General features: G+C 61.9%; 41 protein-coding genes, 2 tRNA genes and 2 pseudogenes (1 of these 45 running past the window's edge). 8 read left to right on the top strand and 37 right to left on the bottom strand.

Going from position 1 to position 57,671, the window contains the following annotated elements; genetic code table 11:
• The 6 genes from rlmN to JM946_RS07645 form a co-directional block, all read right to left on the bottom strand.
• Positions 1 to 275, bottom strand: the 5' portion of a protein-coding gene (gene rlmN / locus JM946_RS07670) for a 23S rRNA (adenine(2503)-C(2))-methyltransferase RlmN (protein ID WP_203166618.1). 844 nt of this gene lie to the left of the window's left edge; only the first 275 of its 1,119 coding nucleotides appear in the window; it begins with the start codon at positions 273 to 275; its stop codon lies beyond the left edge, outside the window.
• Between the two features lie 22 nt (positions 276 to 297).
• Positions 298 to 726, bottom strand: a complete 429-nt coding sequence (gene ndk, locus JM946_RS07665) for a nucleoside-diphosphate kinase (protein WP_203166617.1) — start codon at positions 724 to 726, stop codon at positions 298 to 300.
• 159 nt (positions 727 to 885) lie between these two features.
• The gene (locus tag JM946_RS07660) at positions 886 to 1,209 is read right to left on the bottom strand and encodes a HesB/IscA family protein (protein ID WP_203167864.1); all 324 of its coding nucleotides are present in this window, start codon (positions 1,207 to 1,209) and stop codon (positions 886 to 888) included.
• Between the two features lie 78 nt (positions 1,210 to 1,287).
• Positions 1,288 to 1,668: an iron-sulfur cluster assembly scaffold protein gene (locus JM946_RS07655; protein ID WP_203166616.1), complete on the bottom strand. Its 381-nt coding sequence runs from the start codon at positions 1,666 to 1,668 to the stop codon at positions 1,288 to 1,290.
• Positions 1,658 to 2,854 (bottom strand): aminotransferase class V-fold PLP-dependent enzyme, encoded by a 1,197-nt coding sequence (locus JM946_RS07650; protein ID WP_203166615.1) that lies wholly within the window; start codon positions 2,852 to 2,854, stop codon positions 1,658 to 1,660. Before JM946_RS07650 ends, JM946_RS07655 begins: the two co-directional genes overlap by 11 nt.
• Before the next feature lie 19 nt (positions 2,855 to 2,873).
• Positions 2,874 to 3,617 (bottom strand): RNA methyltransferase, encoded by a 744-nt coding sequence (locus JM946_RS07645; protein WP_203166614.1) that lies wholly within the window; start codon positions 3,615 to 3,617, stop codon positions 2,874 to 2,876.
• A gap of 155 nt (positions 3,618 to 3,772) precedes the next feature.
• Here JM946_RS07645 and JM946_RS07640 point away from each other — a divergent pair, with 155 nt between their 5' ends.
• Positions 3,773 to 4,576 carry an inositol monophosphatase family protein gene (locus JM946_RS07640; RefSeq protein WP_203166613.1) on the top strand — a complete coding sequence of 268 codons (804 nt, stop codon included), beginning with the start codon at positions 3,773 to 3,775 and terminating at the stop codon, positions 4,574 to 4,576.
• 266 nt (positions 4,577 to 4,842) lie between these two features.
• On the opposite strand, the gene JM946_RS07635 is transcribed toward JM946_RS07640, so the two are convergent.
• A complete protein-coding gene (locus JM946_RS07635; RefSeq protein WP_203166612.1) occupies positions 4,843 to 6,348 on the bottom strand; it encodes an amino acid permease in 1,506 nt (501 codons plus the stop codon).
• A 264-nt stretch (positions 6,349 to 6,612) separates the two neighbouring features.
• On the opposite strand from JM946_RS07635, the gene JM946_RS07630 reads away from it, so the two are divergent.
• The gene (locus JM946_RS07630) at positions 6,613 to 6,924 is read left to right on the top strand and encodes a lipid-A-disaccharide synthase N-terminal domain-containing protein (protein WP_203166611.1); all 312 of its coding nucleotides are present in this window, start codon (positions 6,613 to 6,615) and stop codon (positions 6,922 to 6,924) included.
• Between the two features lie 37 nt (positions 6,925 to 6,961).
• Here the strand turns inward: JM946_RS07630 and JM946_RS07625 are convergent, their stop codons facing one another.
• From JM946_RS07625 to yajC, 5 genes are all read right to left on the bottom strand, one after another.
• Positions 6,962 to 7,726, bottom strand: coding sequence for a TerC family protein (locus tag JM946_RS07625; protein ID WP_203166610.1), 765 nt, complete (start codon positions 7,724 to 7,726; stop codon positions 6,962 to 6,964).
• Positions 7,727 to 7,736: 10 nt separating this feature from the next.
• Positions 7,737 to 8,015, bottom strand: coding sequence for a hypothetical protein (locus tag JM946_RS07620; RefSeq protein WP_203166609.1), 279 nt, complete (start codon positions 8,013 to 8,015; stop codon positions 7,737 to 7,739).
• 83 nt (positions 8,016 to 8,098) lie between these two features.
• Positions 8,099 to 9,034, bottom strand: a complete 936-nt coding sequence (gene secF, locus JM946_RS07615; protein WP_203166608.1) for a protein translocase subunit SecF — start codon at positions 9,032 to 9,034, stop codon at positions 8,099 to 8,101.
• A gap of 33 nt (positions 9,035 to 9,067) precedes the next feature.
• Positions 9,068 to 10,936 carry a protein translocase subunit SecD gene (gene secD / locus JM946_RS07610; RefSeq protein ID WP_203166607.1) on the bottom strand — a complete coding sequence of 623 codons (1,869 nt, stop codon included), beginning with the start codon at positions 10,934 to 10,936 and terminating at the stop codon, positions 9,068 to 9,070.
• 24 nt (positions 10,937 to 10,960) lie between these two features.
• Complete coding sequence (yajC, locus tag JM946_RS07605) at positions 10,961 to 11,293, bottom strand: preprotein translocase subunit YajC (protein ID WP_203166606.1); 333 nt, start codon at positions 11,291 to 11,293, stop codon at positions 10,961 to 10,963.
• Positions 11,294 to 11,544: 251 nt separating this feature from the next.
• Here yajC and JM946_RS07600 point away from each other — a divergent pair, with 251 nt between their 5' ends.
• Positions 11,545 to 12,828, top strand: a complete 1,284-nt coding sequence (locus JM946_RS07600) for a hemolysin family protein (RefSeq protein WP_203166605.1) — start codon at positions 11,545 to 11,547, stop codon at positions 12,826 to 12,828.
• Here JM946_RS07600 and JM946_RS07595 read toward each other — a convergent pair.
• The 6 genes from JM946_RS07595 to JM946_RS07570 all read right to left on the bottom strand — a co-directional run bounded on the left by JM946_RS07595 (position 12,825) and on the right by JM946_RS07570 (position 18,603).
• Entirely contained in the window at positions 12,825 to 13,970 is a 1,146-nt protein-coding gene (locus JM946_RS07595) for an AI-2E family transporter (RefSeq protein WP_203166604.1), read from the bottom strand. The two genes, JM946_RS07600 and JM946_RS07595, sit on opposite strands and share 4 nt — an antisense overlap.
• Before the next feature lie 49 nt (positions 13,971 to 14,019).
• The gene (tgt, locus tag JM946_RS07590) at positions 14,020 to 15,138 is read right to left on the bottom strand and encodes a tRNA guanosine(34) transglycosylase Tgt (RefSeq protein WP_203167863.1); all 1,119 of its coding nucleotides are present in this window, start codon (positions 15,136 to 15,138) and stop codon (positions 14,020 to 14,022) included.
• 9 nt (positions 15,139 to 15,147) lie between these two features.
• Positions 15,148 to 16,179 (bottom strand): tRNA preQ1(34) S-adenosylmethionine ribosyltransferase-isomerase QueA, encoded by a 1,032-nt coding sequence (gene queA / locus JM946_RS07585; RefSeq protein WP_203166603.1) that lies wholly within the window; start codon positions 16,177 to 16,179, stop codon positions 15,148 to 15,150.
• A gap of 68 nt (positions 16,180 to 16,247) precedes the next feature.
• Entirely contained in the window at positions 16,248 to 17,315 is a 1,068-nt protein-coding gene (locus JM946_RS07580; protein ID WP_203166602.1) for a PDZ domain-containing protein, read from the bottom strand.
• Positions 17,316 to 17,332: 17 nt separating this feature from the next.
• Complete coding sequence (locus JM946_RS07575; RefSeq protein WP_203166601.1) at positions 17,333 to 17,965, bottom strand: hypothetical protein; 633 nt, start codon at positions 17,963 to 17,965, stop codon at positions 17,333 to 17,335.
• The gene (locus JM946_RS07570) at positions 17,938 to 18,603 is read right to left on the bottom strand and encodes an RNA polymerase sigma factor (protein WP_203166600.1); all 666 of its coding nucleotides are present in this window, start codon (positions 18,601 to 18,603) and stop codon (positions 17,938 to 17,940) included. Before JM946_RS07570 ends, JM946_RS07575 begins: the two co-directional genes overlap by 28 nt.
• Before the next feature lie 38 nt (positions 18,604 to 18,641).
• Here JM946_RS07570 and JM946_RS07565 point away from each other — a divergent pair.
• Both JM946_RS07565 and JM946_RS31540 read left to right on the top strand, forming a co-directional pair.
• Positions 18,642 to 18,728: transfer RNA gene (locus tag JM946_RS07565), tRNA-Leu, on the top strand.
• Between the two features lie 227 nt (positions 18,729 to 18,955).
• Positions 18,956 to 19,108: an integrase arm-type DNA-binding domain-containing protein gene (locus tag JM946_RS31540; RefSeq protein ID WP_203167862.1), complete on the top strand. Its 153-nt coding sequence runs from the start codon at positions 18,956 to 18,958 to the stop codon at positions 19,106 to 19,108.
• 159 nt (positions 19,109 to 19,267) lie between these two features.
• Here JM946_RS31540 and JM946_RS07555 read toward each other — a convergent pair whose 3' ends face one another.
• Complete coding sequence (locus tag JM946_RS07555; protein WP_203166599.1) at positions 19,268 to 19,627, bottom strand: hypothetical protein; 360 nt, start codon at positions 19,625 to 19,627, stop codon at positions 19,268 to 19,270.
• Between the two features lie 887 nt (positions 19,628 to 20,514).
• Between JM946_RS07555 and JM946_RS07550 the strand changes: the two genes are divergently transcribed.
• The 3 genes from JM946_RS07550 to JM946_RS07545 all read left to right on the top strand — a co-directional run bounded on the left by JM946_RS07550 (position 20,515) and on the right by JM946_RS07545 (position 22,706).
• Positions 20,515 to 21,507, top strand: a complete 993-nt coding sequence (locus JM946_RS07550; RefSeq protein ID WP_203166598.1) for a hypothetical protein — start codon at positions 20,515 to 20,517, stop codon at positions 21,505 to 21,507.
• Positions 21,470 to 21,982 carry a hypothetical protein gene (locus JM946_RS29945; protein ID WP_218042670.1) on the top strand — a complete coding sequence of 171 codons (513 nt, stop codon included), beginning with the start codon at positions 21,470 to 21,472 and terminating at the stop codon, positions 21,980 to 21,982. Before JM946_RS07550 ends, JM946_RS29945 begins: the two co-directional genes overlap by 38 nt.
• Positions 21,983 to 22,355: 373 nt before the next feature.
• The gene (locus JM946_RS07545; protein ID WP_203166597.1) at positions 22,356 to 22,706 is read left to right on the top strand and encodes a hypothetical protein; all 351 of its coding nucleotides are present in this window, start codon (positions 22,356 to 22,358) and stop codon (positions 22,704 to 22,706) included.
• A gap of 853 nt (positions 22,707 to 23,559) precedes the next feature.
• Here the strand turns inward: JM946_RS07545 and JM946_RS07540 are convergent.
• From JM946_RS07540 to JM946_RS31910, 18 genes and pseudogenes are all read right to left on the bottom strand, one after another.
• Positions 23,560 to 23,633, bottom strand: a tRNA-Cys gene (locus JM946_RS07540).
• Between the two features lie 17 nt (positions 23,634 to 23,650).
• Positions 23,651 to 23,866 (bottom strand): hypothetical protein, encoded by a 216-nt coding sequence (locus JM946_RS07535; protein ID WP_203166596.1) that lies wholly within the window; start codon positions 23,864 to 23,866, stop codon positions 23,651 to 23,653.
• A 142-nt stretch (positions 23,867 to 24,008) separates the two neighbouring features.
• Positions 24,009 to 24,275, bottom strand: a pseudogene (locus tag JM946_RS07530) (hypothetical protein); the annotation flags it as partial.
• Between the two features lie 31 nt (positions 24,276 to 24,306).
• Complete coding sequence (locus JM946_RS07525) at positions 24,307 to 24,546, bottom strand: acyl carrier protein (RefSeq protein WP_203166594.1); 240 nt, start codon at positions 24,544 to 24,546, stop codon at positions 24,307 to 24,309.
• Between the two features lie 10 nt (positions 24,547 to 24,556).
• Positions 24,557 to 25,303: a polyketide synthase gene (locus JM946_RS07520; RefSeq protein WP_203166593.1), complete on the bottom strand. Its 747-nt coding sequence runs from the start codon at positions 25,301 to 25,303 to the stop codon at positions 24,557 to 24,559.
• A 20-nt stretch (positions 25,304 to 25,323) separates the two neighbouring features.
• Positions 25,324 to 26,070 (bottom strand): 4'-phosphopantetheinyl transferase family protein, encoded by a 747-nt coding sequence (locus JM946_RS07515; protein ID WP_203166592.1) that lies wholly within the window; start codon positions 26,068 to 26,070, stop codon positions 25,324 to 25,326.
• 32 nt (positions 26,071 to 26,102) lie between these two features.
• Positions 26,103 to 27,095, bottom strand: coding sequence for an NAD(P)-dependent alcohol dehydrogenase (locus JM946_RS07510; RefSeq protein WP_203166591.1), 993 nt, complete (start codon positions 27,093 to 27,095; stop codon positions 26,103 to 26,105).
• A complete protein-coding gene (locus JM946_RS07505) occupies positions 27,092 to 27,538 on the bottom strand; it encodes a PaaI family thioesterase (protein ID WP_203166590.1) in 447 nt (148 codons plus the stop codon). Before JM946_RS07505 ends, JM946_RS07510 begins: the two co-directional genes overlap by 4 nt.
• A complete protein-coding gene (locus JM946_RS07500) occupies positions 27,535 to 28,521 on the bottom strand; it encodes an acyltransferase domain-containing protein (protein ID WP_203166589.1) in 987 nt (328 codons plus the stop codon). The genes JM946_RS07505 and JM946_RS07500 overlap by 4 nt, the downstream gene beginning before the upstream one ends.
• A gap of 7 nt (positions 28,522 to 28,528) precedes the next feature.
• Positions 28,529 to 29,635 carry an ACP S-malonyltransferase gene (gene fabD, locus JM946_RS07495; protein ID WP_203166588.1) on the bottom strand — a complete coding sequence of 369 codons (1,107 nt, stop codon included), beginning with the start codon at positions 29,633 to 29,635 and terminating at the stop codon, positions 28,529 to 28,531.
• Positions 29,636 to 29,674: 39 nt separating this feature from the next.
• Positions 29,675 to 30,922, bottom strand: coding sequence for a beta-ketoacyl synthase N-terminal-like domain-containing protein (locus JM946_RS07490; RefSeq protein WP_203166587.1), 1,248 nt, complete (start codon positions 30,920 to 30,922; stop codon positions 29,675 to 29,677).
• A 12-nt stretch (positions 30,923 to 30,934) separates the two neighbouring features.
• Entirely contained in the window at positions 30,935 to 31,684 is a 750-nt protein-coding gene (locus JM946_RS07485) for a polyketide synthase (RefSeq protein ID WP_203166586.1), read from the bottom strand.
• Complete coding sequence (locus tag JM946_RS07480) at positions 31,681 to 32,460, bottom strand: enoyl-CoA hydratase/isomerase (RefSeq protein WP_203166585.1); 780 nt, start codon at positions 32,458 to 32,460, stop codon at positions 31,681 to 31,683. Before JM946_RS07480 ends, JM946_RS07485 begins: the two co-directional genes overlap by 4 nt.
• Positions 32,460 to 33,719 (bottom strand): hydroxymethylglutaryl-CoA synthase family protein, encoded by a 1,260-nt coding sequence (locus JM946_RS07475; RefSeq protein ID WP_203166584.1) that lies wholly within the window; start codon positions 33,717 to 33,719, stop codon positions 32,460 to 32,462. Before JM946_RS07475 ends, JM946_RS07480 begins: the two co-directional genes overlap by 1 nt.
• A 49-nt stretch (positions 33,720 to 33,768) precedes the next feature.
• A complete protein-coding gene (locus JM946_RS07470; RefSeq protein WP_203166583.1) occupies positions 33,769 to 37,818 on the bottom strand; it encodes an SDR family NAD(P)-dependent oxidoreductase in 4,050 nt (1,349 codons plus the stop codon).
• Between the two features lie 38 nt (positions 37,819 to 37,856).
• Complete coding sequence (locus tag JM946_RS07465; protein ID WP_203166582.1) at positions 37,857 to 50,525, bottom strand: SDR family NAD(P)-dependent oxidoreductase; 12,669 nt, start codon at positions 50,523 to 50,525, stop codon at positions 37,857 to 37,859.
• Between the two features lie 30 nt (positions 50,526 to 50,555).
• A complete protein-coding gene (locus tag JM946_RS07460; protein ID WP_456115329.1) occupies positions 50,556 to 56,606 on the bottom strand; it encodes a polyketide synthase in 6,051 nt (2,016 codons plus the stop codon).
• A gap of 84 nt (positions 56,607 to 56,690) precedes the next feature.
• Positions 56,691 to 57,671, bottom strand: a pseudogene (locus tag JM946_RS31910) (beta-ketoacyl synthase N-terminal-like domain-containing protein); the annotation flags it as partial.

Here is a 57,671-nt window from a genome sequence, read left to right as displayed (position 1 = left end):
CTGGTATTCATGGCGAGCAGCCACTTTCGAGTGCCATCCGTGGACACCTGCGTCATGGTGATCTCTGGCACCACGACTTCGGCCACTTCGCTCAGCTTGGCGCGAAAGCTCTTCGCCAGATCGGTCATCTGTTCGAAGTCTGCGATGTGGCGCTTGTACAGCCACTTCATCAGTTGCCGGGCGCGAAACGGCTTCTCGCCCATGTTCGCGACGAACGCCTCCAGCTCGGTCCTGGTCAGACCCAGCAGGTTGGTCTTGGCGAGCGTCGCGTTCATGAGTGGTCAGCCTGCGCGAAACTTAAGCGCGCGGGCAGAGATCGGCGGTCGCGAAGAAGTATGCGATCTCGATCTTGGCGTTGTCGACGCTGTCGGAGCCATGCACCACGTTTTCTTCGATGCTGGTGGCGAAGTCGGCGCGAATCGTGCCCTTATCGGCCTTCTTCGGGTCGGTGGCGCCCATCAGCTCGCGGTTCTTGAGCACGGCGTTTTCACCTTCCAGCACCTGAACCATCACCGGACCGGAGCTCATGTACTTGACCAGGTCCTTGAAGAACGGGCGCTCCTTGTGGACCGCGTAGAAGCCTTCGGCCTGGGCCTGGCTCAGATTCAGCATGCGCGCGGCGATGATCTTGAGGCCGGCCTGCTCGAAGCGGCGGTACACCTCACCGATCACGTTCTTTTGCACGCCGTCGGGTTTGACAATGGAAAGTGTGCGTTCGACCGCCATGGAATCGTCCCGTTAATCAATGAATTGGAAAAGGTTTGCGAGGCCCGCCCGAACCGCTGTCGCCGGGCGGCGGCAATTGCGCGCGCGCAGTCTACCCGGCAACACCGGGAGCAGCAAGAAAATGAGTCGGGACGCGGAGTTAGGTCAGAGCCTTACGACTCATACCGAGAAGGACTCACCGCAGCCGCATTCGCCCTTGGCTTTCGGATTGCGGAACCGGAAGGCTTCGTTCAGGCCCTGCTTCACGAAGTCCACCTCGGTGCCGTTGATGTAGTCCAGGCTGTCGCGATCGACGATGACCTTGACCCCCCGATCCTCGAACACCACGTCGTTCGAGCCGATGTCGTCGGCATAGTTCACTACGTAGGCGAAACCTGAACAGCCGGTCTTCTTGATCGCCAGACGCAGGCCCAGGCCATGGCCCCTGCGTGTGAGGAAAGACTGGACACGATCGGCGGCGGCGGGAGTCAGTGAGATGCTCATAGCGGGTACAAGCGTGATGGCGGCAGCGCGCTGAATCAAGTGCGAGGGTCATGCCAATTCGGCTCGACCCGGGGTGGATTATGGAATAAGCCGGGCCCAGGCTTCACTCAGTGCGCGCACGGCGTCCTCCAGAATGAGAAGTCGGCCACGCTTTTGCATCGGGAACTGCAGCGCCTGGTCGGCGGCGCGCCAGTGCCAGGCCCGCAGCTCCGGTTGGGTCAGCCCCACCAACTGTTCGGTCAGCCACGAGCCGGCGGCGATGCAATGCGGGCAGCCGTACGCTTCGAAACGCACCGATTCGATCCGATCCGCGGCGACGCGCGCACTCAGAACGAACATCGTGCCCTGCTCGAGGCTGCCAGCAACTCCCTTGATGACCCCCTCACCCGCCTCAAAGCGCCCGCCGTTACGAGGGTGTTCGAAGTGGTCGACGACGGTGGGGGAATATTCAGGTTCCATTTGAATCCGCCGTCGGAGTCAGGGCCCGCAACCTGGCGACTTCCCGGGACACGATGGCAATCGCGCGATCGACATCGTCCGCGGTCGTGAAGCGCCCCAGGCTGAACCGAATCGAGCTTTGCGCCAGCTGATCGCTCCTGCCTAGCGCGCGTAACACATACGACGCCTCGTCGGAGCCTGAAGAACAGGCCGAGCCCGAAGACACCGCGAGCTCGCGCAATGCGAAGCGCAGGCTCTCGCCTTCGACATCGTGGAAACAAACGTTGAGCACGCCGGCGACGCGCTCGGACGGGTGACCGTTCAGCTCGACGCCGCCAATCGCCGTCAATCCCTGCCACAGCCGCTCGCGAAGCACGGCGATGCGGGCGACGTCGGACTCGCGATCGCGCTCGCCGATCTCGAACGCCTCGCCCATGCCGACGATTTGATGCGTCGGCAGCGTGCCGGAGCGCAGGCCCAACTCCTGACCGCCGCCATGAAACAACGGCTTCAGCCCGAGCGGCGGCCTGCGTCGTACATACAGCGCGCCGACGCCCTTGGGGCCGTAGCTTTTATGCGCCGTGAGCGACAGCAGATCGACATTCATCGCCTCGACGTTCAACGGCAATTTGCCCGCGCTCTGCGCAGCGTCGACATGAAACGCTACGCCTCGCTCGCGGCAAATCGCGCCGACGCCGGCAACATCCTGAATCACGCCGGTTTCGTTGTTGACGTGCATGAGCGAGACCAGCTGCGTGTCGCTGCGAAGCGCATCACGAACCTGCTCGGGCCGCACGATGCCGTCGACGCCGGGCTTGAGCCAGGTGACTTCGAAACCTTCCTTTTCGAGCTGCTTGAAGGCGTCGAGCACGGCTTTGTGCTCGGTGCGCGCCGTGATCACATGCCGACCGCGATCGGCATGGAAGCGCGCCACACCCAGAATGGCGAGGTTGTCCGACTCCGTGGCGCCGGATGTCCACACGATGCATTCAGGCCGTGCGCCGATCGAGGCAGCGACTTGCTGTCGCGCTTTCTCCACCAACGCGCGAGCGCGACGACCAGGTTCATGCCCCATCGACGACGGATTGCCATGCGGCCCTTCGGGGCGCAGGCACTCGATCATGACCTCGGCGACCCGCGGATCCACCGGCGTGGTGGCCGCGTAGTCGAGATAAATCACAGGCGCGGATTTCGCGGGACTGCTCATGCTATTCATCGGTCGGTGTTCATCCGTCGCCTCGTTGGCTCTTCGATCCGGCTACGCGTCTGCGCGCCTGCACGGCTGTCAGAATCCCACGAAGAATGTTCATTTCATTTTGATCGAGCCGCGCACGATTGAATAAACGACGGATGCGCGCCATCAGTTGGCCGCCGCCGGTGCGGTCGCGAAACTCGACCTCTTCGAGCACTCGTTCGAAGTGCTCGTACAGCAGCTCCATCTCGCGACCGGTCGCGAAGGGAACGTCGGGAGGCGGTGGAACCGGAGCGCCCGGCCGCGTCGCCAGCAGGATCTCGTACGTGATGACTTGCACCGCCATGGCCAGATTCAGTGACGCGTAGTCGCCGGCCGTCGGAATGGTGACCAACCGGTGGCACCGGGCCAGCTCGACATTGAGCAGTCCATACTTTTCCGAGCCGAACACCAGCGCGACATTGCCGACCTGCGCGGCCTCCGCAACCAGGTGCGCGCACTCGCGCGGCTCGACCAGATCGAAGGTCAGATGCCGCTGGCGCGCACTGGTGCCAATCACCAGGCCGCAGTCGGCGATCGCGTCCTCGAATTCCTCATGCACCCGAGCCGAGTCCAGCACGTCGTCCGCGCCTGAGGCGCGCGCGGTCGCCTCCGCATCCGGAAAAGCCTTAGGCCGCACCAGGTGCAGCTGCGTGAGCCCCATGTTTTTCATAGCGCGCGCGACCGCGCCAATGTTACCGGGGTGCTTGGGATCGACCAGGACGACACGAATACTCATCGTAAGTGCGCTATTCTAGCGTCCCCCAGGCGAGCGGTCCCCTCGAGTCTTGCGCCCTTGAAGTGCTCCAGGACGCCGCCACGCTCTTTACCATTCCCTGCCCCGCCCCGTTCGCGCTCGAATTGCGAAGGGGAGTGATTTTTCGAGGTCGTTACATGCAGCCTTTGCTCAATATTGCCGTCCGCGCCGCCCGTCGTGCCGGTGAAGTCATCGTCCGTGGCATGAACCGCGTGCATCGCCTCGATATCCGTCAGAAGGGGCAGAACGATTTCGTCTCGGAGATCGACACTCAGGCCGAGATGGAAATCATCGAGACGGTGCGCAAGAGCTACCCGGATCACGCCTTCCTCGCCGAGGAGAGCGGCTCGCACGGTGGCTCCATTCACAGCGAGTTCGTCTGGATCATCGATCCGCTCGACGGCACCACCAACTATCTGCATGGCTTCCCGCAGTTCGCCGTCTCGATTGGCGTGCAGCGTCGTGGTCGAATGGAGCATGCAGTGGTGTACGACCCGCTGCGCCAGGAATTGTTCACGGCTTCTCGGGGCGAAGGCGCCCAGCTCGACGGCCGCCGCATCCGAGTGAGCCAGCACGTTGGGCTGGAGCGCGCGCTGATCGGCACCGGCTTTCCATATCGAACCAACCTGCACTGGATCGACAACTACATGGGCATGTTCAAAGCGGTGACTCAAGCGACTGCCGGCATCCGTCGCCCCGGCGCCGCTGCTTTGGATCTCGCTTACGTGGCGGCCGGTCGCCTCGATGCCTTCTGGGAATTTGGCTTGTCGCCCTGGGATACGGCTGCGGGCACCCTGCTTATCACCGAAGCCGGCGGCATGGTGAGCTCGCTCCAGGGCACTGAATACAAACAAGGTGGCAACATCCTCGCCGGCACTCCGAAGGTCCACGCCCCTCTGGTGGAGCTGCTCGCTCCCTTCGTACCCCCCGAGCTGACCTGATCCCTTGCCTCCGCCTTCGGAGGCGTCCACCGAAAACATTTGTTTCTTCTTCGGGCCCTCCCTTCGGGAGGGCCCGAAGAGCCGCACGAGATGCCAGGACTGCGCAGCGCAATGGGGCCCCTCGGGCGCGCTTGCGCGACGAGGGGAGCACGGTGCCGGGAAGAGGGAGGACACCACGGACGGCGCCAGCCAGAACCTCTTCCTTCCCCTCAAATAGAAACGCGGCGCTCTCCGTCAGGGAAAGCGCCGCGTTCAGCATCAACGACCTATTGGCTTTCGGTTACGCGATTGCCGATGGGGCTCTTGCGGTAGCCGTACAGCGCGTAGACCACCAATCCAAGGCCGGCCCACAGGAAGAACGTGAGCTGCGTGCGCAGGGGCAGTGAGAACATGAGGAACGCGCAGCCGGCCATTGCGAGCGGCGCGACGATCCAGACGCCGGGTGCGCGGAAGGGACGGTGACGTTCGGGGTCGCGTTTGCGCAGGATCATCACACCGGCAGATACGGTAAGGAACGCGAACAACGTACCGCTGTTGGAAAGATCGGCGAGCACGCCCACCGGGAAGAACGCGGCGAACACCGTCACTGCCAGGCCAGTGACAATGGTCACAACGTGCGGCGTGTGGAACTTCGGATGAACCTTGGTCAGCGCCTCGTTGAAAGGCAGCAGCTTGTCGCGCGCCATTGCGAAGAAGATGCGCGTCTGACCGAACAACATCATCAGAATCACGGAAGGCAGCGCGAGGAACGCGGCCAGGCCGATCAGCTGCGACACCTTCTTCCAGCCGAGCTGATCGAGCACGTGCGCCAGCGGCTCACCGCTGCACACGAGCTTCTCGGCGTTGTCCGGTTGACGGCACGCAATCGCCATGTCGGCGCTGCCCGGCTCGTAAGCCAGGTTGGTGGCCGGATCGATCACCGGCTGCGCGCCGATCGAACCCACCGCGCCGGAGGCGACCAGCACGTAGAAGATGGTGCAGATCACCAGGCTGCCGATCAGGCCGATCGGCATGTTGCGTTGAGGATTCTTGGTTTCTTCCGCCGCGGTCGAGACTGCATCGAAGCCGACGTAAGCGAAAAAGATGGACGCCGCCGCGCCCGCGATACCCATGCCGGAGATTTCGCCGATGAAACCGTTGGGCGAGAACGGCTCGAAGTTCTCCATGTTCATCACCGGAATTGCGAGGATGACGAACAACGTCAGCGCCGCGACCTTGATGCCAACCAGGATCGCATTCACCGTCGCGCTTTCACGCGTGCCCAGCACCAGCAAGCCGGTCACGAGCAACGCGATGACCGCGGCTGGGACATTCATGATGCCGCCGACGTGCAGGCCGCTGGTGAACGCCGCCGGTATGTCTATATTCAGCGACCGTTCCATCAACCCGACGAAGTAATTCGACCAGCCCACCGACACCGCGCTGGCGGCGACGGCGTATTCGAGGATCAGCGCCCAGCCCACCATCCAGGCGATCACTTCGCCAAGCACGGCGTAGGAGTACGTGTAGGCGGAACCCGAGACCGGCACCATCGCCGCCAGCTCGGCATAGCACAGCGCGGTCACTGCGCACACGAAGCCTGCGATCACGAAGGACATCATCATGCCGGGACCGGCCTTCTGCGCGGCCTCCGCCGTCAGCACGAAAATGCCCGTGCCGATGACCGCCCCGATGCCGAGCATGGTCAGCTGAAACGCGCCCAGGGTGCGAGTCAGCGATTTCTTCTCGGCGCTCGCCAGAATCTCGGCGAGGGGTTTGATACGCCAATTCATTATGTCGGTTTCCTCGGGTCTGCAATGCCGGTGGAGTGTGAACCGGAATCAACGGAATCGCCGCATGCTTGGGTACCCGCAGGTAGCCACGCGGTGCGGATCATAGGCGCATCCGGCAGCGGACGTCATCCAACCAGCGACAGTAATTGCGGTTGCACCGCTACGGCTCGTCGCGCCCATTGCGCGCCCCCAAAGCGCGCGCCACAGCTCGCCGATATGGGTAAAGTGCCGCCTCATCGCTGGTTGTCGGAACGCTTGCCCGCCATGAGAGATGTGTTGTTCGTGATGTTCGGCGTCACCGTGACGCCGTGGAAACTGGTCGGTTACACCGGCGTGTTTCTGTTCGCCGGTCGCTGGTTCGTGCAACTGGCGGCCTCCAAAGCCTCCGGCAAACCGGTCATGCCCACCCTGTTCTGGTACATGAGCGCCCTCGGCAGCATCCTGCTGCTCGCCTATTTCATCTTCGGCAAGAACGACTCGGTTGGAGTCATGTCCAACCTGTTCCCGCTGTTCGTCGCTCTCTACAACCTGTATCTGGATGGCAAGAACAAGAAGGGTGCGGCAGCCCTGGGTTGATCCCTCGGCAGTTGCGCCCGCGCCTGTTCTTGCTCGCCTATTCTTCCTCGATCGCCTTGCGCAGCTTGACCGGCTCCTCCGGAGCCTTGGTCGTGCGCTTGCGCACCTGCATGTTGAGCATCTCCACCACGACCGAGAACGCCATCGCGAAATAGATGTAGCCCTTCGGGATGTGGAAGCCGAGGCCCTCGCCGACCAGCGCCACGCCGATCAGGATCAGGAACGACAGCGCCAACATCTTGATGGTCGGGTGACGGTCGACGAAATTGCCGATCGGGCCGGCAAGAAACATCATCATCAGCACCGCTACGATCACCGCCGCGATCATCACTTCGACGTGTTCGGCCATGCCCACCGCGGTGATGACTGAGTCGAGCGAGAACACGATGTCGATGATGGCGATCTGAATGATGATCGACATGAAAGTCGCGCCGCCTTTGACTGCGCGCTCGCCGCCGCCCTCACCTTCCCCTTCGAGGCTGGTATGGATCTCCAGGGTGCTCTTGGCGATCAGAAACAAGCCGCCGCCGAACAGGATCAGGTCGCGCCCGGAAACGCCGCGGCCCATGACCGAGAACAACTCGTCCGACAGGCCCATCACCCACGTGATCGACAGCAGCAGCAGGATGCGCGTGATCATCGCCAGCGCCAGACCGAAGGTCCGGCCGCGGGCGCGCTGTTCGGGCGGCAGGCGTCCGACCAGAATGGAAATGAAAATGATGTTGTCGATGCCGAGGACAATCTCCAGGGCCGTGAGCGTCACGAACGCCAGCCACACCTGGGGATCGGTCAATAGTTCCAAGGTTCAGCCCTCATGCATATGTTCGGTTGGCTATCCCGCGCCCTGAATCGTTGCACAGGTCGACCATGCCGGCCGTGCTCTCGCGTCGTGACACCCACGCAATGATGCCAATGACGAGGAGCGCGTCGGGCGCGACCCGCCAGCCGAACCAGTGATGCTCGTAAACGCCGTACACCAGGCCGGCGAACGACAGCGCCACCATGATCCAGACGACGGTCCTGCCGAGCGCCTGGCGCACGCTCATTTGCTTGGATTCGCGATGCAGGACCACCAGGTCCAGCGCCAGCACCCCGAGGTAGAGAACAAAAAGTGATGATCCACATCATCGAGCGGGGCGCCGTGTACTTGACCGTCAGTGAGTACGCTTAACGGTCAAGGCAGGGCATCCAGTTCCGGATCGTCGTGTTTCACCGGCATCAGGTCCTGGGCGTTGACTCCCAGGTCGTGCGCCAGCGCGCCGGCCACGAAGATGGAGGAATAGGTGCCGATCAGCACGCCGATGATGATGGCGATGGAAAAGCCCTTCAGGCTCTCGCCCGCGAACGCATACAGCGACACCACCACGAACAGCACCGAAAAGCTGGTCATCAAGGTGCGAGACAGGGTCTGGTTGATGGCGGCGTTCAGCACCTGGGTAGGCGTCGCCTTGCGCATCTCCCGGAACACCTCGCGCACGCGGTCGAACACCACGACGGTGTCGTTGATCGAGTAGCCGATCACCGCCAGGACCGAGGCCAGCACCGACAGGTCGAAGGTGAGCTGGGTGGCGGCGAAAAAGCCGAGGATCACGATCGGGTCGTGCAACGCCGCCAGCACCGTGCCGGCCGCCATCTTTTTCTCGAAACGGAAGCCGACGTAGATCAGGATGCCGATGAAAGTGAACAGGATGGCGAGGCCGCCCTGCTCGGTGAGATCTTCGCCTACCTGCGGCCCCACCACCTCGGTGCGGCGGACCTGCACCCCGGGATCGACCTGGGCCAGCGCCGCGGCGACCCGCCTGCTGACCTCGTTCACGTCCTCGTCGTTTTCCGGAGTGACGCGCACCGCCAGGTCGCGCGAGCTGCCGAACGACTGCACCTGCGCCTCCTCGAAGCCCGCCTGAGCCAGCGCGTCGCGGGCCTGGTCGACGTCCGCCGTGTTTGGATAGCTCACCTCGACGACCACGCCGCCGGTGAAGTCGATGCCGAAATTCAGCCCGCGGGTGGCGAGCAGAACGAACGAGCCGATCATCAGCAACGCGGTGATCACATAAGTGATGCGCCGCTTGCCCATGAAATCGATGTTCGGAGTGCGCCGGAAAAATTCCATCTGACTTGCTCGATGCGCGTGCGCGACTTGAAGTTAAACGGGCAGTGTGGCCAGACGCCGGCGTCGACCCCAGATCAGGTCGATCACCACGCGGCTGGCGACCACGGCGGTAAACAGCGAAGTGGCGATGCCGAGCACCAGGGTCACGGCGAAGCCCTTGATCGGACCGGTGCCGAACGCGAACAGCACGATGCCGGCGATCAGCGTCGTCACGTTCGAGTCGGCGATCGCAGAGAACGCCTTTTCGAAGCCCACCGTGATGGCGGCGTGCGGCGAATTGCCATTGCGTAGCTCTTCACGGATACGTTCGTAGATGAGCACGTTGGCGTCTGCGGCCATACCGATGGTGAGCACCACGCCGGCGATGCCCGGCAGCGACAATGACGCCTGCAACAACGACATCAGCGCGACCAGCAACACCACGTTCATCACCAACACGAGGTTGGCCACCAGGCCGAAGACCCGGTAGTAGACCGCCAGGAAGATGAAGGTCAGCACGGCGCCGATGGCCAGCGCCATCATGCCGCGATCGATGTTGTCCTGGCCGAGGCTCGGGCCGATCGAACGCTGCTCGACGATGGTCTGCGGGGCGGCCAGCGCGCCGGAACGCAACAGCAACGCCAGATCGTGCGCTTCGGCCGATTGCAGACCGGTGATGCGGAAGCGGGACGACAGCACGCTTTGAATGGTCGCCGCGCTGATAACGGTCTCTTCCACGCAAGTGTCGCCAGAGCGCGTGCCCTTGCACTGCTCGCCTTCAGCCAGGCTCTTGGTTTCGATGTAAACCACGGCCATGCGCCGGCCGACGTTGTCGCGCGTGGCTTCGAGCATCTCCTGGCCGCCGCGCGCATCGAGCGTCACGTTGACCTCGGGCGCACCTTCGGAAAAGCCGGTGGTCGCGTCGCTCAACTGCTCGCCGGTGGCGATCAGATCGCGCTTCAGCAAAATCGGACGGCCGGCCTGGTCGCGATACAGCTTGGAGCCGATCGGCACGCGACGCGTGGTTTCGGCTTCATAGGGATTGTTGTTTTCATCGACCAGTCGGAATTCGACAGTCGCGGTGGCACCCAACACGCGCACCGCCTGGTTGGGATCGCTCACGCCGGGCAACTGCACGATGATGCGATCGGTGCCCTGACGCGCCACGATCGGCTCGGACACGCCCAGCTCGTTGACCCGATTGCGCAGCGTGGTGATGTTCTGTTCGATGGCGAAGTCCTGGCGCTGCTTCAGGCGTTCGGGACTGAATGTCACATTGAGCACCGTGACTTGCCCCTCGGCGCCATCGCGCTCACTTTCGTTGATGACGATACCCGGATCGCCGCCCTGAATGGTCTCGCGCGCCGCAGCCACGTCCGCCCCCGGGCGCAGCGCCACGTTGACGGATGTTCCTTCCTTGATCACTTCGGTGTAGGGAATGCGCGCCTTTCGCAATTGCGCGCGCACGTCCTGCGCCATGCGCTCGAACGCCAGATCGACCGCGCCCTGCACATCGACCTGATACATGAAATGCACGCCGCCGCGCAGATCCAGGCCAAGGCTCATGGGCTTGAATCCCATCTGCCGCAGCAACGTCGGCGTGCGCGGCACGTCGGTCAGAGCGATCACATACTCGCCCGGGGCCGCGTCCTCGATCGCGTCGCGCGCCTTGATCTGATCGTCCACGTGCCCAAAACGCAGCACCAGTCGCCCTTCTTCCAGGTAGGAGGCGGTGGGCACCACGCTGCGCGCCTCGAGCATGCCGCGCACTTTCTCCATGCCCGCCGTGTCGATGACGGCGCGATCGTCGCGCGCCAGCTGAATGGCCGGTTCGGTGCCGAAGACGTTGGGCAGTGCGAGCAGCAGGCCGAGCAGCAAGGTGACGGCCACGAGCCAATATCGCCAGCGAGGAATCTGGTACATGCGAGGAAGCGCTGCGTTGGGTGGTTAGACGCTTTTCAACGTGCCCTTCGGGAGCACCTGGGCCACGGCGTGCCGCTGCAGCTTGATGTTGACGCCGGAGGCGACTTCGATGGTGATGAACTGCTCGCCCACCTCGGTGACCTTGCCCAGGATGCCGCCGTTGGTGGCTACCTCGGCGCCCACTTCCAGGGCCGCGACCATGGCGCGATGTTCCTTGGCGCGCTTGGTTTGCGGTCGGATCAGCAGGAAATAGAACACGACGAAAATGAGGACCAGCGGCAACATTTGCATGAGCGCGCTGGGCTGGCCGGCTGCGCCGGTCGCCTGTGCGGCAGCGGTGGAGATCAACCAATCCATCTTGCAATGCCCCCGAAAACTGGGAAAAACCTGGCCATAGAACCGGGGCCAACGACCCGGAATACCTGTAGGAACCTCTTAGCCGGCGCGGTGTGCGCCCGCCCGGCAGCCGCCGGGGTCGGCAAAGAGCGGCGCATTATACACACCACCCTTCAGGCCACTATCCAGGGTCGGCAGGACGGGTTGCCGCCCCGGCGCAGGCCGGCTGCCGTACACTGTGCAGCCCCTTGGGTGAGGCCGCTTCCGCCGCAATGTCCCGCGACGTACTGATTCTGCTGCTGCTGATTCTTTTGAACGGGTTCTTCGCCTTGTCGGAAATGGCGCTGGTCGCCGCTAAGCGCGCGCGCCTGCAGGTCGCCGCGGAACAGGGCCGCGCCGGCGCCAAGTCGGCCCTGGCGCTGATGGAAGATCCCACCACCCTGCTGTCGGCGATCCAGATCGGCATCACCGTGATCTCGTTCGTCACGGGCATATTCAGCACCAACGTGTTCGCAGAGCCGCTGGCCCAGCGACTCGTGCCGCTCGGCATGCCGGTCGATTTCGCCGACGACCTTGCAACGGCCGTGGTGGTGATCATCGTGACCTTCGTATCGCTGATCCTGGGCGAGCTGATGCCCAAGCGCGTCGCGCTGCTGCACGCCGAATCGCTCGCAACCACCGTGGCGCCGCCCATGCGCTTGTTCGCGACCATCATGGTGCCCGCCGTGTGGTTGTTGCGGGTGACCGTGAATCGGCTCCTCAAACTGCTGCCCGTCTCTTCCGCCCCGCAGGCGGCAGTGACTGAAGACGATGTGCGCGCACTCGTCGCCGAAGGCACCCACGCCGGCGTGTTTCTCGCCTCGGAGCGACGCTTGCTCGAAGGCGTGCTGGCGCTCGCCGATCGCAAGGTCGGCTCGATCATGATTCCACGCCAGGATGTGATCTGGCTGGACGTGGAAGAGCCCATCGAAGTGCTGTGGCAACGAGCCAAGGAAAGCGGCCACGCGCGTTTTTTGGTGGCGCGCGAGAAACTCGACAACCTGCTAGGCGTGATCACGCTGGCCGATCTGAGCGAGGCGATGCATCGGGGCGCGCTGGATATCGAGAAAGACCTCGATCCGCCGCTGCACATCCCCGATTCGATTTCAGTCCTGCAACTGCTGGATCAGTTCCAACGCTCCAGCACCCACCTGGCGGTGGTCACCGATGAATACGGCGAAATCGAGGGCATCACCACGCCGATCGATATTCTGAAAGCCATCGCGGGCGAGTTGCCCGACCTGGGCAGTCGCGAGCGCGCCGAATGGGTTCAACGCGAGGACGGCTCGTATCTGGTGGATGGGCATATGCCCATCGAAGAGTTGCAGCAGCGGCTATCCCGTCGCGACATGGGCGGCCGCGACTATCATACGGTCGCGGGCTTCGTGCTTGCGCGCCTCGGCCGCATTCCCAAGGCTGGCGATACGCTCACCTGGCGCGATCTGAAGATCGAGATCGTCGACATGGACGGCGTGCGCATCGACAAGATACTGCTGCGCAAGCACTCGACTGTTTAAGGCGCCTTGCTGCTCGCCCTCGTCTCGACCGCTGTCGAGGGCGTTGCAAGGGTGGTGTTGGCCGGCGTCACAATCACCGGCTCTTCCTTGGTGGAATGTTCCTCCAGCCACTCGCGCCAGATGGCGAGCGACACCGCCAGCAGCACCGGACCGATGAACAAGCCGACCAGGCCGAACGCCAGCACACCGCCGAGCACGCCGAACACCACCAGCAGGAACGGCATGCGCGTCGCATTCGAGATCACCAGCGGACGCACGATGTTGTCCACCCAGCTGACCAGGATCAGGCCCCACAGGATCAGGCCGACGCCGTTGACCATGTCGCCGCGAACCAGCGCCCAGACCGCGAGGCTGCCCCACACCATCGGCGCGCCGAAAGGAACCAACGCGATGAGCACGGTGACGGCCCCCATCAACACCGGCGCCTCCACTCCAAAAATCCAATAGCCAATGCCGGCGACGGCGCCCTGCGCCAGTGCTCCCAGCATCAACGCATAAACGACCGCTTGCGTCGTGTAACCGGCCGCATCGAGATAGTCGTGCACGCGTGGACCCAATATTCCTTCCAGCACCGCGCGCGCCTCTCGCATCAGCCGCGGTCCGTCTCGCAACAGGAAATAGAGTGAGAACACCGCGAAGAACAGTTTCGCGATGTTACGGCCCGCGCCGCCGATGAGCCTGGTCACTTCCACCGAGGATTGCTCCATCAGCACCAGCACCTGGCCACGCAAGGCAGTCGGATCCGACGCCAGCTGATCGAGGATCTGCTGGGCTTGCGCGCCCACATACGGCAGATCGCGGATCGCTTGCGGCAACACCGGCTTGGTGGCCAGGAATTCCTGAATGGCCTGATAGGCGGCCAGCGCCTCCACTCGGGCCAGCAGGATCAACCACACCAGCGGCACGACGATGATCACCGTGACGATCAACGTGGTGATCAGCGAGGCCACCGAGCTGCGATTGCCGCACATCTTCAGCACGCGCAGATGCATGGGCCAGCTGACGTACGCCAGGATGGCGCCCCAGATCAGCGGCACGATGAACGGCTGCAGGACCGTGAAGGTCAACAGCAAAATCCCCAGGATCAGGCCGGAAACCAGCAGGCGGCGAAACCAGGGTGCGGTAGGCAAATCGGCGAGCATGAATGCTTGTTGAACTCGGCGGTGGCTCAGATCGGACGCGGTCGGCGCATCATTCGCTCGGCTCGCCTCGCGACCGGCGCGCATAAAAATCCGCGACGAAGGCTTTGAAGCGATGCTCCTCGATGGCAGTGCGCATCGACTGCATCAGGGACAGGTAGAAGTGCAGATTATGAATGCTGCCGAGCCGCGCGGCCAGAATTTCCCCGCAGCGATCCAGGTGTCGCAAATAGGCACGGCTGTAATTCGTGCAGGTGTAGCACGAACATGCTTCATCCAGCGGGCGCGTATCGGTCTCGTATTGAGCATTGCGGATGCGGACCACGCCGGTGCTGGTGAACAGATGGCCGTTGCGCGCGTTGCGCGTCGGCATGACGCAATCGAACATGTCGACGCCCCGGCGCACCGCTTCGACCAGATCCTCCGGCGTGCCGACGCCCATCAGATAACGCGGCCGGTCGGTCGGCAGATGCGGCGTGATGCCATCGAGCATGCGCTCGCGCTCCTGCTTCGGCTCACCCACCGCCAGACCGCCGATGGCGTAGCCATCGAAGCCGATCTGCTGCAAGCCCGCCGCCGACTCCTGACGCAGCGCTGTATACATGCCGCCCTGAACGATGCCGAACAGCGCGTTGGGATTCTGCAGACGGTCGAACTCGGCGCGACTGCGCTGGGCCCAGCGCAACGACAGCTCCATCGAGCGGCGCGCTTCGGCTTCGGTCGCCGGGTACGGCGTGCACTCGTCGAAAATCATCACTACGTCCGAATCGAGATCGCGCTGGACCTGCATGGATCGTTCCGGTGTCAACAGCACCGCGTCGCCGTTGATGGGCGAGCGGAAGTTCACGCCTTCCTCGGTGATCTTGCGCATGGTGGCGAGACTGAACACCTGGAAGCCGCCCGAGTCGGTGAGGATGGGCTTTTCCCAGTGCATGAAACGATGCAAGCCGTCGTGAGCCCGGATCACCTGCATGCCCGGGCGGAGCATCAAATGAAACGTGTTGCCGAGGACGATCTGCGCCCCCATGCCGACGAGCTCTTCCGGCGTCATCGCCTTCACGGTGCCGTAGGTGCCCACGGGCATGAAGATGGGCGTCTCGACCACGCCGCGAGGGAAAGTTAAACGACCGCGGCGCGCGCCGCCGTCGGTTGTGAGCAATTCGAACTGCATTCCCATGAGCTATCGACGCTCCAGAAACATCGCGTCGCCGTAACTGAAAAATCTATAGCGCTGCTCGACCGCGTGCCGGTAAGCGCGCATGACTTCATCGAAGCCGCCGAAGGCGCTGACCAGCATCAATAAGGTCGATTCGGGCAAATGGAAGTTGGTGAGCAACGCATCGATGACGCGGAAGTCATAACCCGGCGTGATGAACAAGCGGGTTTCGCCTTCGTAGGGCTGCAACGCGCCGACCAATGACGTTCCAGATTGGGCGGCCGACTCCAGCGTGCGCACGACTGTCGTTCCCACCGCGACCACTCGCCCACCGCGCGCTTTGGCTGCAGCGATGGCTTCGCAAGCCTGCTCGCTGACACTGATGCGCTCGGCGTGCATGCGATGCTGTTGCAGATCCTCGACGCGAACGTTTTGAAACGTGCCGGCGCCGACATGCAATGTCACGAACGTCGTATCGACGCCCTTGCTCTTGCAACGAGCGAGCACCTCATCGTCGAAATGCAAACCCGCGGTGGGCGCGGCGACGGCGCCAGGCTTCCGTGCGTAGATTGTTTGATAACGCGCGGCGTCGTCGGCTTCGGCGTCGCGCTCGATATACGGCGGCAACGGCATGGCGCCGTACTGTTCGAAATATGCGAGCGGCTCGGTGCTCAGCTGCAGCTCGAACAAATCGTCGTGTCGCTGGATGAAGCGAGCTTCGACTCCGCCTGGCAACGACACCGGCGCTTCGGGCCGCAGCGGCTTGCTGGCGTGAACGTGGGCAAGGATGCGATTGGCATCGAGCACGCGCTCGAGCAGGATTTCCACCTGCCCGCCCGTGGGTTTCACCCCACGCACGCGCGCCGGGATGACCCGCGTGTCGTTGAAAACCAGCAGGTCGCCGGCGCGCAGCAGGTCAGGAAAGTCGGTGAATTTCAGATCCTGGACCGGCGCCGCCTTGGGAACGTGCAGCAGCCGCCCACCGGCCCGGTGGGCCGGAGGGTGTTGAGCGATCAGGTCGACCGGGAGGTCGTAAGCGAAGTCGGTGCGCCGCATGGGGCGCGCACGGTAGCAGAACAGCGCCGCCGGCGCTGCCCGCAGCTCACCGGGCGCTCAGGAGCGCCTCAGGCCCTCTCGTCCATGATGCTGATGACGCGCTCGTGCCCGTGCTCATGCGGCGGCGGAGGCGGCGGCGGTGCGCCCGGACCCGGAGCGATGACGAAGTCCTGAAATCCCCGTTCCGGGCCATTGAACTCCTGGTGGAATATGAACGGCTCGGTGCGGGCCGCGGACGGCTCGTCCGGGATGGTGATGTCGAATGACATCTTCTTTTTCTGCCGCAACACGTTGAGCGTCAGCCTCTCCCCCGCCTGATACGAGCCGAGAATGCGGAAGGCATGCGACGGGTTCGCGGGGGTGCGCCCGTCGATATCGACGATGACGTCGCCGTCTTCGAGTTTGAAGCGGCTATCTTCCGGCGCGCGGACCACGAGCAGGCCCTTGTCGGTGCCGAAATACTGGCCCAGCTTCGGCGTCAGCGGCACCAGTTCAGCCGAGCCGAACACACCGGCCGCGCGCATCGCGACCAGCGGCGGGAAGCGAAACTCTGGTCCAGTGAACTTCCCGCGCACCGCGACCGGCGGGATCCCGAACAAGCGATCCGCAGCTTGCGCAGTCACCGTGGCGATCGCGACCTTGTTGTCGCGGCGATAGCGCAGCCTCACTTTCTCGCCGGGCTTCACCTTTCCCATTTCCTGCATGAGCACTTCGCGGGCGGACAAGTCTTCCGTGCGCGTGAGCTGCTTGTCTCCGATGGCCAACAAGACGTCGCCGGCCTTCAAACCCGCGCTTTCAGCCGCGCCGCCGGGACTGACGCTGGCCACGGAGACCCCTTCCTTCAGCTCTTCGCCACGCGGACCGAGATTGATGCCCAGCATCGCGCGCGGCGCGGTAAAGCTAGTGATGTGCCGGAAGGCGGGCACCGCGTGCTCCGACATCGACATGCTCAACTCGGCGACTTCGCGCGCGGCCACGTCGAGCCTGCGGCGCGCGTCTTCGAGCTTCTTCTCCATTTCAGCCTGCGATTCCGCGGACTTTTTCTCCACCTCGGCTGCGGTAACCGAGGCCGTCGCCACGGCCGCTGCAACGGCCACTAACGCGACGCGCAGTCCCGCACGCAACTTACCGTTCATAACGTGTACTCCCATGATTAGAACCACACCGCCCCGGCTTCGGCGTAACGAACCTTCACCAGCGAATCCATCAATTCCACCCGCTCGCGCCACAGTTGCCGCGACTGTTCCTGGCTCAAAGTGCCTTCGGGGACGTTCGTGAGCTGGAAATCCAGCCACTGAATGCGTTGCTGGATGGTGTCGATGGTCGCGGCGGTGGACACGCGTTCGATCCGCGGACGCTCCGGCAACTTTCTCAACAATTGCTCCAGCTGCTGTGACTGCGCGACCAACTCATCGAGGCGCGGGACGACCTCTTCGGGCGATGTCCCGCCGTGTACCGACACCGTCGTCACCTCGGTGCTGCGCCGATCGGCGTAACTCGCGATCAATGCGATCACCGACACCGTGACCACCGCCGCGGCGGCTGCCGCGAGGCCCACCTTTCGCGGTCGCACGCCACGCTCGCGGTACGAGATCGCATCGCGAATCCCCTCCCACGCGAACTCAGGCGGTTCGAAGTCGGGCAAGGCCTGCATCTCCGCACGAATCGCAGTCAGGCGCTGTAACTCAGCTGTGCAAGCCGGACACGCCTTGAGATGCGCGGTCACTTCCACCGGGACCGGCTCGCCGTCCCGAAGACTTAACAAGTGCTCGATGCGTGCGTGCATGACGTTGATTCCGCCGGTTGCTCCAGTAGCTCGCGCAAGCGGATATGCGCCCGCGCCAACTGTGACTTCGAAAAACTCGCCGTGCGTCCGAGCAGGCGTCCAATCTCCGCGTGTGTGTAACCTTCCACGTCGTGCAGCCAGACGACGCTGCGCGTCAGCGCCGGCAGCGCGGCCAGCGCACGCTCCACATCGACGCTCGCCATCGCCTGCGCGTCGGGATGCGAGGCCGCGTCCAACAGCACGATGGGCGCGGCGGCCGAGTCCTGATCGTTGTCCAGGTACAGCAGGCTTCGGTGCCACGGCGATCGCAGGTACATCAAGCACTTGCTCACCGCGATACTGCGCACCCACCCGCCAAACGCCCCCTCGCCCGAGTACGCCCCGATGTTCCGCAGCACCTCCACGAAGGTCTCCTGGAACAGCTCGTCCGCCACGGCCGGCCGCACCACCAGGCGCCGGATCAGGTTGTAGATGGGCCGGCGACAGGCCACATAAATAGCCTCGTGGGCCCGCGCCTCGCCCCGCTGGGCTGCCCGGACCACTTCAACGGCGACCTCGATCCCCTGAAAGTGCGACATTGCCTGCTTTGATGCCCCGGCCGGCAAAAAGGTCGCAAAAAAGACGTTGCGGCTGGCCAACGACATTCCGCTATAATCGCCGCCCTTCGCTCCCCGGAGCCGGTGTGGCGGAACTGGTAGACGCAGCGGACTCAAAATCCGCCGCCCTTAAAAGCGTGTGGGTTCGATTCCCTCCACCGGCACCATCTGAGCATCCGACACCGTCCGTCGGCATCGCTCAAACCAATAGAACACAAGCATTTTCCGCGAGATTTGGCTCGCGGCTGTCTGATGCCGTCCGGGGGCAGCAGAGCGTTACCTCTGACTGAGACTGCAGTGAAGGCCGTCAAACCTGCAGACAAGCCATTCAAGGTGTACGACGGGTGGCCTCTTCTTGTATGTGCCACGGACGGGTGCGCGACTATGCGGATGAATTCGATACGGTGGGCGCGAAAAGCTGCTCGCCATCGGCGAGTGGCCTCACACCACGTTGAAGCGAGCACGAGAGCGCATGGAGCAGGCGCGCAAGCTACCCTCTGATGGAATCGATTCCGCGGCAAGAAGAAGGCGGAGCGACAAGCCATAGCCGACACCTTCTCTGCACTCGCGAAAGAGTATCTGGACACCAAGCGCAGCTCGTTCAACTATTCGATCGAAATGATTGTCTGACGAGACACGTCTAGCTTCTCTGCCAAGGATTGCTGCGATCAGCCCTTTTCCTCACGGAGTTCTCTTAGCCGGTTATTCAACGGTAGCGCCGATAGAAGAGCCATCCACCGAATCCGTAGAGAAACACGATGCTCGTCGCTATCGCATATGCCGGCAATTCAGGCACGAGTTCCATGAGCTCCAGCGCGCCCCAGCTGAATGTAAACAACCAGGCGACAACAGCCGCGAATGCAATGGCTTCGAACTGCACGCGTCGGTATAGCTCGTCCTGTTCCCGGGTTGTTCGGAGCATCCCGAAGGCTATGAGAAGCGCTGGCGGAAGTACGGATAGTGCACCGAGGATGTACGGCCAAGGCTCAGGGATATCGAAGCGACGTAGAAGAAGCGCCACAGCCGCCGTTGTGATGAGGAACAGAATCATTCCGAGATACTGCATGAGCGCACCTATCGAGAGGCATGTAAAGCGTGCTTTACTATGCCAGTAATCGAACGCATGTCAAGTGACCTTTACCTAAGCGACCGGAGCGCATAACAACGCCATGCACGCGACGTGCGAAGACGCGCGAGCGTGATGGGCGGCGTTAGAACTCAGAATGGCTAGAACACTCGTGATGCTCGTTCTCGTGTGCGCCTGGCAAACGAGCCAAGCCTGCTCGTGCGTACCAACGCCATCTGTCGATGAGGCGTTTCGCTCGTCCCATGTGGTTTTGGATGGAACTGTGGTTGCGGTAGAGGATCGCCACGTAGGCCTGCGCAGAGCGAAGGTATGGCTCCAGGAACTCTTCGGGTATCTCTACAGCAATCCCGAGGAAATTGGTCTCTCCGTCCGCCTTAAGACACATGAAGTATGGAAGGGTCCGGAGAGGTCCGAAGTGGTGCTCTTTACCCACAAGAGCTCCGCGACGTGCGGCTATCCTGTGCGCGCCGGAGAAAGATACCTCGTTTACGCGTATAAGCTCGAAAGCGAGGCTTACGAGCTTTCGCTCTGTAGTCGCACAAGAGAAAGAGCAATGGGAGAAGAGGATGCGATTGCGCTCAGAAGTCTCTCTAAATCGAAGAGTTCCTAACAAGCCGTTGCAACCGATCGCGCGCGAAGACGCGCGCTCCGGTGCGCACGCCGGCACGCTGGTCGAAGCGGATGCGCAGGATCTCTTGGACTTCACAATCGCACTGCTAGAACGCGTCTACACCGAACCAGAACGTCTCCGAATGGCAAAGGAGAGAAGAGATGCTCGGCGTGGGAAAGCGCAGCGGCGCCCAACAAGGCCATGCAGACGACGCGCGAAACGCGCGCGCCTGATGGCTGGCGTTAGAGCTTAAAGCATGAAAGAACGCACGTCGCAAAAACTGCTACTGGTCGAAGCCATCACCTTGCTGGCGCCGATCACGCTCCTGACGATCTTCTACTCGCTCGCCCTCCTGGCCATGTATCGGAATGGCCTATCCAAAGAGCCGGCGGGTGCCCACGTCGTTGCGGCCTTCACATTCCTGGGGCTCATTCTGCAACTTTGCGGATGGCGAATTGTCATCGCGTTTCTGGCGAAAGGGAGGCGTGGCATAGCAGACGTGCCGTTCCTGTATTTCTATGTTGTGGGGCTCGGAGCGGTCCTGGTTTTGGTTTCCCTGCTGCTGTTGATTCTCGCTGCAGCCGGCGTCGACTTGCCGACCTATGCGTACGAGCTCATGGTGAACTACATTGCGGCGCCGGCCCTGATACCGTGCTGTCACGTGCTTGCAGAAAGAGGATTTGCGAGGCAACGAAACGTTGCGGATCCAATGCCTGATCACGTGCTCGCCCCCCGAGCTAGCGTCGGCAACAACGTCAACACGACAGCTCCAGGTGCAAGCATTGTGGCGGTCAAAGCGGCAGTCATGGTCGCCGCCGGTGGTTCAGTGATTCTCACGATCAGTTCCTTATTTTCTGGCATACCAGCGTCAGGCACGATGCTGGTTGGCTTGGTGTTTGGCGGCGTGGGTACATTCGCGTTCATGTTTTTCATTGCGCTCCTTCCGATGCCCGCGGCGGTGCTGTTTAGGAAGTACCTGCCGCAGATGCCTACTCCCGCGGCTCTCGCGCTTTCGCTTGCGATTAGCCTATTCTTGGTGATTGCGGCTCTGTGGCTGATCGAGACGCCGTCCGTCGAAACGGACGGGGGATCGACGGTTTATCGGCATGCTGGCCCTACACTCAACGCGTCGAAGAACATCTCGTATTATCTGTACTCGCTCCCAATAATGTTCTTTGCATTGGTGAGCTTTTATTGGTTGTGTGGAAAGCATGGACGCTCTAACAAAACAATGGAGCCGACGCGGTGAAGCAAATGCGCCTTTCCTCAACCGCATCTTGCCGCGCGGCTCATTGTTTTCGTTGACCACTATCATGATCTGGCCTCACAAAGATTCCTTTCCATTCAAGCAGCAGATCGTGATCGTCTCCTGCGCTATGTCCGCACTTGTGGCGGCACTTCTGCCCGGCCTCTCATGGGTTCAGCGCGTTACGTCTCCCTTGGCCGTTCTCATCTGTTTCCTATTGTCTTATTTCTTTGTGCGGATAGTCTTGGCGGTCCTCGGGCTTGTGCGGCCAGTTGGGAAGTTTTATGGATTCTTCGTGTTCTACGGAATGCTGGTGGCGTGCGTGACGTTCGTCGTCCTGTTTCCCGTGATCGTTTTCGATCCGGAAATATCCGATCCTGGGAAGCGCGCGTACATTGTCGTCTGTGCAGTTCCCGGGGCCATGGGAGCATGCGCAGCAGTGCTCGCTACCTTCCGAAGGTGGGGCGCTGGTGGCTAACAAGCCGCTGGTTCCGACTCGCACAGGCGAAGCACCTGTGCTCGCGGCACAGCGGCGGCGTTGATATGACTTCCGCCATCAAGCAGAAGATGAGTTTGATCGGGGCTGCTTTAGCTCAGCAGAGGGAAGCGGCACAGATGCAGCGCGAGAGCGCACTCCGCGAAGAACTTGCGCAGAGCCGCTCTGAGCTTGCTCTACTTGCAACTCGAGACACGTTCCGTCCGCTGTCGCCCGGCCTACGATCCACCGTATTGGACTACTTTCGTGCTCTCTCGAAGCAACCGACGGCGAGTGCGCTCAAGTTCCGTATCTCTGGTTCCGACTCGCAAAAGCGAAGCGCTTTCGCTCGCGGGACAGCGGCAGAGTTGGCAACATGAACAAGAAAGAGGCGAGAATCGCAATTGAGCGATCGCTGGCTAAGGAGAGTGCTACGCCTACGCTCGGAACGAATGACAGAGATACCTACGTTCGGGAGAAGGCTAATGAGCTCCGCGAAGCTCTCATCGAGCCAGTGCCGATCCGCATCGTTGGCGAGTCATTCGAGTACGGTGCCAAGAAGGATCTCGAGCGGATCGCGCTATATGTTGTCGCTCGTCAGGGCGACAACTGGCTGGTGTACTCCCCTGAGCGCGAGGTCTTCTCGCTTGCCTTTGGAACTGACCCGACAGCGTTATCTATCCTTGGTTTCGTGTCGGACGACGCATTGGCGGAGTGGCTCGGTTGAGCGGCTCTGCCCAACAACGCGTTGCAGCCGATGGCCGCGAAGACGCGGCTTCGGCTGAACGCAGACGTTTTCTTGATGAGCCGCTACGCATGAGTTGGAGCAAGTCCTTTTCGAGTGTTTGCTGCCTGGGCCTGCTCTTTCTCGTCTGGGGCTTCACTGACGGCTGGGCGTCGGCGGCACGACAATGTCTCGCTCTGTCATACTTCCTGGCGGTCGTATGCCTTGTCATTGCCGTCGCATCCGCGGCGTCCTTTGGTCAAGTTGCACGAGATCGGTTCGTCTGGACACTGAGTGCGTTGACATTGGCTCTTGGGATTGCGGACTACGTAGTGCTAGGGCCACGACCGCTCTACTATGCATCGTTGCTGGGTGTAGGCTGCGGCGCAATTCTAGGGCTCGGAATGCGCTTCGGTATGTCCAGGACAGGTCGTCGCCTTGAGCGAAGTGAGCGGCGAATCATTAGAAAGGCGCAACGCGCGCTACGGCTCACGAGGCGTCGTGAGGAAACATAACAAGCCGGCTGCTTCCGACTCGCACCGGCGAAGCGCCCTGCTCGCGGCGCAGCGGCGGCGTTATGCATCATGAGCTCGGAAGACGACTACGAGCGGTTGGTAGAGCACTTCCAGCACCTGGTCTGTCACGTCTCGCGTCGTATGAACGCTAGGTTCGACACAACGCTCCGGCGCAAAAGCGCTCAGGCCAAAGCCTCTGGCGCAAAAATTCATACCAGCAGCGCTCATGTTTTATTCAGCCGCCCCAACTTTTCTTAATTCTAGGCGAGCTGGCGCAATTCTTTCTTAACAGCGCCGTGCTTTGAGCCCGGCGTTTTGGAGATCACGCCTGGAAGACCGGATGGAGGCTCGGGCCGGGATCGAACCGACGTGAACGGCTTTGCAGGCCGCTGCATAACCACTTTGCTACCGAGCCCAATCGGGACAAATGTTCTACTTGGTGACTTTCGAAGCGAGCAGACGTGCGAACTTTATATCTGCTCGGCCCCACGTGATCAACTCCAACTTGTCGGCACCGATTCTCGCGGCCAGCTCGCCCACATCCAACGCGCAGTGATCCGGCAGACGATTCAGCGCCGACAACGCGAGCTGAAATCCCAACGGCGAACCGAAGGTCTCGGATTGTTTATTTTCCAGACGAGTGTCCATGGCGTGTCCCTATATGGATTATCACTTTTGATACGGTCTACACCATTGCCGACGATGGCGCTGCCGATTCCTCCGCGGCGCCCCGCAATGCACGCATTCTCAAGCTGATCTCCGCGTCGCGAAGCGAATCCAGGCGCGCTCGCAACGCCCGCACTTCGAGCAGCAGTCTCGGCACATCCTGGCGCGCGCTGGCGATGAAATCCTGGTCCGCCACCGTCCCGCCGATCAACTCCATGGATCGGAACGAACCCAGCTCGTTGCACGCGCCGAGTTCGATCCAGCTCGACCCGTCGGCCGCATCGCGTCCGGCGACATACGAAAACCACGGCCCCTGCGTTGCCGCTTCGGCCAGCCGTTCGATGCGATCCAGCTCCGCCTCCGACAATCCCTCATATCGTTGCAGCGTCATGGCACCCTCCGTCTCGACTGATGATCGCGGGCTAAGCCCTGGCGTGAATGATGCTGGCCAGCTCGCCGATGTTCTCGGCCTTGGCCATCGTGCTCAACGGGATGCGCAGTGCGAGCGATTCGAGCGTCATCATGATGATGTCGGCGCGGTCGACCGAGTTCGCGCCCAGCTCGCGCAACGAATCGGTCAACGTGAAGCGATGCGCTTGCAGCGCCGGCACCACTTCCCGGGTATGGCGCACGATTGTTTCGAAGATCTCGGCTTGGTTCATTGCGGTTCTCCTACTTTTCAGACATGGGCTCGACGCTGTTCGCATCGGTGTGCTGCGAGGTGAGCTGATACATCGCCACCTCCTGTTCGATCATGCGTGGCATCTGCTCCCGAATGGAGCCGACCAGATGGTTCTTGAGCGTGACCAGCGAAAACCGCGGTTTCTCGGCCAACGTCCTGGCGAGCTCCAGGGCACGGGGCAACACGCCTTCGCGGGGCAGGACGGCGAAGGGAATGCCGCGCTTTTGCAACTCCTCGCCGCGGTATGCCGATGCGCTGAGCATCATTTCCTCCGCCAGCGTGAACCCGAGCTTCCTCGGCAGAATGAACGTCGCTCCCATCCCGGGAGTGAAGCCGTAGTTCATGCAGTTCGCCGTGTAGACGCTTTCGCGCGCCAGAATCGTGAAGTCCGCGAACGCGCCGAGCACGAAGCCGCCGCCGACCCCATCGCCTTGCATGGCCGCGATCACCGGCACGGGGCAATTCAACGCGAGACCGCCGAGATCCTTGCTGGTGAATTTGAACTTGCCGGCGAACAGATCGCGCAATGCCTCTCGCGTGCTGCCGCTGGAGAAATAGCCGTCGTAGCCGGTGAGGATCACGACCTTGCAGTCCGTGCTCCTGTTGATGGTTGCGAAGGTACCGGTCAGACCACAGATGAGCGCCTCGGTGAACGCGTTTCTATGGACCCGGTCCTGCATTCTGACCTGTGCCACGCCGTTGGCGAGGTCCTTCAATTCGATGATCGGTTCTGACATCAGGGGCCTCATGGGGAACTTCAGCGGGTCAGCGCGACGCTGGTCACGACACGTTCGTCGGGCAGCAGACGAAACGCACCCTGCAGGCATGTTCTCGCGGGCAGGCTGTCGGCCAGTCCATAGTTGGTTTCGAAACAGATGCGGCCACTGGCAAGATCGACGCTACGCACGGTCACTGCGTCGAAGTCGAAATACCGTCCGACAGTGGCGAAAGCCGCTTTGAAGAAGCTTTCCTTCAGCGAGAAGATCAGCGTGAACCACGCCCTTCTCTCATCGGGCACGCGAGGCAAGAGCGCACGCTCGCTGCCGCACAACACAAGCCTCTCCAGATTCTCGATCGTTGCATCAGTGACGTGGTTCTCGATGTCGATGCCGATGCCGCGGTACTTCGGATTCGCGCTGACCGCCGCCACGGCGGACCCGTCGCAGTGACTGAGCGATCCGACGATCGAGTGCGGCCACAGCGGCGCGCGATTAGGGCCAATAGCGATCTGGACGGCGCATCGTCCAAGCGCACGCAATGCCATGCTGGCGCAATAACGTCCGGCCAGATATTCGGCGCGTCGCTTCGCCACGGATCTTCGAACGCTGGGCGGACAAGCGATGCCGAGCTGCTCGAACAGCAGGTCATCGAAATGCGCGAGCTCGAAATCGCATCGATACAGCGCGATATCGGGTGCGAACCAGTCGCTCCGCCCTTCGCTGACAACGAAGCGCGCCTGATTCGGCAGGTCCGGTACGGTAAGCGTTGACGGTTCCGAGAACAAACCCGAACTCCTTGGATGCGCTCGGGTGATCGTCAGACCTCGATGACGATCTTGCCGCAAGCATGTCCCTGCTCGAGATAACGGATGGCGTCGGCTCCATGCTCGAGCGGATAACGCCGATCGATCACGGGGCGCAGCTTCCCGTCCGCGAGCAGCCGAGCCAGAAACATCAGGTCATCCGGCAACTGGGGCGTCGCGGCACAGCGCCAGCGTTGCCGGCCGCCGAGCACTGACATCCACAGCACAGCAAACATCGGTCGCAGCGGGCCCAACCATCGATCGGTATCCGGTGCACCGACCCAAACGTAAGTCCCGTGCGTCGCCAGCACACGCCGACAACGTCTGACGCTTTGGCTGCTGACCATGTCCACGATCAGGTCGTAGGACACGCGCTCGGCAGTGAAGTCCTGCTGTCGATAGTCGATGATGCGGTCCGCGCCCAGCTCGCGAAGCAACCCGCCTTTGCTCTCGCTGCAGACAGCAGTCACCGTGGCCCCGAAGTGCTTCGCGAGTTGCACCGCGAACACCCCTACTCCGCCGCCTGCGCCGTTGATCAGAACATGCTGGCCGGGTTGTATGCGACCGCAATCTCGCAAGGCGTGCAGTGCCGTACGTCCGGCCAGCGGCACAGCGGCAGCTTCGGCAAAGGAAACATTGCTCGGCTTGGTGACGACGCTCGCCGCGGAGACGCGAATGTATTCGGCAAACGAGCGCGTCACGTCGCTGAACTGTCCCGCCACCTCTCCGAATACCTCATCGCCGGTTCGCAGCGCGTCCACGCCGCTGCCGACCCCCTCGACCACGCCCGCGAAATCCTGACCGATACCATTGACTTTCGGCCGAGTCCAGCCACTCATCATTCGAAACACATAGGGGCGGCCACGCATGAGATAGTGATCCGCGGGATTGACCGACGCGGCACGCACGCGCACCAGCACTTCGCCTGCCCGCGGCACCGGCTTCTCGATTTCCTGAACTTGCAGGACCTCCGGCGCGCCGTACTCATAAAACACGATCGCCTTCATGGGCGATGGCCGATGTCGGTCTCGATCTTCACGATCGTGCCTTGCGCCACGGCGACCAGCATCGATTCCCGGCCGCGAAGCACGTGAACCTTGCATTCGCAGACGGCCTGGCGCAGGGCGAATGACAATACCGTCGACTTGGCGATCAAGAGCTCCCCGATGGTCGGCATCACGTAGTTGATCTTGAACTCCGACGTTACACATGCACCGAGGACGGTGGCGCCAGCAAACGTCAAACAGTTGTCCGCGAGGTAGCTCACGACGCCGCCGTGCACGTATCCATAACTTTGTTTGAAGTCCTCGCGGATGCGCAGCGCGAGCTCGGCATAGCCCTCGCGCAGGTCGCGCAGCTCGGTGCCCAAGAGCCGGCTGAAGGGCTGCGACACCAGGACCTGTTGCCCCTGATCGAACAGGCGCTCGCCTCTTCTCAATTGCAGAGTCATGCGCTGCGGACCTCGGCCACTCCCAGACTGCGCAGGGCATTGTCAAAGGAACGGTTGTCCTTGCCAAAAGTATTGATCACGTCCGTACACACCGAGAGGGTGCCCGTGGGTAACAAGTATTTCGTGAAGGTCGCGAGCGTGCCGCTCGGCCCTACATCGACAAAGTGAAAGTCGCCTCGACGCAGCAGTGCCTGGATCGTCGTGTCGAATGCGATCGGATGGCGCAGCACGGACCAAAAATGCCGAGGCCACTGTGCGCTATCGAATCGCGTATCGAGCACCGCACCGTCGAGGCTGGAGACGAGCGGCATTCGCAATGAGCGGCAATCCATGCGCCGCGCCAGCTCGGTGATCGAACGCTCCATTGGCTGCAGCATCTCGCAGTGAAATCCGACATTGACGGCGAGTAGCTGGCATACGATGCCATCTCGGAGCATCGCTGCCCGTATTCGTTCTACCGCCGCCACCGGCCCGGACACGACAAAGTGACGATCGAAATTACGCGCTGTAATCCAGCAACCGCCCGAATCAGGCGTGTATCGTGCCATGATGGAAGGTGTATCCAATACCGCGAGCATGCTGGCCCGCGGACTTTCCGCCTCGAGCACCTTTGCGCAATCGACGACGAAGCGGACACCCTGTTCCAACGACAACGCACCGGCAATGACGGCTGCGCTGATCTCTCCGAGACTGTACCCGAGTACGTAATCGGGTTTGATACCGCTTTCGATCAAAACGCGCGCGAGACTGAACTCGAAACACAGCAATGCCGGATTGGTGTACAGGAGCCGGTCAAACCGCTCGCTCTTGTCCGCGCCTCGATACAGCAGGTCGCAAAGCGACCGCTCCATCAACGGCAGCGCAATCTCGTCGCAATGGTCCATCCACATCCGGAAGCGCGCGTGGCTGTGGTACAGCTCACGGCCCATCTGGTAGTACTGCGAGCCCTGCCCGGAGAACATGAAAACGACAGCACGGCGCATGGCGGACTCACGCAGCAAGAATTTCGTCCAGATCGAAGTAACCGTTGTAGCGCTCCATGTAGACCGCCGCGCGATGACCGAACAGCACGATCGCCGGCGTGCGCGTGACCAGGTCACCGTAATCCAGCACGCGCGATCGGACCTTGGTACCGACCGGATGACGCTGGTTCCATGCCGCCACTTTCTGCTCGGCGAGCGCGAACGGATTCTCCTGTTGAGCTGCAGAGGCAACCGCGGGCGTCGGGGCGTTGCGCGCGACCTTCGCCAGCTGCTCCTTGATCTTCGGGATCATCTTGGTCAGGACGTCGCCATGCCCCACTTCGATGAGCTCGATGTCCGGCTCGAGGCTTATCAACGACTGAATGGTGTCGCTCCATAGCACCGTGCTGCAGATCTGGTTCGACAGGTATTCCGCGACCGCGGCCCCGCCCGGATACGGCTTCGCCGTCCAGTTCGCGATCACGGGGATCTTCGGCTCGGCGAAGCGGTGGCCTGCGAGGAACCGCTGGAACTCGCCCTGGGCGGGCAACATCAGCCGTGAATGAAAGGCTCCGCTGGTATTCAGCGGCACGAACATCACTTTGTCGAACTGGAAGATGCTTTCGCATGCGGTGATCTCATCGAGCGGCCCCGAAATCACGATCTGCAGCGGCGTGTTGTAGTTCGCGATGTCCACGCGGTTGAGCCGATTGCTCTTCAGCAGCGCCTCCACCTGGGAGCGCGTTGCGTTCAGGATCGCCGCCATCGCGCCTTCCGTCGCCTGGCTCATCAGCTCGCCGCGTTGTTTGACCAGCTTCAGCCCGGTTTCAAAGTCGAAACATTCCGCTGCGAGTAAGGCATTGAACTCGCCGAGGCTGTGGCCCGCCACGAAATCCGGCTGCTCGCCCGCCAGCTGCACTCTCTTGTAGTACGACAGTGCGTTGACGACATAGAGCGCGGGCTGGGTGAATTGTGTTTTGTTGAGCTCGCGGCGCGGATCGCTCAGGCACAGCTCCTTGATGGAGTAACCCAGCACGCGGTCGGCCTGGGCGGTGAGCTCCGGAAATTCGTCGAACAAGGACGCGCCCATGCCGCGCGCCTGCGAACCTTGCCCGGGAAACAGATAAGCTTTCATTCGATCTCCTAACCAATGTCAGTCGTTGGGCGGCGTGCGTCAGCAGCGTTCCACGCACACCGCAGTATTGATGCCGCCGAATCCCATGCTCATGTTCAGCGCGCGCTGGATGACGTGATCGACAGGCTGCGCCCGCACCCATGGAAATGCCGGGTCCAGCGGTTGCTCGAGATTGCGCGAGGGATGTAACTTGCCCGCATTCATCTGCAGCAGCACCGCGATCAGCTCGACGATGCCGGCGGCGCTCAATCCATGTCCAATGATGGATTTGGTCGTATTGATGTACGCGTGCGCGAGACCGCAGCGACGCAACGCATCCAGCTCCGTTTCGTCGCCGACGTGCGAGCCGGTGCCATGGGGATTCACGTAATCGATCGTGTCGGCGTTCAGGCTCGCATTCGCGAGCGCGCGCCGTATCACCGTGGTTTCTCCCTCCAGCGACGGGTTTGGATTTCGATTCGCATCCCAGGCCATTGCCCACCCCAGCAGCGCTGCGTAAGGATCGCGTTTCGCCCGTACCGCTGTGCCGGCACGCTCGATCACGACGGCGCCGCACGCTTCTCCATAAATGAAACCGTCGTGATCGCGATCGAACGGCCGGCATGCCAGCGCGGGCTGGGCCGCGAATCGATCCGAGCCCATTGCACCCAGCGAGCGCAAGCTCTGGCACTCGAAGTAGGACAAGTCCATCAAGGCACCGAGCGCGATACAGACATCGACCTGCCCGGACTTCAGCGCCTCGATTGCTTGAATCACGGCCAGCTGGCCACTCGCCGATGCTCCACCCGTGGTGAACGCGAGTCCGCGGATGCCGAACAGCTCGCTGCACAGGCCGCACAGATCGGAATCCATGAATGACATGCCGTAGGTCGGCCGCAAGAAAGACACCTGCTCGCGATACTGCCGCTGGATCTGCACCAGTTCGCGCTGTTGAATGTTCGACCCGCCGATGATCAACCCGACTCGCTGCGGATCCACATCGCCCAGACACGCGTCGTGCCAGGCTTCGTGCAACGTCGCGAGTGCAACTTGCGCCGACCAGGAAGCATTGCGCAGTTTCGCGGCTGGTATGTCGGCAGGCAGCACCAGGTTCGCGATCTCCGCTCCAATGAATGAGCTGCCCGAGTCCGTCACTTCATCCGGCACTTGCCGACCCGGACGCGTCATCACGTCGAAGCGATGCGCGCCCGTCAGCAGTGCCTCGGTGAAAGCACCTCGTCCCTGGCCGATGGCCGCAGTGACGCCGACACCGCTGATGACGATCTGCTCTTGCTCATGATTCGACATGGATCCGCTCGCTCAGTGCCGGAACAATTCTTCGATGCGAGCTTTCACTTCCGGCTGTGGGAACGTGATGGCATGCATCGCCACTTCCTTCTCGACCATGCCCGGCAACGCATCCCGCAGCGAGGCATTCAAATGTTCCTTCAATGTAACCAGCGACAGGCGCGGCTTTTCAGCCAATACCTGGGCCAGCTCCAGCGCACGTATCATGACCTGGTCCCGAGGCAGCACCGGAAACGAGATACCGCGCTGCTGCAGTTCCTCGCCGCGATAATTGTTTGCCGAGAGCATCATTTCAGTCGCCAGCCCAAAGCCCAGCTTCTGCGGCAACACGCAAGTGGCGCCCATGCCGGGCGTAAAGCCGTAGCGCATGAAATTCGCGGTATAAATGCTTTCGCGACTGAGTATCACGATGTCCGAAAACAGCCCGAGCACGAATCCGCCGCCGATGCCGTGACCTTGCATCGCCGAGATCACCGGCACCGGGCAGCGCAGTGCGAGGCTATACAGATCGCGATCGGTGAAAGCGCCGTGGCCTGCCGAGAGACTCAGCAGCGCTTCTTGCGTGCCTCCGCTGGCAAAGTAGTTGTCGTAACCGGTGAGGATGACGACTTTGCAATCGGAGCGCGCGCCGACCTCTGCAAAGGTCTCGATGAGCCCCCGGGTCAACGCTTCCGAGAACGTGTTCTTGCTGACGCGGTCCTGCATCTTGATCTGCAAGACGTGCCGCTCCACGGTTTGCAATTCGACGACGCTGTCTGTCATGAGTCGCCCTCCCACGGAAACTGACCCGTGCGCACATAGCGCGCAATCCTTTGCAGGTTCTGCGAATCCGCAAACACCTCGCGGTTCGCCGTGATCGCTGCGTCTTCAGCTGCATCGATCGAGCCATCGATCGCATGCAAGTAGCGCTTGTAGCGGGCGACGCCGGTCTTGTTCAGTCGGCGCAGGCGCAACAGGTTCTTGCGCAGCAGGTTGTCGCTGTTTTCTTCATACGCGTCGACCAGGCCCCACTCTTGTGCCTGCTGCACTGTGACCGGCTGCGTCATCAATGTCATGTAATTGGCTTTCGCGAAGCCGATGCGCCGGATCAGGAACGGCAGCACGCAGGCCGGCATCAAACCGAACAACAGCTCGGACAGGCTGAACACCGCCGCAGCATCCGCGAGCACGATGTCGCAAGCGGCAACGAAACCGATTCCGCCGGCGTTGGCCTTGCCGCGAACGTGAGCGATCGATACAAAAGGGCCGGTCGCAAGTCGCCCCCACAGCGCATACATGGGCCTTGGATCCTGCTGCCGGCTCTCGCCGCCTTCCGAGCTCTGCTCCAGCTCCTTGAAATCGGCTCCAAAACAGAACACTTCCGGCAGTCCCTCGATGACGACGATCTTGCAACGCGTATCGCACACGTCGAGCGCCGCCGTGAACTCCCTGATCAGTTGCTCGTTGATCGTGTTGTTGGCTTGCGGGCGGTGGATTTGCAGGTACGCGATGTCGCCGTCGAAACGGGTGCGCAGCGTCGCGCAGGCAGGCGTGTCCATCAGCCGATCCACTCGTATTCGCGGTGAAATTCCTTGATTTGTTTCAGGAACAGCACCGGCTTGCCGAGCGCGCTGCGGGCACGCGAGATGAAGCTCGTGTCGAGCTCGACGTTGCGGGTGCCGAGCTTCACGGCGTTGTTGCCGACCAGCAGGCGGTCATATTCGTCCAGGGTCAGCTCGGTGCGCCGATCGAGATGTTGCTTGATTCGCATGGCCCGCAGGCGCTGCTGACCTTCGGCGCGCACCACGCCGCTGAAGAATTCAGAGCAGCAGCCGGAGCCATACGAGAACACGCCGACACGACGTGGCCGTTCGAAATTGCCGTGCTCGATCGTGCTCGCGAGCGCCAGCGATGCTGTCGCACCCATGATGTTCGCCACGCGCTGACAATAGATCATGCCTGGCGTGACGCGGCGCTGAAAATCATCCTCGATGACCTGCGGCTTGGCTTGCAACAGCTTGCGCATCATGTTGCGGTGAGCGCCTTTCACCATGCCGCCGAACGGACAGTGATACGCGAGATACGTGAACGTCTCCGCATAGTTCGCGTCGGGCACGCGCTTGTTGTATTCGCGGAAAGCGTTTTCGCAGCAATCCAGGTAGGACAGCAACGAGAGGTCCGAATCGCCGGCATCGCCGTCCGGCGTCGGGCGGCAGGTGTCCATCACTTCATAGCCGTAATATCCGTTGGCGCCCACGTCGACTTGAAAAACGTGAGGCTGCTCGCTGATTAGCATGGCCACCGCGCCCGAACCGCTGCTCGGCTCGGCAAACGACCAGTCGGCAGTCAGCGCATCCCCGCCTTCCTCCACCATGAAGCGCGACACATCGGTCGCGATCACCAGCGCCTTGGCCCCTGGCGAGGCCTGGGACAGCACGAAGTTCACCGCGGCTTGAATGCCTGCGACACCCGAGTAACAGGCATTCTTCAGCTCGAACAAACGGCAGTTGCGATTCAATCCGAGCAGACTATGACAATAGGTGCTCATGGACTTGCCGAAGTCGAACGCCGACTCGGTGCACGTGATCACCATCTCGATACGGTCCTTTTCCGCGGCGCTCAACGCGTCGACGATTGGCTTCGCGGCATTGACCCCGAACGTGATCGGATCCTCGTACGGCAGCGCTACCGATTTTTCCTTCATCAGCAAGTTCTCGAAGCGCGCCGTATCGAGCTTGCGGTGCTCCGCGAGCTTCCTGACGTCCAGGTACGCTGTGCCGGCGAAGGCGTTCATCGCTTCTATCCCGACGGTTCTCATCGCAATTCTCCACAAAAGAAATGACCAGACGCCTCGACCCTGCGCCGCCTCAGGCGTGCAGCAGCTGCCAATCCAACTTGGAACCCTTGACCCAGAGCTCGGCGAGCTTCTCGACCTCGCGGGTCTCCACCAGGCGCTGCATGAACTCCTGACCCGCCTGCGTGTCGCCGACGTCGAGATTGGCGTCGGCGCCCAGCTTCACCGAACCCCGAAACACCTTGCGGTGATAAAAATTCTCGCGCTCTTGCAGGAACCCCTCGAGCAACTCGCTCCATTCCTCGATCGTGTTGGCGACGAACGCGACGCGTTCCTGCATTTCCGCGCGGCCCGTTTGCAACGTATAGGCAATGCGCTGGAGCGTGAGCGGCGAAGGGTCGGTTCTGCGCAGGAACGACGGATACGCTCGCAGTGTGTTGTACAAGGCGTCCGCGTTGCGCGCCGAGAACACCAGTAGTTGAGGTGCAGCGCTGTCGGTCGTTGCGACAGCTGCCGAGTCGGGCTCGATGTATTCCTCGACGACGACGTGCGCATTCGCTCCGCCGAAGCCGAAGCTGCTGACACCTGCGATGCGGCTCTGCCCCGCCGCTACGATCCAGTCGCAGGCCTGTTGTGCGATCTTGTAAGGCGTGTCGCTCAAGTCGAGCAGCGGACTGATGCGCTCGCAATGCAAGCTCTGCGCGATCCTGCGATGGCGAATTTGCAGGATCGCCTTGATCAGTCCCACCACGCCCGCGGCATATTCGAGGTGGCCGATGTTCGATTTGATGCTGCCGAGATAACACGGGTCGGTCTGCTGTTTCTCGACGGCGCTGCCGGCCTCGAGCAGCTCCTTCGCGACAGCCTTCAAGCCGCGCACTTCCACGGGATCGCCCAACTCGGTGCCCGTGCCATGGCATTCGATGTAGCCGACGCGACGAAAGTCGATGCCGGCATCCTCGATGGCTTTTTTGATCACAGCGGCTTGCGCATTGGGATTCGGTGCCGTCAGCGACGTGGTTCGTCCACCGTGATTCTCTGCCGCGCCCTTGATGACAGCGTAAATATCGTCGCCGTCGCGTCGTGCCGCGGCCAGTGGCTTCAGCATCAACATGCCGACGCCTTCACCGCGCACGTAACCATTCGCTTTATCGGAGAACGTCTTGCAGCGGCCGTCCTCGCACAGCATGCCGGACTTGGTGAAGCTCACGTAGACGTCGGGGCCGAGCAAGGCGTTGACGCCGCCGATGATTGCCTGATCACAATGCCCCTGGCGCAGCGCTTCGACCGCGCGATGAACAGCCACGAGCGAACTGCTGCACGCCGTATCGATCGGGTTGCTCGCTCCGTGCCAGTCCATGTAGTAGCTGATGCGGTTGGGCCCCACCGACGATACATTGCCCGTGACCGAGTACGCCTCGATCGGCAGATGGCTCATCAGGCTCGCGTAACTGCTCGGGCCGCAGCCGATGAAGATTCCGGTGTTGGTGCCTTTGAGACTGTCGCCGCCGTAACCGGCGTCTTCGATGCACTTCCAGACATACTGCATCATGAGGCGTTGCTCGGGATTCATGTACGCGGCCTCGGCCGGCGAGATCCCGAAGAACAGCGGATCGAATTCGTCCATACCGTCGATGAACGAGCCCCACTTGCTCACGCCCGGATAGTCGCGCCAGTTCCAGCGTTCGGGCGGAATCTCTCGAATCGTGTCGCGGCCTTCGTCGAGCATGCGCCAGAACTCATCCGGCCCTTCCGCGCCCGCGACCCGGCAGCTCATGCCGATGACAGCAATGTCCTCATCGCGATAGCTGCGCTGGCTCTTGTAAGCCCCGTGAAACCGGCGCGCGAACTGCGTAACGGATGGATCGTCCGCCGCTGCCTCGGCCGTCGCGGTACGCGGCAATGGTTTCGCTGGCGCTGCCGAGCCTCGGGCAGTCGTCGGAGCGAGTTTTTTCATCATCTGCGACGCATGATTCTCCGCGAGGAAGCGACTGAACCGTAGCAGGTTGGACGCCTCGAACATCGCCGTCGGCATCAAGTTCAAGTCGTACGCGTGATTCAAGTGCGTCACGAAGCTCGAGATCAGAATCGAGTCGAACCCAAATGCGGTCCAGTCCTCGCTGTCGTTGAGCTGATTGGGTTTGAGCTTCAGATGCTGTGCCGCTTGCAGGCGCACGTCCTGCAGAATGTCTCGTTGCAGCTTGTCGAGCTCGACCGATGAATGCTGCGGCTCGCTCGCCGTCTTGGGAGGCGCGAACAAAGCAGCCTGCAAATGTTTCTGGCCGTAGAGCGGCAACACGCGGGAATGGGAGCTCGCCATGATGAGACGCAAGGCCGCCAATCCTGCGCTGCTCGGCAACGGCTTGATCGCGAACGTCCTGGCCAGAGTCTCGCGAGCGGCAGCATCGAGTTGCATGCCGCCCTCCTCCCACAGAGGCCAATTGATACTGATCGAACGGCCGGGTGCCCGCTGTGCCCGTTGTTCGATATAGGCATCCATGTAGCCGTTGGCGGCGGCGTAGTCGAACTGCCCCGGATTGCCCAGTGCGCCGGCAACGGAAGAAAAGGCGACGAAGTACTCCAGCTGACACGCGGCAGTGGCACGATCGAGGTTTTCGATGCCTCGTACCTTCGGCCCCAGTACGCGATCCACGGCTTCGCCGCTCTTCTGCGCCACCCAGGCATCATCGATCAGGCCCGCAGCGTGCACCACGATCTGTATATCCGGATGCTCGGCGACGATCGCCTCGACCTGCTCCAATTGCGCCACATCGCATTGTCGGTACACCACGTCGGCGCCGAGTTGTTTCAATGCTTGAATGCGAGCGTCGTCCGAGCCGTTGGGTGGCCGCCTGCCGAGCAGGATCAGTGTGCTACCAAGCGAATGCTCCGCGATGTCGCGCGCGACCAGGAAGCCCAGGGCGCCGAGTCCCCCGCTGATGAGGATTTTTTTGCCGTTCGGCCAAGCGAGCTCCCGGCTGTCCAAGGTCGCTTCGGTATGTTCCAGCGACAGGTAGTCATTGCCGACCTTCAACCGAAAGTCGATGTGCGAATGTTCCATCGCGATCGTTCTCAACGCGGCCCACAAGCCATGCGCGCATTGATCTCGAGTGTGTGCGCGGAGCTCGATGACGTGCTGCTGAGATCTGTCCTGCAACAATGATCGAGCTGCGTCCAACAAGGCTTTGGTAGTCGCAACGTAATCGGTGCCTGCCTCGACGATGAGAGGCTCGCGCGCGTCCGAGCGCGCCGGCGCCGCAGTCACCTTCCACTCCGGCAGGTAAAAGCTCACCCTGTCCTGCCTGGCATTCAGATCGATCTCGCGCGTCTGAAAGCCCTCGATGATCACGCGAACATTTCCGGACTCATCGGCGGCGATGTAGTGCATGCCATCGGTGTGCTGCCGGATGTAGACCATCATCGTATCGGCGAGCGCGTCGAGCACCAGCGTATTGCTGACTGCAAACGGCACGACGTTGGCTTCGGGATTGCTCACCAGCGCGATGCCACTTTGAATGATGCTATCCAACATGCCGGCGTCCATCGCCATGCCTCGCGCGGCCGCGCCGGGCAGGCGAATCTTGGCGAGCCCAGCACCCTTGCCATCGAGCCAGATCTCCTCGACGCCCCGATGCGACGGCCCAAGATCGACGCCGCGCTTGCTGAACCTTTCATAGAACGCCGCCTTGGTGGGGCCGGACAAGGTGCATTCCTCTCGCAACAGCGCGATATCCAGCTGCGGGGCATGACCTTTGGCTGCCAGAAACTCGCGCTTCTTTTGCACCGACACTTTGGATTGAAAGTGCACGCCCTGCTCGGTGCTGACTTCCACGCCAAACGATCCGGCGGCGCCGGGATAGACCCGTGTAACGACCGATCGCTGCTCTCTTACGGTCAGCGCGTTGACGAATACGCTGTTGCTCAAAACCAGCATCGAATCCCTGGGCAACGAGATCGATGCCGCCACCGCGGCGCGCGCGATCTCCAGATACGCCATGCCCGGAAGGATCCTTTGACCCTGGATCACATGATCGGCCAGGAACGGCTCGCTGCCGGTGAAGACCGACCGAAACTCGCCGACCGGATAGTCGCGCGGGGCGCTCGTTGCTGCGGATGACTTCATGAGACTGGAATCCTGACGACAGGCGGGTGGCAGCCTTTTCAGGCGGTGATCCGTGCATGCGAATGCACGGCGGCTTCCTGCGGTACCCAGGCCCGCACGCAGAAATTGGTGATCCTGACCAGCGGCTCGCCGCTCTCGCTCAGAATGTGAATGTTGAATTGCAGGATGTTGGCGCCACGGCTGCGTTCATCGTCGGCCTGCTCGATCAACGCATGACACGAGGGCGTCAACGTGCTCAGGATCTCGATCGCATCGATCGCGAACGGCAGATGCATTCCGGCGGCGTGATTGCCTGTATCGAGCAACGCCGCAATCGATTGCAGCGCGCCGTCGATCAGGCAGGGATGCAATATGTACTGTTCGAAGTCAGCCGCCTGCTCAGCCGCAAGCTGCAGCTTCGCAAGCGCGCAGCCGTCGCCCAGCAACACTTCTTTGACGACTTGGAACGCCGGCCCGTAATCGATGCCGAGCCGCTGGAAGCGTTGGTAATACATCGTGGCTGCGCGATGTTCACGGCAGCGTTGCTGCCATTCTTCGAGTGCTGGCGCCGCCGCTGGTTTGGTGACGGCCCCATCTTCGAACACCACGCGTCCCTCGCAGTGCACGACCCGTTCCTGATCGTCATCGAACGACACCACACCGAACTCGGCGCTATCACCGATGACCTTCGACAAGCACACCTGCAGATGCTGCGACCCACGGTTGAATGCGAGGGGTTGCACCCAGACGATGTCTCGCAACTGACGCACCCGCTGTTCACCAGCAATGGTCGCCGCGACACAGGCCATTTCGATGAACCCAGCTCCGGGGAACACAGGCTGTCCTTGGATCTTGTGGTCTTGCGCGTAGTACTGATCATCCGCGAGCGCTGCATCGAAGCTCACTTGTCGCAGCGTCGATGAGTTATGAGAGATCAGCGGATGTAAACGCGGAGCGGAGGTCGGTTCGGCGACATGGGTCGTGGTCCTCGACGCGCTAATCCAATGTCGCTCGCGCGCGAACGGATAGCTCGGCAATGCAGTCTTGTAATGCGGCTGTTCGCCGTAGAGACGCTGCCAATCGACATCGCTACCCTGCACCCACAACTGAGCCAGCGCAGTGAGATCATGCGCGGCACACAGTTTGTGCATATGTTCGCGCGCTTCGCGTGAGGCCTGCTTGGAGCCACGTTTCTGATCGACGCTGCCGCGCCATACGTGCACCGTCGAGACCAGCGGGTCGTGCTGCTCGAGCCAGTGCTGAAGCGAGGCGCGCAATTGAGCGACGCTTCCGACCAAGAGCGCCAGTCGCTCGGCCATCGCTTCACGGCCGACCTGCACGGTGTAGCAGAGACTTGCAATGTCGCCGCGAGGATTCCGCTCCAGGAATTCAAGATATCGAGCCGCGTATTCTCGCAAGCGCGGCTCGTTCTTCGCCGAAAGCACGAAAAGAAAGTCACCTGTTGTTTCGTGCCGCACGCCCGACTCCGTCGGCACATACTCTTCGAGCACGGCGCAAGCATTGACGCCTCCGGCGCCGAACGCATTGATCAATGCACGACGGGGAAACTGCTCCGGGGCCGGCCACGGCGTCAAAGTGGTTTGCAGAATGCACGGTGAGCGCGCGAAATCGATATCGGGGTTCGCGACCTCGGCATGAATGCTCGGCGCGATCTGATGATGTTTGAACTGCAGCAGGATCTTCGCGATGCCAGCAATGCTGGTCGCGGATTCGGCGTGGCCGATGTTCGCCTTGACGGAACCGAGCGCGCAGAATTGCTTATCGGCAGTGTGTTGACCGAAAGCCTGGGTGATCGCCGCTAGCTCCAGGCTGTCGCCCATTTGCGTGCCGGTGCCGTGGCCTTCGATGTAGCTGATGGAGCGTGCGGATACGTTGGCCTGCGCCAGCGCCTGGCTGATGACCTGCGCCTGCGAGTTCGGATTCGGCGTCGCATAGCCATTGGAGCGACCGCTGTGATCGAACGAGCTGCCGCGGATCACCCCATAGATGTGGTCGCGGTCGCGCTCGGCCAGGCTCAGAGGCTTGAGCACCAGCGTACCGACACCTTCTCCGGGAATGAAACCATCGTCGCCCGCACCATAGCTGCGGCACTGGCTGCCGACGGCGAGCATGCGACGCTGGCAGAACGACTGATATTTGGCGGGATGCAAATACAAATTCACGCCGCCGGCCAACGCAACCTGACACTCGCGCCGACGCAGGCTTTCGCAAGCCAGGTGCACGGCCACGAGCGATGACGAGCAGGCCGTGTCGACGGGCAGGCTCGGGCCTTGGAAATCGAAGTGATACGACACCCGATTCGCAATCGACCAAGGCATGGCACTCGGCGTAACCATCTCGCCGCGCTGCCAGGCTTCCGGTGCGAGCAAGTGATAGGAGTTCGTGGTCACGCCGACAAAGACACCGACGTCGGCGCTCTTGCCCTTGGGATACAGCTGTTTCAAACGCTCGCGCGTGTAGCCGGCGTCTTCGACGGCAGCCCACGCCGATTGCAGGAACCATCGCTCCTGCGGATCGATGATGTCAGCTTCTGCGCTCGAGATATTGAAGAGCCCGGCGTCGAATCGGTCGAACGCATCCAGGAAGCCGCCCCACTTGCAATAAATCTTGCCGCGTTCGGCCTGCGCGGGATCGGCGTCGAAGAACTGGGCGTAATTCCACCGGTCGGGTGGCACGAGCTGGATCAAGTCGTCGCCCGCCTCGAGATGTTCCCAGAATGCATGCAGGTCTTCCGCCTGCGGGAAATAGGTGTGCACGCCTACGATCGCGATTGGCTCGTTGTGGGTCAGCGTTACCGGTGCGACGGCCTCGGTCGCAGGCTCCTGCGGTAAGGCGCGAGCTGACGATTGCGTCGTGACTTCAGTGCGCAACTTGCGGCAGAGCGCTGCCGGGGCTGCTTCGCACAGATAGTCTGCGAGCTCGGCGACCGTCTCATGTTCATAAAGCAAGGTCTTCGGCAGATCACCCAGGTCGCGCTCGAGCGCCGCATTGAAGCGGCCGATCATGACGGAATCGAAACCGAATGCTTCGAAGCGCTCATTGAGATCGACGCGTGCCGCCGGGATCTTGGTTTCCCGCTCGACCAGCTCGCACAAGTACTGTTGTGTCGACGTGCGCAGCAACTCCGGGGCGATCGCGGCTTCGTTCGTCGGCGGCTGGGACGCCAACTCGGCGGGCGGCGAGCAATACGCGGCAATCGTCGACGGATAGCCGTACAGCGCGAGCGCATGTGTCATATCGGAACTCAGCAGCGTTTCCCAATACGACAGGCCGATGTCGGTCGGCAGGGCGCACATTCCGGTGCGCTGTTCCGTGCGCTGCAGATCGGTCGCCGGCAACTGCATTCCCCCGTCCTGCCAGAAGGGCCAGGCGATGGACAATGTCTTTCCGAATCGCTGACGCCGCCCACGGCGGGATTCGCGGTGCTCGGCGAACGCGTCCATGAAGGCATTCGCATACGCATAGTCCGTCTGGCCGACATTGCCGAAGCTGCCGGCACCCGACGAAAACAGCACGAACAGATCCAGGGGCTCCGCCGCGGTCAGGCGGTCGAGGTGCAACGTGCCTTGCACCTTCGGCGCCAGCACCCGCCGCAAGCTGTCACGTTCCTTTCTGATCAACAGTGCATCGTGATTCACACCAGCGCTGTGAAGCACACCGTTCAGCTGTCCGAACTGTGCCTTCGCTGTTTCGATCAGGCTGCGCGCTTCATCGGCATCAGCGACGTTCGACGGCACATACATCACGTCGGCGCCGAATGCACGCAGCCGATCCAGCTTCCGCTGCGACTCCTCATTCGGCGCGGAACGGCCGCTCAACACCAGCCTGGCTCGATAGCGCTCGGCGAGATGACGTGCGAACAAGTATCCCAAACCGCCAAGGCCCCCCGTGATGAGGTAGACGCCGCCGTGTTTCAACGGCAGCTCCGCGGCCACCTGCTGTTCGGGATGTTGCTGTTCCAAGCCAAGCACGAACCGTCGAGCCGGGCCGCCATTGCCTGCCTCATACCGAATCGCCGTTTGCCAGGGTGCCGGCGACTCCAACTCTTCGATGATGCAAGTGACGGTGTCGATGGCGCTGCGCTCGGCATCGATACATCGGTGATCGAGCTCCAGCACGCGACCGTTGTAACGATTGTTTTCGAGCGTCAAGGATCGATAGAACGCGGCCAAGGCCGCGCAAGGCGCCGTGTTCGCCGCCTCCGCCGCGTGAAAGTAGGATACGAAAGTGCACGGCGACTGCTGCGACCGGCTCGCCACCAGGGCCTTGCAAAGCGCGAACAAGCCTTCGACACCGACCTGCAGCGCGCGCTCCAGCGTTTGATCGTCCCCATCGACTTGGCCGTCGTTGGACAGCAGGCGCGCGCCATTCAAGTTGTGGATCACACGCGTGGGATGCTTGCCTTGCGCCCGCAAAGTCTCGATCAGCTTGTCGAAGTGCTCCGGCCTGCCGGCGTCGACACTGAACCGATCGGCGCTGTGTTGCTGATACGTGCCGGCCAGCTGTACCAACACGATCGCCTGCAACGGCGTGGCGGTGAGGAGGCGAGCTTGCACCTGCTCGAACAGCCGATCGTCGGCGTCCAGAATCAACAGCGTATCTTCGTGGCCAAACGGCGCGTTGCGTGGCGGCAAGGACGATGCACGCCACTTTGCCGCGTAATATGTTTTCTGCTTGCCTTCCTTCGGCTCGGCGAGTGGCGCTGCCTCGCTGGACGACTGGGTCGGCTGTACCCAATATCTCTCTTTTGCAAACGGATAGCCGGGCAGATGCAAGCGTTGGGGCAACGTTCCGGCATAGAGCGACGACCAGTCCACGTCCGCCCCTTCGGTCCACAGTTTTGCAATGGATGCGGATTGCTGCAGACCACCGCCTCTTCTCAGCGATGCCAGTTGTTCTGCCAATCCCGCGCTGTCTTGCGTGCGAGCCACGGCGCCGCGATACCCGCTGACGTTCGCATCACTCGCCAGGAACGCACGCAATTGCGCCTGCAACTCCTCGATCGAGTCCACGACCCAGGCGCAGCGCTCTCGCATTGCATCCCGGCCGACCTGCAACGTATATGCGAAGTCGCGCAACGAGACGTTACAGTTGGCGCGCTCCAGAAACACAAGAATGTCCTGCGCCCGCGTCCTCAACTGCTCGGCACTGCGCGCCGATAGCGGAACGATATATGTCTGCGGAGGAACCGCTTCTTCGCGCGGAGCGGCCGTGTACTCCTCGATGACGACGTGCGCATTGGTCCCGCTGAATCCGAAAGCGCTGATGGCGGCGCGTCGCTTTACTCCAGGCGCCGCAGTCCAATCCCGCACCGTCTGGTTGACGTAGAACGGCGAGTTGGCGAAGTCGAACAGCGCGTTCTCCTGCGTCATGTTCAAGCTCGGCACCAGCTTCCTGTTTTGCAAACACAGCAGTGCCTTGTGCAGGCCGGCCACGCCGGCGGCGCCTGAAGTGTGGCCGATGTTGGTTTTGACCGCGCCCAATGCGCAGAAGCGCTGCTGGCTGGTGTGTTCTTTGAACACGGTCGCGAGCGCTTCGAGCTCGATCGGATCGCCGAGCTTGGTGCCGGTGCCGTGCGTTTCGACATAGCTGATCGAAGCCGCATCGATCTGGTGCTTGCGATAAATCTCGCGTTCCAGCTCGATCTGGCTGTTCACGCTCGGCGCCGTGATGCCGTTGGTCTTGCCGTCCTGATTGATGCCCGAGCCGATGATGACCCCATAAATGCTGTCGCCGTCGCGTTCGGCATCGCTGAGGCGCTTCAACACGACCGTCCCGACACCCTCGCCGGGCACGAATCCGTCGGCGCCGTTGTCGAACGTCTTGCATTGCCCCTCTCGCGACAACATGCCGGCCCGGCACATGCCCACGTACGAATCTGGAACCAGGTACAGGCTGACGCCGCCGGCGAGGCCCATGTCGATCTCGCGATTCAACAGCGCCTGGCAAGCGAGGTGGACCGCGACCAGCGATGAGGAACAGGCGGTATCGATCGGGATCGCCGGTCCCTTCAGGTTCAAGTGATAGGCGATGCGCGCGGCGCCGATGGCGAAGCTGTTGCCGGTGGTCTCGACGTTCTGCGGATTGCCCTTGGCGAGCAGGAATGCGTATTCGTTGCTCATGATGCCGAGGTACACGCCGCACTTCGTGTTGCTCAGCTTCGTGCTCGAGTAGCCAGCGTCCTCGAAGGCGCGATAGCTTTCCTGCATGAACAGGCGGTGTTGCGGATCCATGATCTCGGCTTCCGACGGCGAGATCTGGAAGAACAAGGGATCGAAATGCTCCGCACCCTCCAACACGCCGAGCCATTTGCAATACACCTTGCCGAGTTTGCCGGGCTCCGGATCGTAGTACGCGTCGACGTCCCAGCGGTCCGCCGGAATCTGCTGGATCGAATTGCGGCCGGCGACCAGGTTGCTCCAGAACTGCGCGAGGTTTTCGGCACCGGGATAGCGCCCCGCCATGCCGACGATCGCAATCTTCTCTTGATGCCTGTTCGGCTCTTCGTCGCGTTGCGCGCTGGCAAGTGTTGCCAGTGTGCGCGATCGGCGCTTCAAAGCGGGCAATTTGACTGTGGCGACGCGAGCGGGTGGGCTGATCTCGACTTTTGGGGCGGGGACTTCGATGGGCAGCCTTGCCAGCTCGGCGTGCACGAGGCCCGCGAGGGCTCGAATGTTTGCATAGTCGTAAACGCGGGTCGCCGGGATTTGCAGGCCGTAGGTTTTATTGATCGCCTTGACCCATTCGACACCCACGATGGAGTCGAGCCCCAGATCCACGAACGATCTGTCGCTGTCGATCGCATCGACATCCAGGTATAGCGCCCGCGCCAGACTCAGCTGCAATTCCTGCTGCAAGCGCTCGACGCCGAGCGGCGCGGAATCCAGGGCTTTCACGACCACGGCCGGCTCGTTGGTCGGCAATTGACTCTGTATATATGTGCTGAGCGCGGCAACGCTCGCGTGATCGTAGACGCGAGTGGCGGCGATACTGAGCCCAAGCTCCTTGTTGATGCGCTTGACCCATTCGACGCCGACGATGGAATCGAGCCCCAGATCGACGAACGACCGATCATCGTCGATGCTCGCCTCGTCCAGGTACAGCGCTTGTGCGAGCGTGCGTTTCAGGAGCGTCTTCACATCAACGCCAGCGGTGCGCGCCGACACCTGCTCCACAGGCATTTGTGTGACTACCGCGGCTGCGACGACCGGTGCCGATACGCTATCGACGCGCGCAATCGTGGCGGGTGCATCCTCCAGAGCAATCAACTGTGAGATGTCTGGTTTTGTCAGCGCAGTTTGAGCAATGGCCGGCATGGCCGAAAGCTCGGCCAACGCAACCGCGCTGGGCTTGGTCAAGCCATTGCCGACTGCAGCAGGGACAACCTGCACAGTGACTGCTGGTGCATCGTCTTCCCTGTGCGCCGATACAGCCAGTGACAATCCACGCCAACGCAGACACACAGTTCCAGAGGCGTCGCACCAGTCCATGTCCCAAACATTCGTGGCGCCGTCACGCCACCGTACCCACACCCGCATGCTGGGCGTACACGCAAACATCACACACAGCGATTCGATCATCTCCGGCGTTGCATCGCCGATGTGCAGCGCCGTGGCCGCGGTGTCGAGCACCGACTGCACCAACGCGGGGGGCAATGAGCATTCATCGGGATCCGACTTGCCGACATCGCCACTGTCGATACCGATCAGCATTTCCTGCGCGCCCAGCCAAGCGCGCCGAGCCGATGGCGATGGATTCGATGACAACGGCACCTCATGCAGGCGCCTCTTGATGGCATCGATGTCGATCCTTTCGCTGCGCACGGACGTCGTGAAGACGCCGCTTCCCTGGCTGTGAACGCGCTCGCCGGCATCGTTGCTATAGATGTCGAAATCGATCACGTCGTCCGCCGACGGATAGAGTGCGATATGCAACGCGCGCTCACCGTCAGCTACGAAAGATTCGCCAAAGCGCAGCGACCGCAATTCCAGCGCACCAGCTTGCGGGGCCCTGCGCGCCCGATTCAGCGCCGCGCACGCCATCTCCAACAACATCGAGCATTGCATTGCCGACGGCGTGAGCTCATTGGCGTGAAAGACCGATGAGAACCTCAACTGCTCGAGATCCGAGGTGTTGGCATGCAGTAGCGGATGGATGACCGTCGGAGTTTGAGATTGGCTCGGTACATCGACAGGGAACAACCCCTTGTTCGGATCGATCCAGTATTTGTCTTTCGCGAACGGGTACGACGGCAGATGGGCGCGCCGCGGCCGTTGCTGACCGTAAAATTTCTGCCAGTCGAGATCCAATCCCCGCACCCACAGCTCCGCCAGCTTGGCGAGGCTGCGCTGCTCGATCCACTGGTCGAGCGCCTGTTCGAATGCGGCATCCGCCGCGAACAGCGCCAACGTCTCCTTATGCGCTTTGACGTGACCGCGGAACACCTCTCCGGTATCGCCGTCGAGACAGGCACGCAGTACTCGCTCCAGCTCCGGCACGGACTCGACGACGAAGCACAGGCGTTCGTCCATCGCCTCGCGACCGACTTGCAGCGTATAGGCCAGGGAAGTGAGATCGATGCGCCGACCGCCTTCAGTCCGCACGAAGTCCAGAAGGTCACGCATCTTCTGGGTCAACTGCTCGGCAGTACGTGCCGACAGCGGCACGATCACCGGCGCTGCCATGGCCTCGTTCACGATCGATTCTGCGGCGTTGTACTCCTCGATCACGAAGTGAGCGTTCGCACCGCCCGCGCCGAATGAAGACAATCCAGCGATGCGCGCGACCGGCTTGCCATCGACGACAGGAGCTTCCCAGTCGCGCAGCTGCTGGTTCACGATGAACGGGCTGCACTCGAAATCGATGTTCGGATTCAAACGTTGCGAATGCAGCGACGGCACGATCTGCCGGTGGCGCAGCTGCAGAACCACTTTCGTCAGCCCCGCAATGCCCGCCGCCGACTCGCAGTGCCCGATGTTCGACTTCGCCGAGCCGAGCAAACAGAACTGCGTGTCGCCCGTGTACTGCTGAAACGCCTTGCTCAACGCCGCGATCTCGATCGGATCGCCGAGCTTGGTCCCGGTGCCATGCGCTTCGATGTAACTCACCTGGCGCGCACTGATGCCCGCATCCCGCAACGCCTGCCCGATCACCGCCGCTTGTGCTTGCGGATTCGGCACCGTGTAGCCGTTCGTCTTTCCGCCGTGATTCAGCGCGCTGCCGCGGATGATGGCGTAGATCGCATCGCCATCGCGCTCGGCATCCGACAGTCGTTTCAAAATCACCGCGCCCACGCCTTCGCCGGGAATATAGCCATCCCCGCCTTCACCGAAGCTCTGGCAGTGCCCCGCACTCGAGATGAACTGCCCGGCGCTCAGCATGCTGTACTTGCCCGGATGGATGCTCAGGTTCACGCCGCCGGCAATGGCCAGATCCGTGCCGCCGGTGCGCAGGTCCTGACATGCCAGATGAATCGCCGTCAGCGACGATGAGCACATCGTGTCCAGCGTCATGCTCGGCCCGTGCAGGTTCAGCACATACGAGACGCGATTGGCGATGCTCGCGAGACTGCCCGAACGGTTGTATTCGCCGTACATCACCCCGACGTACACGCCCACCTGCCCCGCCAGCCCATTCGCACGAGGAACCTGCAGGCTCTTGCGCGTGTAACCCGCATCCTCCATCGCCATCCATGCGTGCTGCAGGAACAAACGTTCCTGCGGATCGATATACGGCGCCTCGCGCGGCGAGATATTGAAGAACTGCGGATCGAATTCATCCGCGCCGCTGATGAAGCCGCCCCATTTGCTGTAATGGCCGCGCTGATCTCGATCGCTGGTGTAGAAGTCCTCCCATCGCCATCGCTCGCGCGGTATCTCAATGACGCAATCCTTGCCGTCTAGCAGATTGCGCCAATAATCCTGTACGGTTTCTGCTTCTGGATAACGGCCGCTCAGGCCGATGACGGCGATCGGCTCCGACGCTGTGAGCCTGCTTGGCTGAGCCCTCGTGATCGCAGGTAGCGATGCCGCCTTCCCTCGCATTGCGAGCTTTTGCGTCGCACGCGGTGTTTGTTTCTCCACCGCTCGCACCGGCTCCGTCGTTGCAATCTTGGCCGGGGCCAACAGCCTCTGCAACGCGGGTTCGTGCGCATGGGCCAGATGCGCGCTGAGCTCGGCCAACGTCTGATATTCGAAGAACAGCGTTTTCTGCAGCGGCCCGAGCTGTTGCTCCAGCTGGCGCGTCAGGTTCATCGCCAGAATCGAATTGATGCCGTAATTCTCCAGCGGCTCGTGCACATCGATCTGTGCGGCCGCGATCTTGAGAATCGGCGCAAACTCCTTGCGCAGGAACGCTTGCGTCCTGGCGAGCAAATCTGCAGAAGTTTCCAGCCGCTCGGGATTTGGCAATGCGGGTGGGGTGTGCTCCACCGTTCTGGATGCGGCAGGCGCATCGAACAGTCGGCGCAACTTTGCACCATCGCCTTCCAGTGCCACGATCTGCGCGTCTTCACCGGCCAGCGCTCGATGCAGGACTGCCATTGCCGAAGCAGTTTGCATCGGCGCCATGCCGGTCTGCGCCTGCAACCATTGCACGCTGTCCTCGGCGGGACGCATGCCGCCTTCTTGCCACAGCGGCCAATTGATCGCGACCGTCCTGCCCCGACGCAGCTGCTGCGCTCGCAATTGTTCGCGTCGACGCGCGAACGCGTCCATGAAACCGTTGGCAGCCGCATAATCGGCTTGGCCAACATTGCCGAACACTGACACGCCGGACGAAAACAACGCGAAGAAATCGAGATCCAGGTGTTGAGTCGCTGCATCGAGGTGCCACGTGCCGCGCACCTTCGGCTGGAGCACCTGCGCCACTTCTTCAGCGGTCTTCTTGATAATTACATTGTCACTGCGCGCTCCGGCGCAGTGGAAGACTCCCTGAATGCGGCCGACGTTTCTCAGCACGTCTTCGATCGTCGCCGTGCAGTGGGCAAGATCGTTCAAATCGAGCCGGCGGTAGTGCACCCGCGTTTCGAAACCGACCGCCATCATCTGCTGCTGGATCTTGGCGTCGAGCGGTGCGCGCCCGGTGAGCACAACCTGCGATCGCTGCGTTTGCCGCAAGATCTCCCGTGCAAGCAGCCGACCCAAGCCACCGAGTCCGCCGGTAATGACATAGACGCCCTCTTCCTTGTACAGAGGATCCGCAGGTTCTACGACCGGTGGCGACTGAACCTTCCAATCGAGAGAGCGCCATTGGTCCGCGCTGTATTGAATGGACGTGATCCCGGCCTGCGTGCTCGCATGCGACAAGTATCCTTGAACTTGCTCCCATGAGGCCTGCGCGTTCGTAATGATCATCTGCGTCGTCAGCGCTGGATTCTCCAGGGTCGCGGTCTTCAGCATCGAGCTGAGTCCAGCGAGCAACAATCCCTCCGCGGTATCCGGAATCACGCACTGGACCAGCGCCTTCGAGCCCGCGTGCTGCTTCAACACCGCCTGCAGGTGCGCGAAAACCTGCAGGGCTGCGGACTCGTAACTTGCGGCTGGGTGTTCCTGGCCGGCGCACAAGATCGTCGCAACCTCGCCGAGCGTTCGCGTCGGCGCACTGATGTCGATCGCTGGGAAATCACATAGCAATGCTCGCCGATGAGCGAAATCCAGCGCGGCCGGCCCGGAATTTTCGACACGTCGATACGCGCCCCACTCCGGGACCGCAACCAATATCTCCACTGCTGCTGCATCCAGACGGCGTGCACGGAAGCCCCGCATTTGCACGCAGATATTGCCGTCTCGATCACACAGATCGAGATCCAGCACCAGCGGGCTGCCGCCCTCGACCGCCGGCTGAATTCGTCGGACAAAGGCATAAAGTGCGTCCCCGCACGGGCCGAGAATGCACAGCGAATCCAACGCAAACGGCAGCAGAGATTCCGAAGGGACGACGTCGCGTCTACCCAACCCGATTGCCGCCTGCAACGCGCTGTCGAGCAACGCCGGATGCAGCAGGTAGGCGCTGTTGTCTTCGCCGGCGAGCGCCTGGGGTAATGCGAGCTCGGCCAGCACCTGTTCCTGGCCGCTATGCAACTGCACGATGCCTCGATGCGCCGGGCCGTATTCGATGCCCACACGCGAATACTGTTGATAGACCGATGCGCAGTCCCAGTGCTCGCGTGCCATCTGCTCACGAATGCTCGCGATGTTCAGCGGCGCAGCCTCGACGGTATCGTACAAGCGCACACGCCCCGAGGCATGATCGGTATCCTCATTGCCAGCGTCCTGGCTGAAGATCCGAAACTCCAGGAAATCCTCGCCGGCGTCGATGTCGATATAAACGTCGCGCTCGCTGTCGACGACCAAGGGCGACAACCACAGCACATCTTCGAACGCAACCAGCGAGGCTTCGACCAGATTGGGCACGGCGTCCGCGACCGCCGCTCTCGCCATCTCCAAATAAGCGACGCCCGGCAGAACTCGCGCCACGTTGCCGCCCGGCATCCGGATCTGATGATCGCGCAGAAAGAACTCTTCTCCCGTCAGGCGCGTGCGATAGCGCTGACGAGTCAATGTGGAAACATTGCGCTCCACGAGCGGATGCAGACGCGGGTTGTCGGTCGGACGCGCGAAGAACTGACCGATGAGATCCAGCGCCTCGACTTTCGCCAGGCGCTTGCTCTGCAACTCGGAAATCACATACTCGACGAAATCGACCATGGCACCATCTCTTGCGTTGCTTGGCACTGGCTACGCCAGCGATTTCACGCGCTTGACCACCTCGCCGGTGGTCACCTTCCCCTGCTCGAGCTCGGTGAACAGCTCGGCAATGGAATCCAGGCCCTTGCCGAGCCGCCGGTGGGGTGTCGGCAGCGGAACCACTCGTGCACTGTCGCTCGATCGCAGGCTTTCTTTGCTCGAAAACCAGCAGCGCATGCGCGCGAACGCATAGGTCGGCAAATGCATCAGGCGAATCTTCTTGTCACCATCCATGAGACTGTCGTCGGCACTCGCATCCTGGCGGTACCCCTGGTCCGCGATGTCGGCGACCTTTTCGTGCAGCAATGGATGAAACTTCCGCGGCAGTTCGCTGCCTCGGACCGAGACCGCATCGATCGATGGAACGGTCGGCGTAACCCAGTACGATTCCGCGGCGAACGGGTACAGCGGCAAACTGATCGAGCTGGGTCTGTGCGAGCCGTACAGTTTGCGCCAATCGAGCACGAGGCCTTTGACCCATAGCTCGCAGAGCCTGCTCATGCCGCCCTCGGCGATGCACTTATCGATGACGAGCGTCCGCACATCGTCGTCCTCGCTGAACAGTCGAATGCTCTCGCGGCCCTGCTTGATGTTCGCCGCGAACAGCTGCACGGGCAGTGGTTTTCCCGCAGCGGCGGCATCGATATAGATACTCAGGTCATCGATCGCCTGGGGAACATCATGGGCGACGAAACAAAGACGCTCCTCCATGGGATCGCGGTTCAGCTGCAAGCTGCTGCTCAACTCAGCCAGTGACAAGCCGCGTTGTGCTTGCATGAAGTCGCGCAAATCCCTTGCCTTCTGCAGCAGCTGTTCGGGCGTGCGCGCCGAGATCGGAATGACGAAACCAGCGTGTGGTGCCACGACTGATGTGGCGGCTTGCGACACGGGCGGCGTGTACTCCGTGAGCACTATATGGGCATTCGTACCACTGAAGCCGAACGAGCTGATCGCCGCCTGACGCGGCACCTCGACCGGCGTTTCCCACTCGCGCAACGCGGTGTTTACATAGAACGGACTGTTGTCGAGGCCGAGATGTTCGTTCGGCGTTTCGAAATTGATGCTGGGCGGCAGCTGTCGATGACGTATCGCCAGCAGCAGCTTGATGAAGCCGGAGATGCCGGCCGCCGTCAAACAGTGTCCGATGTTGGTCTTCACGGAACCGACGGCGCAGTAATTCCTGTCTTGCGTCGCTGCCGAGAACGCCGACTTCAGCGCTTCGATCTCGATCGGATCGCCGAGCTTGGTGCCGGTGCCGTGCGCCTCGATCAACTGAATCTGCCGCGGATCGATCGAGAACCTGGAATAAACATCCTTGATCAGGCGCTGCTGCGAATCGGCATTCGGTGCGGTGATGCCGTTCGTCTTGCCGTCCTGGTTGACACCCCATCCCCGCACCACCGCGAGGATCCGATCGCCATCGCGCTCGGCATCCGCCAGGCGCTTCAAGAGCACGATACCCACGCCCTCGCCCGGGACGAAGCCATTGGCGCGCTGATCGAATGTATAACAGCGTCCGTCCGGCGACAGCATGCCGGCATGACTGGTCTTCAAGAACATGTCGGCGTTCGCCATGACATAGACGCCGCCGGCGAACGCGACATCGGAAGCGCCGGTGATCAAGCTGTCGCAGGCGGTCGCGATGGCGACCAGCGAAGACGAACACGCCGTATCGATCGAAATGCAAGGTCCTTGCAGGTTGAGGAAATATGCGACACGCGCGGCCAGAATGGATGGCGCGCCGCCGGTGAAACCCAATGCACTGATTTGCTGTTCGCGTGACAACAAGTTGTAGTCGCCGTGCGCACAGCCTACGAACACACCGCATTTGCTTCCGGACAGTCGCTCGGCGGTGTAACCCGCGTTTTCCATGCCGTGCCAGCAACATTGCAGGAACAGGCGCTGCTGCGGGTCCATGGCCTCGGCCTCGATCGGCGATAACCCAAAGAACAGCGGATCGAACTGGTCGTGGCCTTCGAGCACGCCCATCCACTTGGAGCTGCTTTGACCGAGCACCGCTCTGCCGTCCACGAACAGCGCGTCCATGTTCCAGCGCGACGGCGGCACTTCGCTGATGCAGTTTTTTCCGTTGGCGATGTTGTCCCAGAATCGCTCCAGGTCCTTCGCCATGGGGAAACGCCCCGCCATGCCGATCACGGCAATGGCTGGCGCCTGCGCCGGCGTTGAGTGCGAGGTGCTCGCAGCGACGCTGCTGTCATCTCGCCACGAGGCAAGCTTTTCCCAACCGACGAACGTCGCGCCGGCCTTCTTGATTGCAACGGGCGTCGGCACCCGCTCCACCGCAACCTCTGCCTTGGGCTCGATGTGCGAAGGGCCCGGTATGTTTGCATGCGCCTGCGAGAGCTCACCGATGTATCGACTGAGCTGCTGCAAATTGGGGTGGCTGTAGATCTTGGTCGCCTCGATCGCGAGCCCGAACTCGGCGTTGATCTTGCGGATCCAGGTCACCCCCGAAATCGAGTCCAACCCCAAATCCACGAACGGCGTACGTGCCTCGATGTCGCTTTCGCCGAGGCGCAACTCCTCGGCGAGCAAACGGCGGATGGTCGGCAATACATCAACGCGCTGCGAAGATGCGGACGAGAGGCTTACCTCTGCCTTCGCCGGCGCAGATGCGCTCGGCGAAAAACGCTGCTCGATGCGCGCCAGCGTGTCGGTCTGACCGACCAACGTAGCCTCGTGCATCGCGACTTCGCGAGCAAACAAAGCTTCCCAGGCAGCCAGCCGATGCGCAGTGCTTGCGGCTTTCCAGGCAAGCAGATCGTTGCGGTCGTGCCGGCTCAGCGAGCGAGCGATCGCCATTGCGTCCGACAGCACCTGAGCGCGCGGCACGACTGTCAAGAGTGGATTGCGCTGCTGGATCTCGCTACCCAACATTTCGCGACCGGTGAACAGGCTGTCTCGCGCCAGATCGAGGCCAAGCTTCAGCGGCAGCACGCCGGTTGCGCCCGCGCCAGGCGTGAACCCGAAGTTCATATAGGGGCTGACGTATCGGCTCTCTTCACTGAACACCATGCAATCCGCAAACAGTCCGAGCGTCCAGCCTGCCCCGATGCCGTGGCCCTGCATTGCCGCCACCACCGGCAGCGGACATCGCATCGCCAGCTGAAAGACGTCCAGGTCGGTGAAGCGCACCTTACCTGCGTGAATCGCTTTCAATCCGTCGCGCGTGCCGCCGGACGCAAAGTAAGTGTCATAGCCAACGAGCACGACAGCTTTGTATGAAAGCGACTGGCGTACATGTTCGAACACTTCCTGCAGGCCTGCGATCAGCGCGTCGGAGAACATGTTCTTCGCGTCGCGGTCTTCCAGATGCACCAGCACGACACCGTCCGCATCGACGCTCGCGCGAACCACACTCGACGTCAGCGCTAATCGCATTTCCTGAGTCGGCAGCGCGTCAGCGGTCGCCTGCTCGACATACGGCTGTTCGCGCTGCCTGATGCGGGCAACGAGCGCAGTCTTACGCCGGAAAAGATCTCGTGACACAGCTGATAACGTGTCGGCCAGCTGCTGCGCTTTGTCCATCACCGCGTCGGCGGAACAAACCTCCAGCATCGGCAAACGCTGCCGCAGCTCGCATGCGCCACTCATCATGCCAGTCAATGTCCAGACGCTCGCCCAGACTCCTAAGCGTTGCCGCGTGACTTCGTCGAGCAGCGCCAGATGATCCCGATGATCTCGCAACGCGAGTCCACCGTAGCGGCCGCCCTCGCTGTAAACGGCGGCATCACATGCCAGTGCCAGCAGGAACCCGGCATTGGTCGCATTCCGATCCAGCACCGCGATGATGGGTGCGTTGAGTTGCAGCACTGCAAACACCAACTGCTGCAGTGTTTGGCTGTGCCGAGCCGCGTCCTCCGGCAAGAACTCGTTGAGCTCGCTGCTCAGGAGGACCGCGCTGGCCCCGCTACAAGCTTCAAGCGCGACGCGCAGTTCGAGCAGCGCAGCGGCAGTACCCGTTCCATTTCGCGATCTCAGTCGCAGATGGACCTGGTTGTTGTCGCTGCGAACAGATTCGACACAGCTCGGAGCCGACGTCGCCTGCAACACAGATTCCCGGGGCGCACTGATCGCCCGTGAGCTTTCGGCTGAGCTGAGTTCGGCAACCCGCGCTTCGAACTCCATCGCCATGTGTTGCTTGAGTAGACGCAGCGCGCTTTGCGTTTTCTCGCCGAGGCCCTGGCACAACTCCTGTACGACACCATCGACCTGAGCTTGCGCAACCACGCGTGCACCCCAGCCCGCGTCCCGCAACTCCCGGCCGAGGAGATTGCTGGTGTTCATTGCCAGCAAGGCCGCGAACGGCTCGCCAAAGCGCGCGTCGAGCCAGTCTCTTTGCCACGCCTGCGTCAACGACCATCCATCTGCCGTCTCGAGACCGTAGGACTGATCGTCAACGGCGACAACAAAATCGCACACACACGCGATCCAGAATCCCGCGCCCGATGCCGCCTTGGACAGTACGGCCACAGTTGGATATGGAAACGAAGCCAAGGTGTGCCAGAGCGCGCGCGCCGCTTCGCTGGCGAGTACGTCTTGGTCGGCGCTCGGCAAACGCTGATCGTCGCTCTCGATCACCAAGGCTTTGATCGTTGGCAGGTCACGCGCGCGTTTCAGGGCCTGTTCGAGCTCGCCGATCAATCGCTCATCGAATCTGCCTTCATTGCGTTGCAAGCGCAGAGTGAAAATGCCCGCGCCTCGTTCATCGAGGACGATGGACACACCCTCATCCAGGTCTCGCGCGTCGGCCCGTGCCGCCAGAGCCAGCGCGGGCTTGTGCAACGTCGATGAGACAGCCAGCGCATCGATTTCTTCCGGTGTCGTCAGATCGATCGCGGTGGGTTTGTCGAGCGCAGCGAACGCGCGATCCGGGGTGTGTATGGTGGGTTCGGACGGTTCGGCGATCGGCGCATCGATCTCGGCCGCGGGCTGAAGCTTCGCTGCGACTAACGTCAGCTGACCGAAAGAAGCGCAGACGTTGCCATCGGCATCGCAAATCGTCACATCGACGCTGAACGCATCATTCCTTGGCTGCGCATTCGAGAGCTGAATCCACGCATACTGCGGCTGCTGACTCGCAACATTGCATCGCAGGGTCGCGATGCTCGCCGGAAGATACAGGCCATCGCCCACAGGACGGCGGAGCCATTGCGCAGCAATCAATGCGCCGTCAAGCACCGCCGGCTGTACCACGAAGTCAGCGAATGCTGCTCGGGAAGCGTCCGACGACTCGAACGTCAACAACAATCCATCCGTCGCCTGATGCACTGACGTGACAGCTTGATACAACGGCGCGATCTCGAGCCCGAGCGACTGACACGCGCTCGCGACCGCGTTCTTGTCACCAAGCATCGGTGAAGCGCGTCTTAGCAAACTCGCAACGTCGAGCACGTGAGCCGGTTCGTCCGCGCACTCTCTCGCCAGCCCCTGACACAGCACCACCGGTTCGGCGCTCTGACTGGTGATCTCGAACGCGACATCTTCGGGCGCTGGCCGTCGACCCTGGCCCGGCAGCAGCACCGAGATCTCAACGGGAACGTGCTCCAGCGTTTCAACGGGTGAAGCGAGCCTTACGTCGTGCAGTTCCAAAGCCGAGCTGCGCTCGAATGACGGCAACGCGTCCTCGAGCGCCGCACGCGCCGCTTCGATCAGAACACCGCGCGACAAGATGGGATTGCCGAAAAGCTCGATGCCTCTGTAGCGCTGGCCGTCCACGCCGAGCAAGCTTCGATAACGTTGTTGACCCGGCTTCGAGATGTTTTGCTGTAGCAGCGAATGACCGGAGAGAGGCACCACGATGGCGTCGGTGCGTTCATCGGCATCTTCACGCCAGTATCTTTCCCGCGCAAACGGATAAGTAGGCAAGTGCAGGCGCCTGGGCACAGACGACGCATACAATCGTCGCCAGTCGATTTCGAGCCCTTTGGTCCAGACATCCACCAGGCGCGACCACTTGCCGGCGCGGAACCAGCCATCGACACTGGCCTGCAAATCCTCATCGGCGCTGAACAGCGCCATGGCGTCGCGATGGCGCTTGATCTGGGCGTAGAACATGTCATCGGCGAGCGCACCGTCATCTTCGCTCGCGCTGGCAGCGAACAGCGCCAGCCGTTCGAGCAATTGCTCTCGTGAAGACACCAGGATGCCCACGCGCTCATCCATCGCTTCGCGGCCGATCTGTGTGGTGTAAGCGAGCGATAACAGATCGATGTTGGGATCGTTGTCGATGAACGCTTTGAGATCGCGCGACTTCTGCTGTAACTGAGTGAGCGTTCGCGCCGACAGCAGGACGACACAAGGCGCGCTTTCCTGCACCGACTCATGCTTCAATGGCGCGGTGTATTCCTCGACCAAAAGATGCGCGTTCGCACCGCCCGCGCCGAATGAAGACAAACCAGCGATGCGCGCGACCGGCTTGCCATCGACGACAGGAGCCTCCCAGTCGCGCAGCTGCTGGTTCACGATGAACGGGCTGCGCTCGAAGTCGATGTTCGGATTCAAACGTTGCGAATGCAGCGACGGCACGATCTGCCGGTGGCGCAGCTGCAGAACCACTTTCGTCAGCCCCGCGATGCCCGCCGCCGACTCGCAGTGCCCGATGTTCGACTTCGCCGAGCCGAGCAAACAGAACTGCGTGTCGCCCGTGTACTGCTGAAACGCCTTGCTCAACGCCGCGATCTCGATCGGATCGCCGAGCTTGGTCCCGGTGCCATGCGCTTCGATGTAACTCACCTGGCGCGCACTGATGCCCGCATCCCGCAACGCCTGCCCGATCACCGCCGCTTGTGCTTGCGGATTCGGCACCGTGTAGCCGTTCGTCTTTCCGCCGTGATTCAGCGCGCTGCCGCGGATGATGGCGTAGATCGCATCGCCATCGCGCTCGGCATCCGACAGTCGTTTCAAAATCACCGCGCCCACGCCTTCGCCGGGAATATAGCCATCCCCGCCTTCACCGAAGCTCTGGCAGTGCCCCGCACTCGAGATGAACTGCCCGGCGCTCAGCATGCTGTACTTGCCCGGATGGATGCTCAGGTTCACGCCGCCGGCAATGGCCAGATCCGTGCCGCCGGTGCGCAGGTCCTG

The organism is Steroidobacter gossypii (assembly GCF_016801985.1).
Lineage (GTDB): Bacteria > Pseudomonadota > Gammaproteobacteria > Steroidobacterales > Steroidobacteraceae > Steroidobacter > Steroidobacter gossypii.
This window is presented reverse-complemented; position numbering and strand designations above follow the sequence as displayed.

What these genes read in the sequence shown, in the direction of transcription:
- ndk (WP_203166617.1), bottom strand. Translation starts at nt 726, where the DNA reads ATGGCGGTCGAACGCACACTTTCCATTGTCAAACCCGACGGCGTGCAA.
- fabD (WP_203166588.1), bottom strand. Translation starts at nt 29,635, where the DNA reads ATGAAAGCTTATCTGTTTCCCGGGCAAGGTTCGCAGGCGCGCGGCATG.
- JM946_RS07650 (WP_203166615.1), bottom strand. Translation starts at nt 2,854, where the DNA reads ATGAGCAGTCCCGCGAAATCCGCGCCTGTGATTTATCTCGACTACGCG.
- JM946_RS07575 (WP_203166601.1), bottom strand. Translation starts at nt 17,965, where the DNA reads ATGCACGCACGCATCGAGCACTTGTTAAGTCTTCGGGACGGCGAGCCG.
- JM946_RS07630 (WP_203166611.1), top strand. Translation starts at nt 6,613, where the DNA reads ATGAGAGATGTGTTGTTCGTGATGTTCGGCGTCACCGTGACGCCGTGG.
- JM946_RS07470 (WP_203166583.1), bottom strand. Translation starts at nt 37,818, where the DNA reads ATGAAGTCATCCGCAGCAACGAGCGCCCCGCGCGACTATCCGGTCGGC.
- queA (WP_203166603.1), bottom strand. Translation starts at nt 16,179, where the DNA reads ATGCGGCGCACCGACTTCGCTTACGACCTCCCGGTCGACCTGATCGCT.
- JM946_RS07645 (WP_203166614.1), bottom strand. Translation starts at nt 3,617, where the DNA reads ATGAGTATTCGTGTCGTCCTGGTCGATCCCAAGCACCCCGGTAACATT.
- JM946_RS07600 (WP_203166605.1), top strand. Translation starts at nt 11,545, where the DNA reads ATGTCCCGCGACGTACTGATTCTGCTGCTGCTGATTCTTTTGAACGGG.
- JM946_RS07475 (WP_203166584.1), bottom strand. Translation starts at nt 33,719, where the DNA reads ATGAGAACCGTCGGGATAGAAGCGATGAACGCCTTCGCCGGCACAGCG.
- JM946_RS07595 (WP_203166604.1), bottom strand. Translation starts at nt 13,970, where the DNA reads ATGCTCGCCGATTTGCCTACCGCACCCTGGTTTCGCCGCCTGCTGGTT.
- JM946_RS07660 (WP_203167864.1), bottom strand. Translation starts at nt 1,209, where the DNA reads ATGAGCATCTCACTGACTCCCGCCGCCGCCGATCGTGTCCAGTCTTTC.
- JM946_RS07550 (WP_203166598.1), top strand. Translation starts at nt 20,515, where the DNA reads ATGAAAGAACGCACGTCGCAAAAACTGCTACTGGTCGAAGCCATCACC.
- yajC (WP_203166606.1), bottom strand. Translation starts at nt 11,293, where the DNA reads ATGGATTGGTTGATCTCCACCGCTGCCGCACAGGCGACCGGCGCAGCC.
- secF (WP_203166608.1), bottom strand. Translation starts at nt 9,034, where the DNA reads ATGGAATTTTTCCGGCGCACTCCGAACATCGATTTCATGGGCAAGCGG.
- JM946_RS07500 (WP_203166589.1), bottom strand. Translation starts at nt 28,521, where the DNA reads ATGCGCCGTGCTGTCGTTTTCATGTTCTCCGGGCAGGGCTCGCAGTAC.
- JM946_RS07490 (WP_203166587.1), bottom strand. Translation starts at nt 30,922, where the DNA reads ATGTCGAATCATGAGCAAGAGCAGATCGTCATCAGCGGTGTCGGCGTC.
- JM946_RS07635 (WP_203166612.1), bottom strand. Translation starts at nt 6,348, where the DNA reads ATGAATTGGCGTATCAAACCCCTCGCCGAGATTCTGGCGAGCGCCGAG.
- JM946_RS07640 (WP_203166613.1), top strand. Translation starts at nt 3,773, where the DNA reads ATGCAGCCTTTGCTCAATATTGCCGTCCGCGCCGCCCGTCGTGCCGGT.
- JM946_RS07535 (WP_203166596.1), bottom strand. Translation starts at nt 23,866, where the DNA reads ATGGACACTCGTCTGGAAAATAAACAATCCGAGACCTTCGGTTCGCCG.
- JM946_RS07465 (WP_203166582.1), bottom strand. Translation starts at nt 50,525, where the DNA reads ATGGTCGATTTCGTCGAGTATGTGATTTCCGAGTTGCAGAGCAAGCGC.
- JM946_RS07580 (WP_203166602.1), bottom strand. Translation starts at nt 17,315, where the DNA reads ATGAACGGTAAGTTGCGTGCGGGACTGCGCGTCGCGTTAGTGGCCGTT.
- JM946_RS07525 (WP_203166594.1), bottom strand. Translation starts at nt 24,546, where the DNA reads ATGAACCAAGCCGAGATCTTCGAAACAATCGTGCGCCATACCCGGGAA.
- JM946_RS07520 (WP_203166593.1), bottom strand. Translation starts at nt 25,303, where the DNA reads ATGTCAGAACCGATCATCGAATTGAAGGACCTCGCCAACGGCGTGGCA.
- JM946_RS07485 (WP_203166586.1), bottom strand. Translation starts at nt 31,684, where the DNA reads ATGACAGACAGCGTCGTCGAATTGCAAACCGTGGAGCGGCACGTCTTG.
- JM946_RS07545 (WP_203166597.1), top strand. Translation starts at nt 22,356, where the DNA reads ATGAACAAGAAAGAGGCGAGAATCGCAATTGAGCGATCGCTGGCTAAG.
- secD (WP_203166607.1), bottom strand. Translation starts at nt 10,936, where the DNA reads ATGTACCAGATTCCTCGCTGGCGATATTGGCTCGTGGCCGTCACCTTG.
- JM946_RS07510 (WP_203166591.1), bottom strand. Translation starts at nt 27,095, where the DNA reads ATGAAGGCGATCGTGTTTTATGAGTACGGCGCGCCGGAGGTCCTGCAA.
- JM946_RS29945 (WP_218042670.1), top strand. Translation starts at nt 21,470, where the DNA reads ATGGACGCTCTAACAAAACAATGGAGCCGACGCGGTGAAGCAAATGCG.
- JM946_RS07460 (WP_456115329.1), bottom strand. Translation starts at nt 56,606, where the DNA reads ATGGCGCTGTTCAGCGCCGATGAGGATTTGCAGGCCAGTGTCGATGGC.
- JM946_RS07505 (WP_203166590.1), bottom strand. Translation starts at nt 27,538, where the DNA reads ATGACTCTGCAATTGAGAAGAGGCGAGCGCCTGTTCGATCAGGGGCAA.
- JM946_RS07555 (WP_203166599.1), bottom strand. Translation starts at nt 19,627, where the DNA reads ATGCAGTATCTCGGAATGATTCTGTTCCTCATCACAACGGCGGCTGTG.
- tgt (WP_203167863.1), bottom strand. Translation starts at nt 15,138, where the DNA reads ATGCAGTTCGAATTGCTCACAACCGACGGCGGCGCGCGCCGCGGTCGT.
- JM946_RS07655 (WP_203166616.1), bottom strand. Translation starts at nt 1,668, where the DNA reads ATGGAACCTGAATATTCCCCCACCGTCGTCGACCACTTCGAACACCCT.
- JM946_RS07480 (WP_203166585.1), bottom strand. Translation starts at nt 32,460, where the DNA reads ATGGACACGCCTGCCTGCGCGACGCTGCGCACCCGTTTCGACGGCGAC.